Origin of the sequence: Stappia sp. TSB10GB4, assembly GCF_900185745.1 — a bacterium.
Lineage (GTDB): Bacteria > Pseudomonadota > Alphaproteobacteria > Rhizobiales > Stappiaceae > Stappia.
In genome coordinates, this window is sequence record NZ_FYAV01000036.1 from 1 (window position 1) to 56,391 (window position 56,391).

At 67.3% G+C, this 56,391-nt stretch carries 49 protein-coding genes, 1 pseudogene and 1 riboswitch (1 of these 51 only partly in view); of the genes and pseudogenes, 24 read left to right on the plus strand and 26 right to left on the minus strand.

Translation table 11 applies throughout. From position 1 onward, the window contains the following. Positions 1-225 precede the first annotated feature (225 nt). From TSB10GB4_RS06365 to TSB10GB4_RS06375, 3 genes and pseudogenes are all read left to right on the plus strand, one after another. Entirely contained in the window at positions 226-369 is a 144-nt protein-coding gene (locus TSB10GB4_RS06365; RefSeq protein WP_186395038.1) for a hypothetical protein, read from the plus strand. A 202-nt stretch (positions 370-571) separates the two neighbouring features. Next, complete coding sequence (locus tag TSB10GB4_RS06370; RefSeq protein WP_186395039.1) at positions 572-1,654, plus strand: IS630 family transposase; 1,083 nt, start codon at positions 572-574, stop codon at positions 1,652-1,654. Beyond that, a pseudogene (locus tag TSB10GB4_RS06375) lies at positions 1,653-1,781 on the plus strand (SDR family oxidoreductase); the annotation flags it as partial. The gene TSB10GB4_RS06370 and the pseudogene TSB10GB4_RS06375, both read left to right, overlap by 2 nt. A 67-nt stretch (positions 1,782-1,848) precedes the next feature. On the opposite strand, the gene TSB10GB4_RS06380 reads toward TSB10GB4_RS06375, so the two are convergent. Further along, positions 1,849-2,430: a glyoxalase superfamily protein gene (locus tag TSB10GB4_RS06380; RefSeq protein ID WP_186395040.1), complete on the minus strand. Its 582-nt coding sequence runs from the start codon at positions 2,428-2,430 to the stop codon at positions 1,849-1,851. Positions 2,431-2,738: 308 nt separating this feature from the next. On the opposite strand from TSB10GB4_RS06380, the gene TSB10GB4_RS06385 reads away from it, so the two are divergent. Next, positions 2,739-3,248, plus strand: a complete 510-nt coding sequence (locus TSB10GB4_RS06385; RefSeq protein WP_186395041.1) for a GNAT family N-acetyltransferase — start codon at positions 2,739-2,741, stop codon at positions 3,246-3,248. Here the strand turns inward: TSB10GB4_RS06385 and TSB10GB4_RS06390 are convergent. Next, on the minus strand, positions 3,238-4,125 hold the full coding sequence (locus TSB10GB4_RS06390; protein WP_371328867.1) for a DMT family transporter: 888 nt from the start codon (positions 4,123-4,125) through the stop codon (positions 3,238-3,240). The two genes, TSB10GB4_RS06385 and TSB10GB4_RS06390, sit on opposite strands and share 11 nt — an antisense overlap. Before the next feature lie 158 nt (positions 4,126-4,283). Here TSB10GB4_RS06390 and TSB10GB4_RS06395 point away from each other — a divergent pair, with 158 nt between their 5' ends. The 3 genes from TSB10GB4_RS06395 to TSB10GB4_RS06405 all read left to right on the plus strand — a co-directional run bounded on the left by TSB10GB4_RS06395 (position 4,284) and on the right by TSB10GB4_RS06405 (position 7,241). Beyond that, positions 4,284-4,994, plus strand: coding sequence for a helix-turn-helix transcriptional regulator (locus tag TSB10GB4_RS06395; protein WP_186395043.1), 711 nt, complete (start codon positions 4,284-4,286; stop codon positions 4,992-4,994). Between the two features lie 252 nt (positions 4,995-5,246). After that, complete coding sequence (locus TSB10GB4_RS06400) at positions 5,247-6,191, plus strand: hypothetical protein (protein WP_186395044.1); 945 nt, start codon at positions 5,247-5,249, stop codon at positions 6,189-6,191. Positions 6,192-6,233: 42 nt separating this feature from the next. Further along, the gene (locus TSB10GB4_RS06405) at positions 6,234-7,241 is read left to right on the plus strand and encodes a polysaccharide deacetylase family protein (RefSeq protein WP_244296519.1); all 1,008 of its coding nucleotides are present in this window, start codon (positions 6,234-6,236) and stop codon (positions 7,239-7,241) included. Positions 7,242-7,615: 374 nt separating this feature from the next. Here TSB10GB4_RS06405 and TSB10GB4_RS06410 read toward each other — a convergent pair whose 3' ends face one another. Next, the gene (locus TSB10GB4_RS06410; RefSeq protein WP_186395046.1) at positions 7,616-8,917 is read right to left on the minus strand and encodes a hypothetical protein; all 1,302 of its coding nucleotides are present in this window, start codon (positions 8,915-8,917) and stop codon (positions 7,616-7,618) included. Beyond that, positions 8,914-9,456, minus strand: coding sequence for a hypothetical protein (locus TSB10GB4_RS06415; protein ID WP_186395047.1), 543 nt, complete (start codon positions 9,454-9,456; stop codon positions 8,914-8,916). The genes TSB10GB4_RS06410 and TSB10GB4_RS06415 overlap by 4 nt, the downstream gene beginning before the upstream one ends. A 271-nt stretch (positions 9,457-9,727) precedes the next feature. On the opposite strand from TSB10GB4_RS06415, the gene TSB10GB4_RS06420 reads away from it, so the two are divergent. The 6 genes from TSB10GB4_RS06420 to TSB10GB4_RS06445 all read left to right on the plus strand — a co-directional run bounded on the left by TSB10GB4_RS06420 (position 9,728) and on the right by TSB10GB4_RS06445 (position 13,864). Further along, the gene (locus tag TSB10GB4_RS06420; protein ID WP_186395048.1) at positions 9,728-10,018 is read left to right on the plus strand and encodes a hypothetical protein; all 291 of its coding nucleotides are present in this window, start codon (positions 9,728-9,730) and stop codon (positions 10,016-10,018) included. 384 nt (positions 10,019-10,402) lie between these two features. After that, positions 10,403-11,749, plus strand: a complete 1,347-nt coding sequence (locus tag TSB10GB4_RS06425; protein ID WP_186395049.1) for an FAD-dependent oxidoreductase — start codon at positions 10,403-10,405, stop codon at positions 11,747-11,749. Between the two features lie 230 nt (positions 11,750-11,979). Further along, positions 11,980-12,450, plus strand: coding sequence for a hypothetical protein (locus TSB10GB4_RS06430; RefSeq protein ID WP_186395050.1), 471 nt, complete (start codon positions 11,980-11,982; stop codon positions 12,448-12,450). Between the two features lie 76 nt (positions 12,451-12,526). Then, positions 12,527-12,877 carry a hypothetical protein gene (locus TSB10GB4_RS06435; protein ID WP_186395051.1) on the plus strand — a complete coding sequence of 117 codons (351 nt, stop codon included), beginning with the start codon at positions 12,527-12,529 and terminating at the stop codon, positions 12,875-12,877. A gap of 259 nt (positions 12,878-13,136) precedes the next feature. Further along, on the plus strand, positions 13,137-13,295 hold the full coding sequence (locus TSB10GB4_RS06440; RefSeq protein ID WP_186395052.1) for a DUF5993 family protein: 159 nt from the start codon (positions 13,137-13,139) through the stop codon (positions 13,293-13,295). A gap of 11 nt (positions 13,296-13,306) precedes the next feature. Further along, positions 13,307-13,864 (plus strand): disulfide bond formation protein B, encoded by a 558-nt coding sequence (locus tag TSB10GB4_RS06445; RefSeq protein ID WP_186395053.1) that lies wholly within the window; start codon positions 13,307-13,309, stop codon positions 13,862-13,864. Positions 13,865-13,878: 14 nt separating this feature from the next. Here the strand turns inward: TSB10GB4_RS06445 and TSB10GB4_RS06450 are convergent, their stop codons facing one another. Further along, complete coding sequence (locus TSB10GB4_RS06450) at positions 13,879-14,523, minus strand: MarC family protein (RefSeq protein WP_208984517.1); 645 nt, start codon at positions 14,521-14,523, stop codon at positions 13,879-13,881. A 295-nt stretch (positions 14,524-14,818) separates the two neighbouring features. Here TSB10GB4_RS06450 and gyrA point away from each other — a divergent pair, with 295 nt between their 5' ends. Next, complete coding sequence (gene gyrA / locus TSB10GB4_RS06455) at positions 14,819-17,605, plus strand: DNA gyrase subunit A (RefSeq protein WP_208984535.1); 2,787 nt, start codon at positions 14,819-14,821, stop codon at positions 17,603-17,605. 400 nt (positions 17,606-18,005) lie between these two features. Here gyrA and TSB10GB4_RS06460 read toward each other — a convergent pair whose 3' ends face one another. Next, on the minus strand, positions 18,006-18,293 hold the full coding sequence (locus TSB10GB4_RS06460) for a GIY-YIG nuclease family protein (protein ID WP_186395055.1): 288 nt from the start codon (positions 18,291-18,293) through the stop codon (positions 18,006-18,008). Positions 18,294-18,952: 659 nt separating this feature from the next. After that, positions 18,953-21,514, minus strand: coding sequence for an FAD-dependent oxidoreductase (locus tag TSB10GB4_RS06465; RefSeq protein WP_186395056.1), 2,562 nt, complete (start codon positions 21,512-21,514; stop codon positions 18,953-18,955). 299 nt (positions 21,515-21,813) lie between these two features. On the opposite strand from TSB10GB4_RS06465, the gene TSB10GB4_RS06470 reads away from it, so the two are divergent. Then, positions 21,814-23,355, plus strand: a complete 1,542-nt coding sequence (locus TSB10GB4_RS06470) for a trimethylamine methyltransferase family protein (RefSeq protein WP_186395057.1) — start codon at positions 21,814-21,816, stop codon at positions 23,353-23,355. Between the two features lie 229 nt (positions 23,356-23,584). Here TSB10GB4_RS06470 and TSB10GB4_RS06475 read toward each other — a convergent pair whose 3' ends face one another. The 6 genes from TSB10GB4_RS06475 to TSB10GB4_RS06500 form a co-directional block, all read right to left on the minus strand. After that, a complete protein-coding gene (locus TSB10GB4_RS06475) occupies positions 23,585-24,226 on the minus strand; it encodes a sarcosine oxidase subunit gamma (protein ID WP_186395058.1) in 642 nt (213 codons plus the stop codon). Next, positions 24,219-27,209, minus strand: coding sequence for a sarcosine oxidase subunit alpha family protein (locus TSB10GB4_RS06480; RefSeq protein ID WP_186395059.1), 2,991 nt, complete (start codon positions 27,207-27,209; stop codon positions 24,219-24,221). Before TSB10GB4_RS06480 ends, TSB10GB4_RS06475 begins: the two co-directional genes overlap by 8 nt. Then, positions 27,206-27,499 carry a sarcosine oxidase subunit delta gene (locus tag TSB10GB4_RS06485; protein ID WP_186395060.1) on the minus strand — a complete coding sequence of 98 codons (294 nt, stop codon included), beginning with the start codon at positions 27,497-27,499 and terminating at the stop codon, positions 27,206-27,208. The genes TSB10GB4_RS06480 and TSB10GB4_RS06485 overlap by 4 nt, the downstream gene beginning before the upstream one ends. A gap of 14 nt (positions 27,500-27,513) precedes the next feature. After that, the gene (locus TSB10GB4_RS06490; protein ID WP_186395061.1) at positions 27,514-28,773 is read right to left on the minus strand and encodes a sarcosine oxidase subunit beta family protein; all 1,260 of its coding nucleotides are present in this window, start codon (positions 28,771-28,773) and stop codon (positions 27,514-27,516) included. A gap of 153 nt (positions 28,774-28,926) precedes the next feature. Next, positions 28,927-29,880, minus strand: a complete 954-nt coding sequence (locus TSB10GB4_RS06495) for a LysR family transcriptional regulator (protein ID WP_186395062.1) — start codon at positions 29,878-29,880, stop codon at positions 28,927-28,929. 101 nt (positions 29,881-29,981) lie between these two features. Then, positions 29,982-31,130 (minus strand): iron-containing alcohol dehydrogenase, encoded by a 1,149-nt coding sequence (locus TSB10GB4_RS06500; RefSeq protein WP_186395063.1) that lies wholly within the window; start codon positions 31,128-31,130, stop codon positions 29,982-29,984. A 249-nt stretch (positions 31,131-31,379) separates the two neighbouring features. Between TSB10GB4_RS06500 and TSB10GB4_RS06505 the strand changes: the two genes are divergently transcribed. Beyond that, positions 31,380-31,682 (plus strand): hypothetical protein, encoded by a 303-nt coding sequence (locus tag TSB10GB4_RS06505; RefSeq protein WP_186395064.1) that lies wholly within the window; start codon positions 31,380-31,382, stop codon positions 31,680-31,682. Positions 31,683-31,783: 101 nt separating this feature from the next. Here the strand turns inward: TSB10GB4_RS06505 and TSB10GB4_RS06510 are convergent, their stop codons facing one another. Then, positions 31,784-34,006: a xanthine dehydrogenase family protein molybdopterin-binding subunit gene (locus TSB10GB4_RS06510; RefSeq protein WP_186395065.1), complete on the minus strand. Its 2,223-nt coding sequence runs from the start codon at positions 34,004-34,006 to the stop codon at positions 31,784-31,786. Positions 34,007-34,010: 4 nt separating this feature from the next. Then, entirely contained in the window at positions 34,011-34,469 is a 459-nt protein-coding gene (locus tag TSB10GB4_RS06515) for a (2Fe-2S)-binding protein (RefSeq protein WP_186395066.1), read from the minus strand. A 177-nt stretch (positions 34,470-34,646) separates the two neighbouring features. Here TSB10GB4_RS06515 and TSB10GB4_RS06520 point away from each other — a divergent pair, with 177 nt between their 5' ends. After that, positions 34,647-35,684 carry a LysR family transcriptional regulator gene (locus tag TSB10GB4_RS06520; RefSeq protein WP_186395067.1) on the plus strand — a complete coding sequence of 346 codons (1,038 nt, stop codon included), beginning with the start codon at positions 34,647-34,649 and terminating at the stop codon, positions 35,682-35,684. Between the two features lie 10 nt (positions 35,685-35,694). Here the strand turns inward: TSB10GB4_RS06520 and TSB10GB4_RS06525 are convergent, their stop codons facing one another. Next, positions 35,695-37,248 (minus strand): alkaline phosphatase family protein, encoded by a 1,554-nt coding sequence (locus TSB10GB4_RS06525; RefSeq protein ID WP_186395068.1) that lies wholly within the window; start codon positions 37,246-37,248, stop codon positions 35,695-35,697. Between the two features lie 260 nt (positions 37,249-37,508). Between TSB10GB4_RS06525 and TSB10GB4_RS06530 the strand changes: the two genes are divergently transcribed. Then, the gene (locus TSB10GB4_RS06530; protein WP_186395069.1) at positions 37,509-38,435 is read left to right on the plus strand and encodes a pirin family protein; all 927 of its coding nucleotides are present in this window, start codon (positions 37,509-37,511) and stop codon (positions 38,433-38,435) included. Positions 38,436-38,443: 8 nt separating this feature from the next. Here the strand turns inward: TSB10GB4_RS06530 and TSB10GB4_RS06535 are convergent, their stop codons facing one another. Continuing rightward, positions 38,444-39,388 (minus strand): DUF6030 family protein, encoded by a 945-nt coding sequence (locus TSB10GB4_RS06535; protein WP_186395070.1) that lies wholly within the window; start codon positions 39,386-39,388, stop codon positions 38,444-38,446. Positions 39,389-39,528: 140 nt separating this feature from the next. Here TSB10GB4_RS06535 and TSB10GB4_RS06540 point away from each other — a divergent pair, with 140 nt between their 5' ends. Next, complete coding sequence (locus tag TSB10GB4_RS06540; RefSeq protein WP_186395071.1) at positions 39,529-40,800, plus strand: acetylornithine deacetylase/succinyl-diaminopimelate desuccinylase family protein; 1,272 nt, start codon at positions 39,529-39,531, stop codon at positions 40,798-40,800. 25 nt (positions 40,801-40,825) lie between these two features. On the opposite strand, the gene TSB10GB4_RS06545 is transcribed toward TSB10GB4_RS06540, so the two are convergent. Next, positions 40,826-42,583 carry a TRAP transporter fused permease subunit gene (locus TSB10GB4_RS06545; RefSeq protein WP_186395072.1) on the minus strand — a complete coding sequence of 586 codons (1,758 nt, stop codon included), beginning with the start codon at positions 42,581-42,583 and terminating at the stop codon, positions 40,826-40,828. Between the two features lie 131 nt (positions 42,584-42,714). Then, positions 42,715-43,668, minus strand: a complete 954-nt coding sequence (locus TSB10GB4_RS06550) for a TAXI family TRAP transporter solute-binding subunit (RefSeq protein WP_186395073.1) — start codon at positions 43,666-43,668, stop codon at positions 42,715-42,717. Between the two features lie 273 nt (positions 43,669-43,941). Between TSB10GB4_RS06550 and TSB10GB4_RS06555 the strand changes: the two genes are divergently transcribed. The 5 genes from TSB10GB4_RS06555 to TSB10GB4_RS06575 all read left to right on the plus strand — a co-directional run bounded on the left by TSB10GB4_RS06555 (position 43,942) and on the right by TSB10GB4_RS06575 (position 49,659). Beyond that, positions 43,942-45,027, plus strand: a complete 1,086-nt coding sequence (locus TSB10GB4_RS06555) for an endonuclease/exonuclease/phosphatase family protein (RefSeq protein ID WP_186395074.1) — start codon at positions 43,942-43,944, stop codon at positions 45,025-45,027. 163 nt (positions 45,028-45,190) lie between these two features. Beyond that, positions 45,191-46,111, plus strand: a complete 921-nt coding sequence (locus TSB10GB4_RS06560) for an ROK family protein (protein ID WP_186395075.1) — start codon at positions 45,191-45,193, stop codon at positions 46,109-46,111. 87 nt (positions 46,112-46,198) lie between these two features. Beyond that, positions 46,199-46,810, plus strand: coding sequence for a YceI family protein (locus TSB10GB4_RS06565; RefSeq protein ID WP_208984519.1), 612 nt, complete (start codon positions 46,199-46,201; stop codon positions 46,808-46,810). A 239-nt stretch (positions 46,811-47,049) separates the two neighbouring features. Next, positions 47,050-49,104, plus strand: a complete 2,055-nt coding sequence (locus TSB10GB4_RS06570) for a methyl-accepting chemotaxis protein (RefSeq protein ID WP_186395076.1) — start codon at positions 47,050-47,052, stop codon at positions 49,102-49,104. A gap of 204 nt (positions 49,105-49,308) precedes the next feature. Next, positions 49,309-49,659 carry an acyl-CoA thioesterase gene (locus TSB10GB4_RS06575; RefSeq protein ID WP_186390102.1) on the plus strand — a complete coding sequence of 117 codons (351 nt, stop codon included), beginning with the start codon at positions 49,309-49,311 and terminating at the stop codon, positions 49,657-49,659. Here TSB10GB4_RS06575 and TSB10GB4_RS06580 read toward each other — a convergent pair. From TSB10GB4_RS06580 to TSB10GB4_RS06610, 7 genes are all read right to left on the minus strand, one after another. After that, positions 49,617-50,003 (minus strand): hypothetical protein, encoded by a 387-nt coding sequence (locus TSB10GB4_RS06580; protein ID WP_208984521.1) that lies wholly within the window; start codon positions 50,001-50,003, stop codon positions 49,617-49,619. The two genes, TSB10GB4_RS06575 and TSB10GB4_RS06580, sit on opposite strands and share 43 nt — an antisense overlap. Before the next feature lie 43 nt (positions 50,004-50,046). Beyond that, positions 50,047-50,185, minus strand: a riboswitch (SAM-I-IV-variant riboswitch). 52 nt (positions 50,186-50,237) lie between these two features. Then, positions 50,238-51,500 (minus strand): MFS transporter, encoded by a 1,263-nt coding sequence (locus tag TSB10GB4_RS06585; RefSeq protein ID WP_186389908.1) that lies wholly within the window; start codon positions 51,498-51,500, stop codon positions 50,238-50,240. Positions 51,501-51,711: 211 nt separating this feature from the next. After that, the gene (gene serA / locus TSB10GB4_RS06590; protein WP_186395077.1) at positions 51,712-52,956 is read right to left on the minus strand and encodes a phosphoglycerate dehydrogenase; all 1,245 of its coding nucleotides are present in this window, start codon (positions 52,954-52,956) and stop codon (positions 51,712-51,714) included. Between the two features lie 81 nt (positions 52,957-53,037). Beyond that, positions 53,038-53,904 carry an N-formylglutamate amidohydrolase gene (locus tag TSB10GB4_RS06595; protein WP_186395078.1) on the minus strand — a complete coding sequence of 289 codons (867 nt, stop codon included), beginning with the start codon at positions 53,902-53,904 and terminating at the stop codon, positions 53,038-53,040. Positions 53,905-53,908: 4 nt separating this feature from the next. Further along, a complete protein-coding gene (locus tag TSB10GB4_RS06600) occupies positions 53,909-54,907 on the minus strand; it encodes an ABC transporter ATP-binding protein (RefSeq protein WP_186389911.1) in 999 nt (332 codons plus the stop codon). Next, a complete protein-coding gene (locus TSB10GB4_RS06605; RefSeq protein ID WP_186395079.1) occupies positions 54,904-55,902 on the minus strand; it encodes an ABC transporter ATP-binding protein in 999 nt (332 codons plus the stop codon). Before TSB10GB4_RS06605 ends, TSB10GB4_RS06600 begins: the two co-directional genes overlap by 4 nt. Before the next feature lie 7 nt (positions 55,903-55,909). Continuing rightward, positions 55,910-56,391: the 3' portion of an ABC transporter permease gene (locus TSB10GB4_RS06610; protein WP_186395080.1), read on the minus strand. Its footprint extends 439 nt past the window's final position; the window shows 482 of its 921 coding nt (coding positions 440-921); its start codon lies off the right edge, out of view; it ends in the stop codon at positions 55,910-55,912.

Genomic DNA, 56,391 nt, shown 5'->3' on the forward strand with positions numbered 1-56,391 from the left:
GGTTCAAGCAGCCCAAACTGCTCATCGCTGAGCCAGAAATAGTCGCGATCCATGACGGGTCCCCCTCAGAGACCCTGAATCACAATCCCGCCGTCAGAGGAACCCCTTTTATGGGTCCGGACCCTAATTGAATCATATAGGGAGATCCGTGACAGTGGTCCTGATTCTGCTGAAAGAATTCTCCATCGTCTTGTCCGAGCAACGAAACACATAAGTAGGAGCAAGATGCTGTATGAAATGTCCGGCGGCAGCAAAGAGGCTATGTTCATGATGGAAGAGCTTCCTATGATGCTAGACATGATGTTTCACCATATGATCGAGCGAAACAATACAGCGCCGCCGGACAAAGAAGATAGAAACGAAGCCTAGTTCGGCGCGCTTGTCGATGTTTCCGCGTAAAGCAAGTTGCGCATCACGAAGCTGCGCTTCGTTCGAACCGTCTGTATAGAGACGGCATTCACCTGGCAGTTCCACGTTTTAAAGCAGATTCAAGCGTCTCTAGTGGTTTGATCGGATCAAAAGAGTCCGAGTTTTGGATTCCCCTCGGCTTTCTGGCGTGCGAGTCTGCCGCATGCGCAGCGACGTCTCCTTCACCGTATCTCCTGCCGATCGTCAGCGGTTGCGCGCCATCGCCGTTGACCCGAAAAGCCCGCAGAAACACGTCTGGCGGGCACGGATCATCCTTCTGAGCGGCGACGGCCCGGGCACCTCGGCGATCATGACGGCTACGGCCAAGTCCAAGACCTGCGTCTGGCGCTGGCAGGAGCGGTTCATGCATGAGGGCGTCGACGGCCTGCTTCGCGACAAATCCCGTCCGCCCGGAAAGGCGCCGGTGCCGCCGGAGCGTGTCGCCGAGATTATCCGCCTGACGCTCGAGCCGCCGCCGCACGAGGCGACGCACTGGACGTTGCGCGCGATGGCCAAGGTCGCCTGCATCGCGGCGTCGACCGTGCAAGCGATCTGGAAGGCCCACGGTCTCAGCCCGCATCGCTGGCGGCAGTTCAAGCTCTCCAACGATCCCAAATTCGCCGACAAGCTCACGGCCATCGTGGGCCTGTATGTCGATCCGCCGGCCCATGCGGTGGTGCTTTCGGTCGACGAGAAGAGCCAGATCCAGGCCCTCGACCGCACCCAGCCCGGCCTGCCCATGAAGAAGGGCCGCGCCGGCACCATGACCCACGACTACAAGCGGCACGGAACCACAACGCTGTTTGCCGCCCTCAATGTGCTGGATGGGACGGTCATCGCCCAGAACATGCAGCGCCACCGTCATCAGGAGTTCATCCGCTTCCTCAACCGCATCGAGCGCGAGATGCCGGCCGACAAGGCCATCCACGTCATCCTCGACAACTACGCCGCCCACAAGAAGGACAAGGTCCGCGCCTGGCTCGCCCGCCATCCGCGCTGGACCTTCCACTTCACGCCGACCTCCTGCTCCTGGCTCAATGCCGTCGAAGGCTTCTTCGCCAAACTCACCCGGCGCAGGCTCAAGCACGGCGTCTTCCATTCCGTCGTCGATCTGCAAGCCGCCATCAACCGCTTCGTCAGCCAATACAACGCCGACAACCCGAAGCCTTTCATATGGAAGGCTGACCCCAATGACATCATTGCCGCCCGAAACAGAGGGTTCCAAACGTTGGAATCAATCCACTAGCTTCATGACGTTCAAGCGCCACGGCCGGCCGGAAGAAGTCGCCGGCATGGTCGCCTGGCTGGCCGGTCCCGAGGCCGGCTTCGTCACCGGGGCGATGCACACGATCGACGGCGGCTTCGGCGCCTGACGGCACGACGCAAGGCGCGGGGCCGGCATCTGCCTGCCCCGCGCCGCATCTTGCGATACAGGACGGCCTATCCCACCAGCTCCATGAAGCGGATGCGGTTGTTGAACGGGTCGATGACCTGCAGTTCCAGCCGGTTGCCGTGATCTTCGAGCCCCGGCTTCATGTAGCGGTAGTCCTTGGCGTGCAGATCCCGGTGCAGATCGCGGATGCCGGTCATGTAGACGCACATGTTGCCGCCGGGCGTCGCGTCGCCCGCGTGTTCCGACAGGTGCAGACGCAGGCCGGAGCGCGAGATCTGCATATAGAGCGGAAAGTTCTCGCCGTAGCGGTGCTCCCAGTCGAGGGAGAAGCCCAGAAAGCCGAAATAGAACTCGCTCGCCTTGGCGACGTCGAAGATTCTCACGATCGGTACCGCCTGGTCGAGGCGGATGCTCTCCGGCGGCTTGGCCGCCTCGCCCCCACCTTCGCCCCCACCTTCGCCCCCACCTTGGCCCTCGCCGATCTTCGCCGCCAGCACGTTCCAGTTGGCAAGGCCGAACTGGCGGGCGACGATTTCCAGCGCCTCGCTATGGGTGATGGTCAGGTTGCGTTCGGCAAGGGCATCGCGCATGGCCTTGGCCATGAGCTTCGAATGGCGATAGTCGCGCATGTCCGTTTCCTCGTCATGGCGAAGTCCCCGTCAGCACCCGCGTTACCGACGCCTTCGCCCGACGGTTGAACGGGTCAAGACGCATCGCTTCGGAGGCATTCGCCATGCCCCGCCATGGTCATGACGGGGTGCGGGCTGCCGGCTGCCTCCGGCCGTGGCGCAGGATAGCGCACCGCACCGCCCCTGTCAGCCTGTGAGTGTCAGCCTGTGAGTGCCGGCCTGCGAGTGCCGGTGGCAACCTTGCCTTGCGCGCGGCGCCTCCGCCGGTAAAACGGTGAGAGCCCAACCGGACAGCGAGATATCCCCCCATGCCGACCCTGCCGACCTTCCACACCGCCCGCCTCACTGTGCGGCCGCGGACCCTCGCCGATCTGCCCGCCTGCCTTGCCATGGACCGCGATCCCGAGGTGACGCGGTTCGTGCCGGGCCCCTGGTCCGATCCCGCCGGCCACGAGGCCTTCGTGCGCGGGCGGATGGAGGCCGATTACGGGCGGGGCCTCGGCTACTGGTCGGTGGTCCCGCGCGAGCGGCCGAACCATTTCCTCGGCTGGATCCTGCTGATCCCCTGCGACGGCATCGGCCCGGAAATCGAGATCGGCTGGCGCTTCATCCGCGGCGCCTGGGGCAAGGGCCTTGCGACCGAGGCGGCACGGCCGGTCCTTGCCCATGCACTGGGCACGCTGGCGCTCGACCGGGTCGTCGCCGAAATCCACCCGGACAATGGAGGCTCCGTCCAGGTCGCGCTGAAGCTCGGCATGACCGAGGAGGGCGTGATCGACAAGGACGGCACGGCCTGGCGCTCCTTCGTCATGCGGTAACGGCGGCGCGGCGGCGGGCGGGCAGCGTCATGGCGATGACACCGGCGACGACGCAGCCCAGCCCGATCCAGGCCGTCGGGCTCAGCGTCTCGCCGAGAAACACCATGCCGATCGCCACCCCGATCGGGACGCGCAGATAGGACTGCGCCGTGGTGCCGACCGAACCGAGCGTCTGGACCAGCCGGAAATAGATCACGAAGGCCAGGGCGGTGGAGACCACCGCAAGGGCGATCAGCGCGAGGACGGAGGCGGAGCTGGGCTCCAGCCGCCACGGCTGGTCGACGAGCAGGCTCGCCGGGACAAGCACGAAGGCGCCGCAGATCAGCGATCCGGCGGCGGGCATCATCGGATCGAGATCCTTGAAACCCTTGCCGAAGATCGCCGCCCCGGCATAGCAGACGGAGGCCGCGACGATCGCCAGTTGCGCCAGCAGCTCGCGGCCGAGCCCGCCGAGCGCCTCGACCCCAATGATCAGGCAGATGCCGATCAGCCCGGCGGCGACGCCGAACAGCTTGCGGCCGGTCACCGCCTCGTGCCGGACGACCAGTACGGTCAGCAGGAAGGCGAAGATCGGCGTCGTCGCGTTGAGGATGGTGGCGAGCCCGGCGTCGGTGGTCTGCTGCGCCCATGCGATCAGCGTGAAGGGCACCACGCTGTTGAGGCAGGCCTGAACCAGGAAGCGGCCCCATGTCCGCCGGTCGCGCGGCAGGCGCAGGCCGCGCCAGCGGATCACCGCCAGCAGGATCGCCCCGGCGATCAGGGTGCGCGCCGCGATCAGCGTCACCGGCGGGATGGTTTCGACCCCCACCTTGATGAAGCTGTAGGACGCGCCCCACACGGTCGACAGCACCAGCAGCAGCGCCAGTTCCACAGTCATGTTCGTTTGTCTTGGCATATTCGTTTGTCTTGGCATGTTCCGCCTTTCCGCCACAGGTCCGATGCCCGGTTCTAGCGGGCTTCTCGCGGCGGATGTTTCGGCCGGCGCCGAACTGTCGGCGACTGACACCGGCCGGCCGGGATGCTATGCCTGCCGGCATGGTGAACATCGCATCCGGCAACACGATCGCGGAGGTGGCGAGCCTGATCGGCGACGCGGCACGGGCCAACATGCTGGCCGCGCTGATGGGCGGTCAGGCGCTGACGGCGGGGGAGCTTGCCCGCCATGCCGGGGTGAGCCCCCAGACGACCAGCGGCCATCTCGCCAGGATGACGGAGGCGCGGCTGCTTGCCGTCGAGAAGCAGGGGCGGCATCGCTACTACCGGCTGGCCTCGGCCGAGGTTGCCCAGGCGATCCATGCCTTGATGGCGGTGGCGTCCGGCGGGCCGAAGCGGCATCGCCCGGTCGGGCCGAAGGACGAGGCCCTGCGCCTGGCGCGAACCTGCTACGATCACATGGCCGGCCGCCTGGCGCTGGCCGTCGCCGACGCTCTGGTGCGCGACCGCCACCTGGTCCTGTCGGACGAGGCCGGATTCGTCACCGAGAGCGGGCGCGGCTTCTTCGGCACGCTCGGCATCGACGTCGCCTCCCTTCGCGCCCGCCGCCCGCTGTGCCGGACCTGTCTCGACTGGAGCGAACGCCGCCCGCATATCGCCGGGCAGCTCGGCGCCGCGCTTCTGGACAGGGTGCTGGAGCGGGGCTGGCTGACCCGTGCGCCGGAAAGCCGTGCCCTGCACCTGACCCGCGCGGGAGAAAGCCGCCTCGTCGCCGCCTTCCGGCTGCCGCCGGACTGGCGGGGCACGACGTGACCCGACCGGGTCCGCTGCAGCGCCGGCCGCACCGGACAGGCGCCGATGCGCGCCTGAACCCGTGCCGCCGAAACCGTTTTACAACGCCGCACTGTCAGGTGAATATCGTCTGCACCCAGACCCTCGCATTCCGGACGGTATAGACCTCACATCGCAGCGACTTGCTGATGACACAAAAGGCATAGCGCAGTTAAGTCAATGGCAAGACGCCCTCGGCTGTCCTTGACTATAATGATGCAAGGATAAACTTGAGTGATCAGTGTATCTGTTGAAGAAAATCCCGACTATACAGAGACGGCACGGCTTGCGACAGAAGCATTCGCATCGCCTGACATCGTCTTTGATGCAAACCACGTGCGGTGGCTGTACGAGGACTGTTTCTCCGATGGCACCACCGTTGTCCGCCTGACCGAGGTCGAGACCGGGAAAAAGATCGGCCAGATCGCCCTGGTGCATCAGACGGTGCTGGTGAACGGACGACCGGAAAAGGCCGCGGCCCTGGTCGATCTGTTCATCCTCAAGGGGTGGCGCGGGCGCGAGCGTATCCAGATGCTCTATGATGAGGTCGGGCGGCAATTCGCTGCGCACGGCTTCAGGTTCGCTTTCGGAATGCCGAATGCCAAGGCATTGCCGGTCAACGAAAGGTTCTTCAACCTGAAAGCCTTCCTGCGTCTCGAACTCAGGATGGGCCTTGCCATCCCGGCGCGTTCAAAGCGCGTGACCGTCCACGAGCCCTTCGACAGGCAACGCCGCGACCACTTCGTCAGCATCTTCGACCGCTATGCGACCGATCCGGGCGAAACCGGCGTGCCATGGGACGGGCCCTCGCTTTTTGAGCGGCTGTGCGGTCACAAATACACCTACGCCGTCCATGCCACCGACGAGCTGTTGCTGATCTCCTCGCCGCGGGAAAGCCGCAAGCTGCCCTACACGCTCGCCGCGGCCTTTCTGCGCGCCACGGGCGCGGCGCCCGCAAGAGCCGATGTGAGGGCGGTGACGCGCGCCGCCTGCGCCTTCTGGCGCCGACCGCTGTTCGTCTATGCCGGCCTCAACCGGGCGCTTCCCGCCGCTCCCGGCATTCGCCTGCCCGACCGCGTGCGCCCCTCACCCATGCTCCTGCAGATGCGCGATTTTGCGCCCGAGCGCGGACCGCTCGACTTCTACCGTTTCCAACTGATCGATTTCGATTTTGCCTGAGCCAGAGCCTGGACCGCCATGACCCCGAACCTCAAGCGGGCGATGATCACCGCCGGCCTTGAAGCGATCGCGCTGACAGGTGCCGACAGGCTGCTTCCCGGCGCGGCCGGGCGTGGCATGGTCTTCACGCTGCACCATGTGCGCCCGGCCACCAACCGGCCCTATGAGCCGAACGCGCTGCTCTCGATCACGCCGGAGTTCCTCGACGCGGCCATTCGTGAGGCCGGGGAAAGGGGATACGTTCCGCTCGCGCTCGACGAGCTTCCCGATGCGGTTGCCGCCGCGAAGAATGGCGAGCGCTACGTCGCCTTCACCCTCGACGACGGCTGCCGGGACAACGCCGAGCACGCCGCGCCGGTGTTTCGCAGGCACGGCGTCCCGTATACGCTGTTCATCACCAAGGGGCTGGTCGAGCGCACCCACACCATGTGGTGGGAGACCGCCGAGGAGCTGACGCGGACCTGCGACCGGTTCGCGTTCGATTTCGGCGCCGGCATCGAGACCGTTGTCTGCGCCACCACCGCGCAGAAGCACGCGGCCTTTCTCCGGCTCGCGGATTTTATCGAAGCGATCGATGAAGACGCAGCGGTGGCGCGGCTGAATGACGTGGCGGCCGCGCAGGGCGTCGACCCTGCCGCGATCGTGGAAGAGCAGGTGATGGATGCGGATGCCTTGCGCCGGCTCGCCAAGACCGATCCGCTCGCCCGCTTCGGCGTTCACACCGTCTCGCACTGCAACCTCGCCCGCGTCGATGCCGCCCGTCTCGAGCGGGAGATCGTCGAGCCCATCGAAGCGATCACGAACTGGACGGGCCTGCAGCCGCGAACGATCGCCTATCCCTACGGGTGGAAGCGGGCCTGCACCGCCCGCGAGGCCGCCGCGGCGCGCCGGGCCGGCTTGACGGTCGGCGTCACCACCCAGCCCGGGGTTGTCGATCCTGCGGAAACCCAGGACTGGATGCTGCTGCCCCGCGTCTCCCTGAACGGGCTTTACCAGAAGCGCCGCTATGTGCGGGCGCTGCTCAGCGGCATTCCCTTTCGCCTGATGTGACGCTTCGGCGAGACGTCTTCCGTCTCCCTCTCGGCGTTCCTGCCGGACCTGCCAAGTTTCATTCGGCTTTATTTGAAAAATCCTTCGTCATCTTACAATTGCCACGCGATAATTCCATGGATTACCAATGACACCACACGCTTGCTGACGCCGCGCTGCTGGGCAGGATGCTGGAGTGGGGCTGGCTGACCCCTGCGCCGGACAGAAGCTCATCCAAGACCTTAAAAACACCGGCGCGCTCACAAAACCGAAAGGCGAGGTGCTGACACCCCGCACCGAACAGGCTCCAATGCCCGCCTGAACCCGTGCCGCCGACACCGTTTTACAACGCGACACTGTCGGATGGCTATCGTCTGTGTAGAGCCTAGAATAAGCTAAGCGGCTTCCGTTTCGTCGTTTTTGTTCTCAAACGGCAGATAGCCTTTGTAAACCAGTTGGTTGCGCACCACGGACGGGTGAACGCCAAACCTCCTGGCCGCCGTTTTCATGGCTTCGGCCGTGGGATCGTTGACATCGACAACGCGCTGAAGGTCGCTGAAAGGGCACAACAAGGAGTGAGCGAACGCTCTTTGAAATTTCTGACGGTCCGTTTTCGAGCGACTGACAATGCCGAAGCTGGCGTCTTTTCGCCATATGGCATCCCCGAACTGCCGAGCCAGCTCAAACCGCCGATCATGCGATGCAGTCGTTTGTAGCGCCGCGTGAAATTTGCGCCCATCTCCGATCCTGGCGCCGTAAGGCAGCGTTCTCGCGGTTGCAGTGGCCGACTTCAGGTCGCTCCACCGAGCCTTGAAAAGGTCTCCAAAAACGGCGTGTTTTAAAAGACCTCTCGGCACGCCGATAAGAGCCCGAAGCTCTTCCGCGGCGGCCTCGGCCATCTGCCACGGACTGGCATATCTCGGCAGGTTCCAGTTGCCCCCCAAGTCATCTGCCAAACTCAAATCGATCTCGACCGTCGACTCGCGGGCGGCTTCTATTGCCAAATTCAACGAGTGAGCCGAATCTGCTCCTGGTTGCGCGTGCGCAGCCTCTTCAACGCCGTCCTCGCCCGCGACAGCATCCAGTTTGACAAAGGCATCGATCACCTCATCAGGCGCGTCATCGGGATCGAAGCCCAGGCACGCTTCCAGCCGCCGCCAGGCGGCCAGCTCCGGGTCCTGCCGCTCGGTGGCGATCTGCAGGACTACGTTTTTCAGCGTTCCTCCATCCGCCATTCCTGCGCAATGCCCAAGAACGCTTTCAAAAAAAGCATCCAATTCCCGCTCGTATTCTTCGGCAGACACCATTCCAATCTTGAAATCGAAATAGGACTGGGGACCCCCGACGACGTTTTTTCCTACACTGGGAGCAAACGCGATACGGTTACCTACGCTGTATATCATCACGGGAGGCCACAGCGCACCGCCACTCGCCGAGTTCAACTCGTGACGCAGGCGCCAGTCCACCGAGGGAAGTCTGGCATCCCTGATGGTCTCCCATCGCAAGCGCCACCAATTATCTGCGAGCCAAAGCGCCAAGCCGATGGACGATGCCCGAAAATAATCGCGAACCGTCTGCTTTTCGATGTCTGCAATTCTAGAGATGACTTGGTCGCCAACGCGCAACGAAATGTCCGCCACCTCGTCGCGAGCTGCGGGCCAAGAGGCGGCAAGTGTGAAATATTTCACAGCACTCATCTGTAAAAGGCCTCCGCCGCCGCTATCGCGGCTTGCACATTCGGATCTTGATCTAGCGGAAACTCATTCGTTGCGAAAGCCACCTCCCTGGCTCTGATCAAGACATGCCTCGCAAACGCATCTCCCGGGAGCACCGGATAGCCATGGAATTGAGACTGATCGGCATTGGTCACTCGCAGTTCGAAGATCCAGCCGCTCTCGTCGATAGTCCACAGCAGAGGCGGAAGGTCCTCATCTTGGCAGTCCGACCAAAGCCCGAGCATAACGCCGCGCTTGAGAAGCAGGGGAATCCGATCACTGTCGTTCTTGCCGAATTTTGCATGTTCATCGCAATAGGTTCGCTCGGCATCCCGACCGGCATAAGGCGCCAGCTTGTAGGCTGTGGGATTGTATTTGTGCTTAGAATAGGCGCCATACCTGACGCGTTCCGCCAGTTCGGTTCGCGCGGCTATGGCGGGAACCCCAGCGCTCAACCGTCGGTTCGGATTATCCCGCGAACGCCTTGCGACAATCCGGGGCGGCGGTTTTTTCCTTGGCATCAATGAGCTCTTCCGCGTCAGCCTCCACGCCCATGCTCCTTGCGGGCTACATGATAATGCGGTGCGCAAACGTTCCCGTCTGGACAACGGCTCTCTTATCGGTCGCCGTTGCTCGCGCGTCGGCTTTTTCCAACTTACTCCGCCTACTCCAGGACGCAAATCCAATCCCGGCACATTGCCCCCCGTTGCCGCCGTGCAACTTCCTGTGAATTTCTGTATCTCGCCGCGCTTTTCTGCTAGACTGTTGCCCACAAGCAATAGGAGGCGCATCATGCGTGGCATCGCAGCTTTGGGCCTTGGCGGCCTCGCCGCCATTGCCGTCTCCCTCGCCGTCGGCGGGCTGACATTCAGCCCCGGGCATCTGGTCAACACCGCGAAGAAGGGCGACCGCATGGCGCGCACGGTGCAGGTCGCCTGCGCCGGCAGCACGATGCAGGACGCGGCGCAGGGCTGCGCGGAGCTTGCCCGCGGCGTCGATCCCGCCTCTGGCCCGCCCTGGCGGACGCTCGCCGCGCGCGACGGCACCACGACCATTCTCACGCGAACCCGCGTTTCAGAGTGATCCGGCCCTCCTGACCTCGGACACTCTCGAAGAGCGTGGCGGCGGGTCCCCCGGCCCGCCGCCATGTCGTTCGGGGCCTGTCGTTGGGGGCCTGTCGTTCGCGGCATGTCGTTCCCGGCCGGCGTTCCCGGCCCGTCCGCCTCCCCCCTCTCCCTCTCCCTCTCCCCTCTCCCCTCTCCCCCCTTCCCCTTCCCCTTCCCCTTCCCCTTCCCCGTCCTGGCGCGCCCGGCAGTCGCCGCGCGCTTTGCGCTTTCGCGCCCGCCCATCCCGGTGCAAGCTCCCGGCGGGCCGCGCCGGAGACACCCGGTCCCCTGGGCCGATCCCCTGGGCCGCTCCCCTGGGGAGACGCGCGCGATCCGGCGGCGGCAGGCGGGAGGTGCGGTCATGAGCAGTTCGCCGAACAGACGACAGGTCCTTGCCGGGCTCGCCGCCGTGGCGACATGGGGGGCCGGCGGCGGCCCGCGCGCGCAGGCGCCGCAGCGCGTCCTCGTCCTCGGCGCGGGCATGGCCGGGCTCTCGGCGGCGCGGGCCCTGCAGGAGGCCGGACATGCGGTCACGGTTGTGGAGGCGCGCGCGCGGATCGGCGGGCGTGTCGTCACCTCGCGCCTCTGGGCGGATCTGCCGATGGATCTGGGGGCGAGCTGGATCCACGGCCAGCGCGGCAACCCGCTGACCGCTCTGGCGCGCGAGGCCGGGGCGCGGCTGGTGGCGACCCGTTACGACGCCTCGCTGCTGCTCGGCCCGGACGGGGCGGAGATCGCCCCGGACCTGCGGCCGGCCGAGCGCATCCTGCGCCGCGCGCTGGCGGCGGCCGAGCGGCTGCCGGACGATGTCTCGGTGGCGCGGGCGCTCGAAGCCTCCGCCGACTGGCAGGGCGCCGAGGCGCCGCTGCGGCGGCTGGTATCCTATCTGGTGAACAGCACGCTGGAACAGGAATATGGCGGCCCGGCGCGGCTCCTGTCGGCCTGGCACGGGCGGGACGGCGAGGCGTTCGACGGGGCCGACATGCTGTTTCCCGACGGGTTCGACCGGATCGCCGCGCATCTGGCGCGCGGGCTGGACATTCGCCTCTCCGCCGAGGCGAGCGAGATCGCGCCGGGCTCCGTGCGCCTCGCCGACGGCAGCCGGATCGCGGCGGAGCGGATCGTCTGCACCCTGCCGCTGGGCGTGCTGCGCTCGGGCCGCGTGCGCTTTGCCGAACCGCTGGCGCGGGCCCGGCAGGCGGCGATCGACGGGCTGGGACTGGGGCTGTTGAACAAGTGCTGGCTGCGCTTCGACCGGGTCCGCTGGCCCGGCGAGGTGGACTGGATCGGCTGGCTCGGCCCGCGCGCGGGCTATTGGGGCGAGTGGCTGTCGCTGGCGCGCGCGCTCCGCGCCCCCGTTCTGCTGGGCTTCAATGCCGCCGATCCGGCGGCCGAGATCGAGCGGATGAGCGACCGCGACACCGTCGCCGCCGCGCGCGACAGTCTGCGGGCGATGTTCGGCGCGCGCTTTCCCGCGCCGCGCGCCGCGCAGGTCACTCGCTGGGGGCAGGATCGATACGCGCTCGGCAGCTACAGTTTCAATGCGGTCGGAACCAGCCCCGCGACGCGGCGGGCGCTTGCCGGTGCGGATTGGGACGGGCAGCTCTGGTTTGCGGGAGAAGCGGCCTCGGCCGCCCATTTCGGCACGGTGCATGGCGCGGTGCTGTCGGGGCGGGCGGTCGCCCGCGGCCTGTCCGAGCGGGGCTGAACCGGCCGCGATCCGTCACCAAAACCGGTCGCGCATCACCTTCGCGCGCGCGGCCCCGAAAAAGCCCTTCGCGCGCGGCGCCGCAAAAGCGCCGCCCCCTTGCCGTCGGCCCGTCCCCGTCCCATCTGCAGATCAGGGAGTGCAGGAAAAGCAGGGCGCAACCCTCGCCAGTCCGCCTCCGTACAGGCATGACCCCGACGGCACCGGCATGCGCCTGGCGCATGGCTGGCATGCGAAAGCTTGGCCGGCTCAATGGCAAGCTTCTGCAATCGTTCACAAAAACAGTGCAGACCGTTCACGCGGAGATGATCCGGCGAAGTCTTGCCAAGCCAGCGCGAACAGACCATATGAAGCGCATGATGACGATTCACAAAATTCATCAGCCATCGACTCCGATCGCCCTGTGGGGCGCTGGCGTCGTGCTGCTGGTTGCGACGCTCGGGGCCGGACTGGCCGCCTCGGATGTCGACGCCGCGGCGAAGTCCGTCGCCACCCTGCAACCTTTTGCGCAGGAGCACGTTATCCTGTCAGGCAAGGAGGAGCGGGCCATCGCGCGCACCGTTGAGGCGGTCTGCGGCGGCATCATCTTCCGCGAGGAGGATCCCGACTGCTTCGCCGGCACCGCGCCGGAGAAGAACCCGGTGATGGCCGAGCCGGCGACGGGCACCCCCGCCCTGCCGGCGCAACCCTCCGGTTCGTGATCCGCGTCACGGTTTCCTTGCCGTTTCTGCCTCAGTGTGGGGTCATCGAGAAACGATAAGCAGGGACGTGACGACAATGACCTTCCTTCATGACCATGGCGAGCCCTATGCTCACCGCCTGCGGGACCTGGCGATCGCCACCGTTGCCGCGCTGGCCGTCTTCGGCGGCCTGGTGAGCATCGCCCACACCATCCAGACCGCCTCGGCCGGCGCCGTGCGCAGCGAGATGGCGGCGCCCAAGACCGACCGCGCCGCCTCCGCGCTGCCCGCCGAGTGCCGCGGCCAGAGCTGGGGCAACTGGTCGGCCGACTGCGCCACCGCGCTCAGCGGCAACCGGGCGATGCGTCAGGTGCAGTTCACCACCGTCGAGACCCGCCAGCCGGCCGCCAACACTTCGGTCCTGGAGCGCATCCCCTCCAGTTCCTGACCGGGCGCCGCTTGCCGGCGAGCCGATACTAAAACGGGCGCCGCATGCCGGCGATCCGACACTGCATCGGGCGCCGCATGCCGGCGAGCCGACACCGCAAAAGGCGACGCGCTGCACCCCGCAGGCGTCGCCTTTGCCGTTCTGGAGACCGTTTCGGCGCCGGTCGGCGCGCGGGCGAGAATCGTCTAATCTCCCCGGAGCTCGCACCCGGTTCCCCACCCGGACATCCAAGGTCCCGGATCCCCAAAGGCTCTGCCCGATGTATCTCGCCGCCCTCTTCGCCCTGCTCTTCGCGGCCCTTGCCGCCGCCGCCTTCGGCCCCATGCGCCTTGCCGGCCTGTTGACCGCGGCGAGCTTCGTCGCCGCCGTGCTGGTCTACCTGCACCACGCCACCGACCCGCTGCCGCTGTCGTTCTGAAGGGGCGCGCCATGATCTCCCGCTCTCTCGAGACGACCCTCAACGCCCTCGCCCTTCTCGCCATCTCGGCGGTGCTCGGCGTCGCCTTCCTCGACCAGTTCGCCAAGGGCGAGCTGCCCTGCCCGCTCTGCCTGCTGCAGCGCGCCGGCTTCCTGCTGCTCGCCATCGGCCCGGTGCTGAATGTCGCGCGCGGCCCCCGCCCCGCCCATTACGGCGTGACGATCCTTGCCGGCCTCATTGGCGCCGGCTTTGCCATGCGCCAGGTGCTGCTGCATATCCAGCCGGGCGATGCCGGCTATGGCGCGCCCTTTCTCGGGCTGCATTTCTACACCTGGGCCTTCGTCGTCTTCGTCGTCGCGATTGCCGCCTGTGCCCTGATGCTGGTGCTGCGCGCGCCCGGCGAGGAGCCGCGTGCCGCCGGCAGCGCGCCCGTCCGCCTTGCCGGCCTGCCGCTCATTGCGGTGCTGCTGGTGCTGGCGATGGCGGCGGCGAATGGCGTCAGCACGCTCCTCGAATGCGGCTTCGAAGCCTGCCCGGACAATCCGACCGTCTACCGCCTGCTGCAGTAACCCTGGGACGGGCTCTAGCCGGCGGCGATCATCGCGCGGATGCCGTCGGCGATGAACTGGATCGACAGCGCCGCCAGCAGCACGCCGAGCAGCCGCGTCACCACCATGGCGGCGGTGTCGCCCATCATCCGCTCGATGCGGTCGGCCAGCAGGAAGGCGACGAAGCAACTGCCGATGATCACCAGGATCACCAGCGCCAGGCCGAGATAGGACACCGTGTCGGCCGCCTGCGACGACAGCAGGATGACGGCGGAGATCGCCGCCGGCCCGGCGATCAGCGGGATGCCGAGCGGAAACACGGCGACGTCATGCAGCTCTTCCTGGTGTGCGGCGTGCTGCGACACCGCCTTTTCCGCCGTCTCGGATTTGCGCCGGTTGCGCTTGTCGAACACCATCTCGATGGCGATGATCAGCAGCAGCAGCCCACCGGCGATCTGGAAGGCCGGCACGGAGATACCGAGCACGCCGAGAACGCCGCGTCCGGCCACCAGGAACAGGAACAGGATGGCGCCGCCGATCAGCGTCGCGCGCAGGGCGATGCGTCGGCGCGTCGCCGCCGTGGCGCCCGCCGTCACCGCCAGGAACATCGGCGCCAGCCCCACCGGATCGATGGTCACGAACAGCGTCGCGAAGGCATTGATGAGATAGTCCGCCAGCATTGCGCAAGCCCCCCGCGCGACTCGTCCAGCCCCCTTATATCAGCCAAAAGACGCCCTGTGGACGCGGGCGCGCCGGCCCGTGTCCGAACTTTCCCTTGGGCAACTGACAAGCCACTGTTTTATCTTGCCTTTTCGCAGCGCGAAATGCCCTGGCGGATTTGGCTGGCAGCGCGGAATCGGCTATAAGACCGGGACAGATTCAACAAGTGAGAGAGATCTCTTGACCGATCGGGACACGAACGCACCGTCGGGCGGCCTGCCGTCCGACATCCGGCCCGTTTCCATCACCGACGAGATGAAGCGCAGCTATCTCGATTACGCCATGAGCGTCATCGTCAGCCGCGCCCTGCCGGATGTGCGCGACGGGCTGAAGCCGGTGCATCGGCGCATCCTCTACTCGATGCACGAGAACGGCTACGAGTGGAACAAGCCCTACCGCAAGTCGGCCCGCGTGGTCGGCGACGTGATGGGTAAATATCACCCGCATGGCGACAGCGCGATCTACGACGCGCTGGTGCGCATGGCGCAGACCTTCTCGCTGCGCCTGCCGCTGATCGACGGCCAGGGCAATTTCGGCTCGGTCGACGGCGATCCGGCCGCGGCCATGCGCTACACCGAATGCCGGCTGCAGAAGGTCTCCGCGCGCCTCCTTGACGACATCGACAAGGAGACCGTCAACTTCCAGGAAAACTACGACAATTCGGAGAGCGAGCCGGTCGTTTTGCCGGCAAAGTTCCCGAACCTGCTGGTCAACGGCGCCGGCGGCATCGCCGTCGGCATGGCGACCAACATCCCGCCGCACAATCTCGGCGAGGTCATCGACGCCGCCATCGCCCTGATGGAAAACCCGGCGATGACCACCGCCGAGCTGATGGAGATCGTGCCGGGTCCCGACTTCCCGACCGGCGGCATCATCCTCGGCCGCTCGGGCATCCGCTCGGCCTATGAGAGCGCGCGCGGCTCCATCGTCATGCGCGGCCGCGCCGAGATCGAGGAGATCCGCAAGGACCGCTACGCCATCGTCATCACCGAGATCCCGTATCAGGTGAACAAGGCGGCGATGATCGAGAAGATCGCCGAACATGTGCGCGAAAAGCGCATCGAGGGCATTTCCGACATCCGCGACGAGTCCGACCGCTCCGGCATGCGCGTCGTCGTCGAGCTCAAGCGCGATGCGGTCGGCGACGTGGTGCTGAACCAGCTCTACCGCTATTCGGCGCTGCAATCGACCTTCGGTGCCAACATGGTGGCGCTGAACGGCGGCCGGCCGGAGCAGCTCGGCCTCAAGGACATGCTGACCGCCTTCATCGCCTTCCGCGAGGAGGTGATCGGCCGGCGCACCCGCTTCCTGTTGAAGAAGGCGCGCGACCGCGCCCATGTCCTCGTCGGCCTCGCCATCGCGGTTGCCAATATCGACGAGGTCATCGCGCTCATCCGCACCGCGCCGGACCCGGCCACCGCCCGCGCCCAGTTGATGGAGCGCAACTGGCCGGCCCGCGACGTGGAGCCCTTGATCCGCCTGATCGACGATCCGCGCCACATGGTCAACGAGGACGGCACCTACAAGCTCTCCGAGGAGCAGGCCCGCGCCATCCTCGACCTGCGCCTGCAGCGGCTCACCGCGCTCGGCCGCGACGAGATCGCCGACGAGCTCAACAAGATCGGCGAGGAGATCCGCGACTATCTCGACATCCTGCGTTCGCGCTCGCGCATCCTCGACATCATCCGCGAGGAGCTGACGGCGATCCGCGAGGAGTTCGCGACGCCGCGCCGCACCGAGATCATGGACGGCGGCGCCGACCTTGAGGACGAGGACCTGATCCAGCGCGAGGAGATGGTCGTCACCGTCAGCCATGCCGGCTATATCAAGCGCGTTCCGCTCGACACCTACCGGGCGCAGCGGCGCGGCGGCAAGGGCCGCTCGGGCATGTCGACCAAGGACGAGGATTTTGTCACCCGCCTGTTCGTCGCCAACACGCACACGCCGGTGCTGTTCTTCTCCTCGCGCGGCATCGCCTACAAGCTGAAGGTCTGGCGCCTGCCGCTCGGCGGCCCGACCTCGCGCGGCAAGGCCCTGGTCAACATGCTGCCGCTCGAGCAGGGCGAGCAGATCACCTCGATCATGCCGCTGCCGGAGGACGAGGAGACCTGGGGCAATCTCGACGTGATGTTCGCCACCACGCGCGGCACCGTCCGCCGCAACAAGCTGTCCGACTTCACGCAGATCAACAAGAACGGCAAGATCGCGATGAAGCTGGACGAGGGCGACGGCATCGTCGGCGTCTTCACCTGCACCGAGCATGACGACATCATGCTGACCACGGCGCTCGGCCAGTGCATCCGCTTCCCCGTCACCGATGTGCGCGTCTTCGCCGGCCGCAATTCGGTCGGCGTGCGCGGCATCAATCTCGCCGACAGCGACAGCGTCATCTCCATGTCGGTTCTGCGCCATTTCGACTGCACGGCGGACGAGCGCAGCGCCTATCTGCGCCTGCGCCGGCTGATGCGCGGCGAGGCCGACGAGACCAACGGCGAGGCCACGGGCGAGGACGAGGGCGTGCCGGCGGGCGAACTGACGCAGGAGCGCTACGCGGCGATGAGCGCCACCGAGCAGGTGATCCTCACCATCTCGGAAAACGGCTATGGCAAGCGGTCCTCGTCCTTCGAGTACCGGGTCACGGGCCGCGGCGGCAAGGGCATCACCGCCATGGCGGTGACCAAGCGCAACGGCCCGCTGGTCGCCTCCTTCCCGGTGGAAGACAGCGACCAGATCATGCTCGTCACCAATGGCGGCCAGTTGATCCGCTGCCCGGTCGACGGCATCCGCATCGCCGGCCGCGCCACCCAGGGCGTCATCGTCTTCAACACCGCGGAAGGCGAGGAAGTCGTCTCGGTCGGCCGCGTCTCCGACGAGGAGGACGCCGAAGAGGCGGCGCTCGACGAGGCCGCAGCCGCATCCGGCGGCGAGACCCCGGCGTCCGGCTCCGCCGCGCCGGGCGATGCCGGCGGCGACAGCGGACCGGATGACGGCTCCGGCGAGGACGACGCTCCGGACGACGACGCTCCGGACGGCGAGGCCTGATCGGACTGCTCGCCACGCGTTTGGGGCACTCGCCACGCGTTTGGAGCACTCGCCACACTATCAGGGCCGCGGGGCACTCCTGCGGCCCTTTCGTTTGCGAAATCTCCTCTCCCCCCGGAAGTCGCCCCGGCCGCTGCCCTATCGCTTCATCCCGCCGCCGCCCCCCACTCCGAGGTCACCCCGGCCGCAGGCGAAGCCGGAGAGCCGGGGGCTATTGGTTTCCAGAGCGGTGGCGAGGACCCTCCGAACAGGCCTCCGGCACGGCCCGCGACGCCTCCCGCCTCACGCCTGCCGGGGTCGCCAATGGGTCCCGGCTCTGCGCTGCGCTTGGCCGGGACGACAGCCTGAGAGAGGGCAACCGGAGCGCCTCTCCAAGAACGCACCATCTCTTCCCGCCCGGCTACATGTTGAGCTGCTCGTAAAGGTCTTCCCACTCAGCATTGAAGGCGTCGATTGCCTGGATCTTCCATGCTCGCCTCCAGCGTTTCAGGCGCTTTTCCTGGGCAATCGCCTCGTTGATAGAAGAATACTCCTCATAGTAGACGAGGCGGCCGACGCCGTGCCGGCGGGTGAAACTCTCGCCTTGCCCCTCCCGATGCTCGAAGATCCTCCGGGCAAGGTCATTGGTCACACCGACATAGAGCGTGCCGCGCCGTCGGCTGGCGAGAATGTAGACGAAGTATACCATCCCGCCATGGTTGTACCGAGTTGTGGAAAATGCAAGCCACAGGCTGACGGACTGGGCTCAGTCCAGCACCCCCCTCTCCCCCAAGACCATCACCCCGCTGCCATCACCCCGCTGCCATCACCCCGCTGCCATCACCCCACCTTCGGCCGTCGCCCAAGCGCGAGCGCCATCACCCCACCCTCCGAGGTCACCCCGGCCGCAGGCGAAGCCGGAGAGCCGGGGGCTATTGGTTCCCAGAGCGGTGGCGAGGACCCTCCGAACAGGCCTCCGGCACGGCCCGCGAAGCCGCCCGCCTCACGCCTGCCGAGGGTGCCAATGGGTCCCGGCTCGGCGCTCACGCTTGGCCGGGACGACCTCCAAGGAGGAGGCCTGACCTCGCATCCCCTCGGCCGTCACACCGGGCAAGCGTAAGCGCGACCCGGTGCCCATTGGCTGCCAGAGCCGGGGTTGGCGCGCGCTGATCTCTCCCTGCGTCATCCCGCACGCAGCGAAGCGGAGATGCGGGATCGGCGAGCCGAGGGCGTATGGGGCACGCTCCGAAACGAAACCGCAACCGCCGTGGCTCGCCGATCCCGGCTCTGCGGCCGGGATGACGACGGAGGGGCTTGCGAGCACACACAATGTCAGGCACTGCGGGAAACGCCCGCCCCCAATCCCCCTCAGCTCCGCGGCTTCAGGTTCTGCGGGTCGTAGAGCGGCGCGTAGCCGACGCCGGCGACCTCCACCGGAAACTCTTGCGAGAAATACTCCACGCTGAGCTTCTGCCCTACCTTGGCGAACGCGTGCGGCAGATAGGCCAGCGCGATGTTCTTTCCCACCGTCGGGCCATAGGCGATCGAGGTCGTGTAGGAGAGCCGGCCGAGCGCATCGACCAGGGTCTTGCCGGTCGCCGGATCGATCACCGGCAGCGTGCCGACGGGATAGCGCGGCGTGCCGCCGGCATCGACATTGTCGGTCATCACCAGCGTGCACAGCATCGCCGGCTGGTGGTCGCGCGCGCGGTAGTCCAGGTGCTTCGCCTTGCCGCGGAAGTCGGCCTCCTTGACCTTGGGGCGGGCAAGATCGGCCTCATAGAGGTTGTACTGGGTCAGCAGGTCGGCGTTCTGCAGGCGCAGCGACTTCTCCAGCCGCCGCGAATTGGCGTAGGTCTCGACGCCCGCCGCCATGATGCCGAGCGCCCGCAGCGCGTCCCAGACGGCGAGCCCGTCCTCGTAAGCCATATGCAGTTCCCAGCCCTGCTCGCCGACATAGGAGAGACGCAGCGCCGTCACCTTGCGCCCGGCGATCTCGATCTCGCGGATCGCCGCGAAGGGGAAGGCCTCCGGATCGAGGCCGGCCGGGTCCGCCACCGCCTGCTTCAGCTTGGCGCGCGCATTCGGGCCCCAGATGCCGATGGTCGTGTAGTGCTCGCTGACATCGGTCACCGTCACTTCGAGCCCGCGGTCCTGCGCCGTCCGGCGGACATAGTGGAAGTCGCGCGGGCCGGCATCGGCACCGTCGATGATGCGGCAGCGGTCGGCCATGCGGATCACGGTGAGGTCGGCCCGCACCATGCCCTCGTCGTCGAGGAAATGGGTGTAGATGCCCCTGCCGATGTTGCCGTCGCCGCCGATCTTCGCCGCGCAGAGCCATTCCAGCAGCTCCACATGGTCCGGCCCCTCGACCTCGAACATGTAGAAATGCGAGAGGTTGATGAGCGCGCAGTCCTCGCTCATGGCGAGGTGCTCGGCATTCGACACCCGCCAGAAGTGCCTGTTGTCCCACTCGTTCTGCCGCTCGGGCACGCGGGTGCCGTACTTGTCCAGCAGGTGCTCGTTGGCGGCATAGCCATGGGCGCGCTCCCAGCCGCCGAGCTCCATGAAATAGCCGCCGAGCTCCACCTCGCGCTCGTAGAACGGCGAGCGCTTGACGCCCCGCCCGGTCGCGTAGGGCTCGCGCGGATGGATCGCCGGGAAATAGATCTTCTGCGCCGCCTCACGGCAGCGGCCCTCGATGAAATCCTCGGTGAGCTGGTGCGGATAGAAGCGGGAATAGTCGATCGAGGCATGGTCAATGCCGGTGCGCCCGTCGGTGATCCAGTCAGCGATCAGCTTGCCATAGCCCGGCCCGTCCTTCACCCAGATCGCGACGCAGTACCACAGGCCGCGCACCTTCTGGCTTTCGCCGCAGGACGGCCCGCCGGCGGCGGAGACCTGCAGCAGCCCGTTGAACGAGTGGCTCTCGTTATAGCCGAGCTCGCCGAGGATCGGCGTCAGCTCCATCGCCCGCTCCAGCGGGCCGATCACCTGCTCCATCTCCAGGTCGCGCTGCGAGGGCGACAGCCGCGCCTCGTGCTTTTCCAGCAGATCGCGAGGGTGGCACAGGCGCGGCTCGTCGGTCTCGTAATAGCCCCACTCGATCTGGCCGCCCTCGGTGGTCTTCGGGTCGCCGGTGTCGCGCATATAGGCGGAATTGCCCTGGTCGCGCAGCAGCGGATAGCCGATTTCCTTGCCGGTGCCGGCGAATTCGTTGAACGGCCCGAAGAAGGTCAGCGGATGGTCGACCGGCATGACGGGAAGGTCCTCGCCGACCATCTCGGCGATCAGCCGGCCCCACAGGCCCGCGCAGACGATGACGTGGTCGGCGCGGATCGTGCCGCGATGGGTGACGACGCCGGCGATCCGCCCGTCCTCGACAATCAGCGACTGCGCCGGCGTGTTGGCGAAGGCCCTGAGCCGACCGGTCTTCTCGCCCGCATCGACCAGCTTGCCGGCGACCGTCTGCGAGCGCGGCACCACAAGGCCGGCATCCGGGTCGAACAGCCCGCCCTGGACCATCTCCTCCTCGATCAGGGGAAACTTCTGCTTGATCTCGGCGGGCGTCACCAGATGGGCGCGGGTGCCGAAAGCCTTGGCGGAGCTTGCCTTGCGCTTGATCTCCTCCATCCAGGTGTCGTCGCCGGTGCGCGCCACTTCCAGCCCGCCGATGCGCGCGTAATGGCCCATCTTCTCGAAGAAATCGATGGAATACTGCGTCGTCCAGACCGACAGGTAGTCGTGGCTGGTGGTGTAGCAGAAGTCGGAGGCATGGGCGGTGGAGCCGATATCGGTCGGGATGCCGGACTTGTCGATGCCGACGACATCGGTCCAGCCGCGCTCCAGCAGATGATGCGCCACCGAGGCGCCGACGATGCCGCCGAGGCCGACGATGACGATTTGTGCCTTGTCCGGAAACGCCGACATTGTCCACCCTTTTTGCCTGTGGGCCTGGGCGGGTCGGCGCGCCGGCCTGCCCCTTCGCCGGCAGTATTGCCACGATTTGCGTCCCCCAATGGCCTGATTGCGTCATGCCACCATCCCCGCGACGACACGCGGGCCAAAGATGCCCGGTCGCGACCGCCTCGCAGCCCCGCCTCCCCCTCCCGGTTGCATGACGCTTTTAGAGAAACCGACGACGCTTTCGCGCCGCAGGCGGGCGCGCGCCCGGCGCACAGTGACGGGCAGAATCGGCAGTCGGCAGCTACGCAGAGGACTTGCAGCGGATGAGTGACCAGGAAGCGCGCGTCGGACGGCGCGGCCGGGCGGCAAGGACGGAAAAGCGGCGCGGGTCGCAGGCGGCCGGCGCCCTGCCCTATATTTCCCGTAACCTGCCGGTCTACGACATTCTCAGCGACGAGGGCGCCGAGCTGATCGAGGCCAATGCCGACCGGCTGCTGGCCGAGATCGGCCTGGAATTCCGCGACGATCCCGAGACCATCGCGATCTGGAAGGCGGCCGGCGCCGACGTTTCCGGCGAGCGCGTGCGCTTCCCCAAAGGCATGCTGCGCGAGCTCGTCAAGACCGCGCCCTCGCAATTCGTCCAGCACGCCCGCAACCCGGAGCGCAACGTCGTCATCGGCGGCAACAACACCGTCTTCGCGCCGGTCTACGGCCCGCCCTTCGTCACCGACCTCGACAAGGGCCGCCGCTACGGCACCATCGAGGACTTCCGCAATTTCGTGAAACTGTCCTATGCCTCGCCCTGGCTGCACCATTCGGGCGGCACGGTGTGCGAGCCCGTCGACCTGCCGGTCAACAAGCGGCATTTCGACATGGTCTATGCCCATCTGAAATATTCCGACAAGCCGTTCATGGGCTCGGTCACCGCGCCGGAGCGGGCGCGCGATTCCGTCGCCATGGCGGAACTGGTCTTCGGCAAGGAGTTCGTCGACCAGAACTGCGTGATGATCCAGCTGATCAACGCCAATTCGCCGCTGGTCTATGACGCGACCATGCTCGGCGCGCTCAAGGTCTATGCGGCGGCCAACCAGGCCTGCATCGTCTCGCCGTTCATCCTTGCCGGCGCGATGAGCCCGGTGACGGTCGCCGGCACCCTGTCGCAGGTGCTGGCCGAGGCGCTGGCCGGCTGCGCGCTGACCCAGCTCGTGCGCCCCGGCGCGCCGGTCGTCTTCGGCGCCTTCGTCTCCTCGATCTCGATGCAGTCCGGCGCGCCCACCTTCGGCTCGCCGGAGGGCAGCCTGCTGCTCAACGGCGCGGCGAAGCTGGCGCGCCGCGCCGGCCTGCCCTTCCGCTCCGGCGGCTCCTTCACCTCGTCGAAGACGCCGGACGCCCAGTCGGCGCAGGAATCCGCACAGACCATCCTGGCGACGCTGCTGTCGGGGGTGAACTTCTGCCTGCACGCTGCCGGCTGGCTGGAGGGCGGCCTGTGCTCGTCCTACGAGAAGTTCGTCATGGACGCCGACCAGCTCGGCATGATGCACGTTCTGGCCAAGGGCATCGACCTCTCGGAGGAAGCGCAGGCGATGGATGCCCTCGCCGAAGTCGGGCCGGGCGGGCATTTCCTCGGCGCCTTGCACACCCAGCGCAATTTCGAGACCGCCTTCTATCGCTCGGAGATCGCCGACAACAACTCCTTCGAGCAGTGGAGCGCCGATGGCGGGCTGGATGCCGCCTGGCGGGCGAACCGGAAGTGGAAGCAGATGCTCGCCGACTACGAGGCGCCCGCGCTCGACCCGGCGATCGACGACGCCCTGATCGGCTTCATGGCCCGCCGCAAGGCCGAGTTCCCCGACAGCAACGTCTAGGGTCTGAGAGGAGCCTCTGGGGGCCTCCGGCAGGGGGATCGGGGGCGCGCGCCACGCTCGCGCGCGCCGTTTGCCGCCGAAAGGCGATTTCGAGACGGCATTCTCAAAAATCGGGCGAATTGAGACGGAATTTCGCAAAATTCGTCTCGAAAATTGAGACCCCTGCAATCTCAACGGGTTGCAGGGTTTTTCGCGCGATTTCCGGCGGTTTTCTGCGGTTTTCGGGCCGTTACAGCACCGTGCCCGGCTCGCCGACCCGGTAGCCGAATTCCAGCGCCGCGTCGGTCATCCAGTCGATCAGCGCGTCGGCGAGGCTCGACGGCGCCAGCACGTCGAACACCGTTTCGCTGCGGCGCAGAATCACCGCCGGGATCTGGTGGATCACCGATTGCGCCAGCGCTCCGGCCGGAAACGCGGCCGGGTCGAAGTCGATCGCGACCGCCTTGTTGAGCACCTCGGACGCCGCCTCGCCCTCGATCCGGACGATCCGGCGGGCGCCGGCGAGATCGACCACGGCGGCGTCTTCCGCCTCGAGCGCGCCGTCGACGCGGCCCGTCTCTCCGGCCTCCGCGCCGAGATAGATGAACCGGCCGAAGGCGATCCAGCAGACCAGCGCGGACGGGCTTTCGGTGAAGCGGCCGGGCCGTCCCGGCAGGGTCGTTCCGGCCAGATCCGAGAGGGTTTTCGTTACTTTTTCCAGATGGTTAGGCCATGCGCCGACCTCCAGAAGCGCCCCAGTGGAAAGCTCCCTCAGGGTCAGCGCCGGGGGCTCCGCGCCCGCCACCTCTCCCGGCACCAGCCGGCCGACCACCGGTCTTGCGACCGTCGTTTGGGGCTCGGTTCGGGGTTGCTCGTTGCTGACGTCAGACATGCATTCGGCTCCCGTCGGGGTCATAGAAGCAGGGATCGGCGACGGTCACCGCCACCCGCTCGTCCTTCAGCGGGAAGGCCGCCTCCAGCACCTCGCCGTGGCGGTCGCGGCCACGGGACAGGAAGGCGAGCGCGATGTTGGCGCCAAGCGCCGGCGACCAGGTCACTGCGGTGACATGGCCCAGACTCGCCCCTCCGCCGGGCAGGGTCAAGTGGCTCCCCGAACGGATCGCCTGCCCATCCCGCGACACCAGCCCGACCAGAACCGGCCGGTCCGGGTCGACGAAGGCCGGCCGCTGCGTCATCGTCGAGCCGACATACGGCTTCTTCCGCGACGCCATGCCGCCAAGCCCAACATCGGCCAGCGTCGTCCGCCCGTCCATTTCAGCGCCGGTTATATGCCCCTTCTCGATGCGCAGCGTGCCGAGCGCCTCCATACCGTAGGGCATGATTCCATTGGATTTTCCGGCCCCGATCAGCGCTTCCCAGACGGCAAGGCCGGCCGGCCAGTCGCAATAGACCTCGTAGGCCAGTTCGCCCGAAAACGACAGCCGCGCGATCATCACCGGCGCCCCGGCGATGCGCCCGCGCACGATCCCCATATGCGGGCAGGCCTCGGTCGAGACGTCGCCCTCCTCGAGCGCGGCCTGCAGCACCTTGCGCGCCTGCGGCCCGGCCACCGCCATGCCGGCGAAGCGGTCGGTCACCGAGGTCACATGGACGCGCAGGTCCGGCCAGACCACTTCCAGATAGTGCTCCATATGGGCCAGCACCGCGCCGGCATTGGCCGTCGTGGTGGTCACGAGGAAGCGGTTCGGCGCCAGCCGCCAGGCGGTTCCGTCGTCGAACATGATGCCGTCCTCGCGCAGCATGACGCCGTAGCGCGCCTTGCCGACCGGCAGCTTGGCAAAGCCCCCGGTGTAGAGCCGGTTGAGGAATTCGCCGGCGTCCGGGCCCTGCACATCGATCTTGCCCAGCGTCGAAACGTCAACGATGCCAACTCTCTGGCGCACGGCCGTCGCCTCGCGGATATAGGCATCGCGTAAAGTTTCGCCCGGCCCGATATAGGCGCGCGGGCGCATCCACAGGCCCGCCGTCATCATCTCCGCGCCCTTCGCCACGTGCCAGTCGTGCAAGGGCGTGCGGCGCACCGGCGCGAAGTGGTGGCCGGTCTCGCGGCCGGCCAGCGCGCCGATGGTCACCGCCGTCCAGGGCATGCGGAAGCGGGTCGTGCCGACCTCAGGCGCACTCAAGCCCCGCGCCCGAGCCATCAGGGCGATGGCGTTGACATTGGAGGTCTTGCCCTGATCGGCGGCCATGCCGAGCGTCGTGTAGCGCTTCAGGTGCTCGACCGAGCGAAAGCCCTCGCGATTGGCAAGCTCCACGTCGTCCGCCGTGACGTCGTGCTGGAAGTCGACGAAGCGCTTGCCCCGGCCGGTCGCCGGCACGTCGAAGAGCGGGAACGGCAGCTCGGCTCCGGCCACCTGCCCCGACAGCGCGGGCAGCGAAATTCCGCCAGTTTCCGCCGTTTTTCCGCAGGTGCTCGCCGCCGTCCGGCCGGCTTCGAGGCCCGCGGCAAGGCAGCCGGCAAGGTCGAGCGTGCCGGCGCAGGCACCTGCCGCCGTCCAGGCCTCGCGGGCGGCTCCCGGCACGAAGGACTGCAGCGCCTCGCTAAAGACCGGCGCACTGCCGGCCTGGCTCGCCAGATGCACGCTCGGCGTCCAGCCGCCGGAAACGAGAAGCGCGTCGCAGCCGGGCTGCATCACATTGGCGCCGAGCGCTCCGGAGACAGGGTCGAAGCCGCGAATATCGATGCCGGCCAAGGCCTTGCGTCCCCGTGTCGCGGCAACGACCGCGCCGGTTTCGAGGCGAATGCCGCGCGCGCCGAGCGCCGCGGCAAGGGCCGGATCGATCTCGCGGCGCGGATCGACCACCGCCTTGATCGACATGCCGAGATCGGCAAGTCGGATCGCCGTGCGCGCGCCGCCGTCATTGTTGGCGAAGACCACCACGGACGCGCCGACGGCAACGCCGTAGCGCGTCGCATGGGCAAGGCCGGCCGAGGCCAGCATGACGCCGGGCGCGTCGTTGCCGGAAAAGACCAGCGGCCGCTCGATGGCGCCGGTCGCCAGCACCACATGACGGGCGTGGATGGTCCAGTGGCGCTGGCGCGGCTCGAAGGGCGCCGGCTTGCGCTTGTGGTCGGCGACCCGCTCGACCGCGCCGAGCACGTTGCCGTCGAAGTAGCCGTAGACGCTGGTGCGCGGCAGGATGCGGCCGCCGCCCGCCTCGATCTCGCGCAAGGCGCCGTCGATCCAGTCGGCCGGCGCCAGTCCGTCGAGATGCACGCCGTCCTCGAAAAGACGGCCACCGGCTCGCGCATTCTCGTCGGCCAGGATGACGCGCAGGCCGGCGGCGGTCGCTGCGCGCGCGGCCATCAGGCCGGCGGGTCCGGCACCGACCACCAGCACGTCGCAAAAGGCGTTGGTCTTCTCGTAGCGGTCGGGATCGGCAAGATGGGTGCCGCGGCCGAGGCCCGCCGCCTTGCGGATGAAGCGCTCGCAGAAATGCCAAGTCGCCTGACCGGTTCCCATGAAGGTCTTGTAGTAGAAACCGGCGGAAAACAGCGGCGAAAGCAGGTCGTTGACCGCCATCATGTCGAAGGAGAGCGACGGCCAGCGGTTCTGGCTGGCCGCTTCCAGCCCGCCATAGAGCTCGGTCATTGTGGCGCGGGTGTTGGGCTCCTGCCGGGCGCCGTCGCGCAGCTCGACCAGCGCGTTGGCCTCTTCCGGGCCTGCACCCATGACGCCGCGCGGGCGGTGGTACTTGAAGCTGCGGCCGACCAGCACCCGGCCGGAGGCGAGCAGCGCGGAGGCCAGCGTGTCGCCGGCAAAGCCCTGCATCGGCTCGCCGTCGAAGCGGTAGGCGAGCGGCCGCGAGCGGTCGAGATGGCTGCCGCCCTGGGGAAGCCGGTAGCCGCTCATGCGCCCGCTCCCCACATGCGCGCGGCCTCGCCGGCAAAGCGCCCGGCCATCTCGACGCTGCTGATCTCGTGGGTCAGCGTGTCGCGCGTCACCAGCAGCCAGTGGCGGCAGCCGCCGATATGGTGCCACAGCTCGACATGGGGGCCGCGCGGGTTTTCCCGCTCGAAGACATAGGCGACATGGGCGGCGGTGTCGGTCACGGAGAGATCCGGCCGCCGGATCGTGCCGTCGCCGCCATAGGAGAACTCGGCGACGCCGCGCGGCCCGCAGCAGGGACAATGGATGCGCATGGGCGGGCGTCCTCTCAGTGCATCTTCGGGTAGGGGCCGGCGCCGCGCTCGTCGAGGACGTAGCCGCGCTGGAACCGGTCGAGCGTGAAGGGGGCGTTGAGCGGGTGCGGCTCGTCCTTGGCCATGGTCCAGGCGAAGCACCAGCCGGAGGCGGGCGTTGCCTTGAAGCCGCCGTAGCACCAGCCGGCATTGAGGTAGAGACCGGGCAGCGGACCGGTGGTGATGATCGGGCTGCCGTCCATGCTCATGTCCATGATGCCGCCCCAGTTGCGCAGCAGCCGCAGCCGCGAGACGAAAGGCAGCATCACGCTGACCTCCGACATGACGTGCTCGACCACCGGCAGATTGCCCCGCTGGGCGTAGGAATTGTACTTGTCGATGTCGCCGCCGAAGACCAGTCCGCCCTTGTCGGACTGGGAAATGTAGAGGTGGCCGGCGCCGAAGGTGACGACGCAGTCGAGGATCGGCTTGACCGGCTCGGAGACGAAGGCCTGTAGCACGTGGCTTTCGATCGGCAGGCGTTCGATGCCGGCAAGACGCAGCACCTGCGAAGTGCTGCCGGCGACGGCGACGCCGACCTTGGGCGCGCGGATCTCGCCGCGCGTCGTCTCGACGCCGACGATCCGCCCGCCCTCGCGCAGGAAGCCCGTGACCTCGCAATTCTCGATGATGTCGACGCCGCGCGCGTCTGCCGCCCGCGCATAGCCCCAGGCGACCGCGTCGTGGCGGGCGGTGCCGGCGCGCGGCTGCAGCAGGCCGCCGAGCACCGGAAAGCGGGCTGTCGGCGACATGTCGAGGCCGGGCACCCTGCGCGCCACCTCCTCGCGGCCGAGCAGTTCGGCGTCGATGCCCTCCAGCCGCATGGAATTGCCGCGCCGGGCGTAGTCGTCGAGCTGGGACGGGGTGTGCGCCAGGTTGAGAACGCCGCGCTGGGAGAACATCACGTTGTAGTTGAGGTCGAGCGACAGGCCCTCCCACAGCTTCATCGACCACTCGTAGAAGCGGTTGTTGCCCGGAAGCATGTAGTTCGATCGCACGATGGTGGTGTTGCGGCCGATATTGCCGGAGCCGAGCCAGCCCTTTTCCAGCACGGCGATATTGGTGAGGCCGTGTTCCTTGGCAAGATAATAGGCGGTCGAAAGCCCATGACCGCCGCCGCCGACGATGATGGCGTCATAGGCGGGCTTGGGATCGGGCTTGCGCCAGGCGGGCTGCCAGTCGCGATGTCCCGACAGGGCGTTGCGCAGCAGCGAGAGGGCCGAATATTTCTGCAAGGGCGAGAGGTCCTTCCTGCTGAGAGGGCCTGGTAGGCGGGTCCGGTCGGAAACGGAGGGTGGATGCCAGCCTAACCTGCCGGCGACAAAGGCCCAATGGCTGAAATCCGTCCCGGCGCTGTCGCATTTGCGACCCGCGCCGGGAACCGGCGGTCAGGCAGCCCCTTGCGCCCGCTCGGCCTCCGAGGGCAGGCGCTCCAGCGAGGGCGCGAACTCGGTCAACATCCGCCGGCGGAAGATCTGCACCGCCTCGCGCTGCAGGTCGTCCGGGCGGAACAGCATGAAATAGCCGAAGCCGGAGGCGGCGGTGACGGCGAGCGGAGCGGCAAGGCGCCCTTCCGCGATATCGCGCGCGGCAAGCCGGCGGTCGGCGGCGACCAGCCCGCCCTCGCGCGCGGCGAAATCCAGCGCCATGTGGGCGGTGTCAAAGACGATCCCTTGCGGCAAGGTCGCCGCAACGCCGGCAGCGCGCAGCAGTTCCACCCAGGCGGTGTGGCGGCCGGCCTCGTTGCGGATGTGGATGACGGTCTCGCGGGCGAGCGCTGCCGCGATCCCGTCTTCGCGCAGGCGCGGCGCCATGTCCGGCCGGCACAGGAGGGTGAGTTCCTCCATCCACAACAGGTCCATCACCTGATCGGTGACGCGCGGGCGGGAGAAAACAACGGCCGCATCGTGCACCGTGCTGTCGAGGCTTTCCAGCACGTAGGGCGTGTCGATCTCGATGGCGACGCCGCCTTGCGCCCGGCAGGTCTCGATGATCGGCGCGGCCATGCGGATGGCGAAGGACGGCGGCAGGGCAAGGCGCAGGGTGCCGCCGCGATCGATCTCGCAGATGGCGTTGAGCCCGGCCTGCAGCCGGTCGAGCGCCGGAGTGACATTGGCGATGAGGTCCTGTCCGGCCGCGGTGAGCGCCAGCGAGGAGCCCCGCCGCTCGAACAGTTGGGCGCCGATCACCTCCTCCAGGTTCAGGATATGGCGGCTGATGGCGCTCTGGGTGACGCCGAGGCTTTCGGCCGCACGGGTGAAGCTCATCTGGCGTGCGGCGGCCTCGAAGGCGCGCAGCGAATTGAGCGGCAGCCGGCGGCGGTCGATCGGGCTTGTGGTCATGCTTGCGGATCCCGGGCGGCGTGCATCGTCCCGCCGCTCGGCAAAGGCTACGACGGCGGCGGGCGCCTGCAAAGGGTTCATCCGCATTCCTCCCCGGATGGTCAACCGAAGCCGAGCGCGCGCTCGGCCAGCAGCAGCAGGTCATCGTCGGTAACGAGGCGGCGGCTGGCATTGCGCATCGGCGCGTTCTCGGGCGCGGCCATGCGGGCAGCAAGACGCTCCGGCGGCAGACGATTGATGTCGGCGGCCAGCGACAGGCGAATGCCGAGGCGGCGAACAAGGCCGGAAAACGCCATCGGCAGCTCGCCGTAATGGGCACAGCCGAAGGCGCGGGCGACCTCCGTATAAGCCTCCTCCTCCCCCTCCATCGACCAGCCGAGCGAGGCGGCCATGCCGATGGCGACGGCGCGGCCGTGATGGATCGGCACGAGGCTTGCCAGCGCATGGGCGATGTTGTGGGCCAGGCCGGTGCCGGCATTGTCGATGCCGATGCCGGCCCAAGTGGCGGCCAGCAACATGGCGCCGCGCGCCTCCAGGTCGTTCGGCTCGGCGACGGCGCGGTCGATATTGGCCGTGGCGAGACGGATCGCCTCGTGGCAGATGCGGGAATTCTCAGTGAAGGCGGCCCGGCCCGTCGCCGCCTCCATGGCATGGACGATGGCGTCGACGCCGCAGGCCGCGGTGAGCTGCGGCGGCAGGCCGATGGTCAGGCGCGCGTCGAGCAGGGCGACATCGGGCTTCAGCGCCGGCGCCCAGTACCAGTATTTGGTGCCGCCGGCATCCGAGATGACGGAAACGGCGGTTGCCTCCGAGCCGGTGCCGGCGGTGGTCGGCACACAGACCAGCGGCACGCGCGCCACCGGTAGCGCGGCGGCGGCAAGCCGGTAGTCCTCGAGGTTGCCGTGGGCGCCGATCATCGCGGCGACGAGCTTGCCGGCATCGAGCGCCGAGCCGCCGCCGAGACAGACGACGGCACCGGCCCCCTCCTGGCGGGCGATCCGCACCGCCTCGGCGACGGCCGGCTCCTTCGGGTCGCTGAGGATCGCGTCATGGGTGACGACCCGGTGGCCGCCATCCTTGAGAAAACCGGCGATGCGGGAGGTGAGACCGATGCCGGTCAGGCCGTTGTCGGCGACCAGCAGAACGCAGGCGCCCGGGCCGGCAAGCTCGGCGACGATGGCGCCGATCTCGGCGCTGCGCCCCGGCCCGGCAACGATGCGCGGCACCTGGTTGGTGGTGAAAGGCTGCAATCTCCCCTCCCCGGTTCGGGCCCCGCACCCAACGCGCGAGCGGACTGGACCGGAAAAATGCTAGGGCCGAGAGGGCCTTCGGCGGAAATGCAAAAAAGCCATCGGCCAATGAGATTATCTCGGGCGCGGCATGTCGGCGCGGCCTGGAGCCGTGTCGGAACGATGGACCGCATATGGCTGACAAGATAGGACTGGGAAGTTGGCGATGCTGGTCGCATCGTCGGACATGCCATTTCAGGATGCCGAGCCATGAAATTCCTCGCCACCGCCTTCGCCCTGACACTCGCCGCCGCGCCCGCACAGGCGGCAGTGTCGGGTTTTTACGACAGCGCCGAGCAGATCGGCACCATCCTGTCCAGCGCGGCGGTCGCCGATGCCCTGCGCCAGGCGCCGATAGGCCATGTCGCCAACACCGGCACGCGCGCGGACGGCGCGCGCGAATGGCAAGTGAGAACCCAGGAGTGCGATCTGACGGTCTATCTGAAGCCGGTGCCGCCGCAGGGCGTCGGCAAGATGACCTACGAGATCGAACTCGGCGCCCCCTGTCCTTGAGACCGGGCGAAAGCCTCCGCGCAGCAAGATGCAGCAAGACGGGCCGGCACGAGGAAAGCGCGCCGGCCCGTTCGTTCATGTCGGATCCGAGGCGATCGGCCTCAGGCGAGGCCGGCCTTGGTCAGCGGCAGCACCGCCGGCAGTTCGCCGGTGGCGGCGAGAATCGCGTTTGCCACGGCCGGGCCGACCGGCGGGGTGCCCGGCTCGCCGGCGCCCGACGGAGCCTCGGCGGAAGCAAGCACCTCGACCTCGACCTTCGGCATCTCCTCGATGCGCAGCGGACGGTAGGTGTCGAAGTTCAGCTGATCGACATGACCGTCGGTCAGGGTGATCTCGCTGAACAGGACCGCCGCAAGGCCGTAGCCGATGCCGCCTTCCATCTGGGCCTTGACGTTGTCCGGGTTGACCGCAACGCCGCAGTCGACCGCGCACCAGACGTTCTCGATCCTGAAGGTTCCATCGTCGCGGCGGCTGACCTCCGCGACCTCGGCCACATAGGTGTTGAACGACTTATGCACGGCAATGCCCCGGAAGCGGTCGCCGTTCTCAGACCCCGACCAGCCGGACATTTCCGCGACCTTTTCCAGGACGCCGAGCTTGCGGGCATTGTCCTTGTCGCGCTCGGCAATGCCGGATGGTTGCGCTAGATGCCGGCGGCGGAACTCGAGCGGATCGACGCCGGCAGCGCGCGCCGCCTTGTCCATCATCGCCTCGACCACATAGCCCGTCTGGGTGTGGCCGACCGAGCGCCACCACAGCACCGGCACGCCGACCTTTGGCGAGTGCAACTCGGCATGGAAGGCCGGGATCGCGTAGCTGGCATCCTTGACCCCCTCGACCGAGGTCTCATCGATGCCGTCATGCACCATGAACTGCTCGAAGAAGGTGCCGGACATCAGCGACTGCTGAACGATGCGGTGATGCCAGCCGACGAGATTGCCGTCCGCATCCAGCCCCGCGCGCACCTTGTGGACACCCATCGGCCGGTAGTAGCCGGCGCGCGTGTCGTCCTCGCGGGTGTAGATCAGCTTGATCGGCTGAGACTTGCCCCAGAGCTTGGCGATGGTCGCCGCCTCGACGATATGACGGGCATCCGGCGTGGTGCGCCGGCCGAACGAACCGCCGCCATAGAGCGTGTGGATGGTGACATTCTCCGGCGCGATACCGAGGACAGCAGCGGCCGTCTGCTGGTCGACCGTCTGGAACTGCGAAGGATACCAAAGCGTTGCCCGGTCGCCCTCGACATGGATGGTGAGCACCATCGGCTCCATCATGCCATGGGCGAGATACGGAAACTCGAAGACCTGTTCGACCACCGTCGCGGCACCGGCAATCGCGGCCTCCGCATCGCCGTCGTCGCGGAACACAGGCCCCGACGTCTCCGCCAATTCGCGGAATTCGGCGAACAGGGCATCGCTGGAGCGGGTTTCGGCGCCCGCCTCGTCCCACTCGATCTCCAGCGCCTCGCTGGCCTTGATCGCCGGCCAGGTGGAGGTGGCGAGCACCGCAACGCCGTGGCCCGGCACCTCGATGACATCGACGACGCCCTTTACCGCCTTGGCAGCCTCCGCGTTGAAGGACTTCACCTTCGCTCCGAAAGCCAGCGGACGGTTGAGCACGGCGACCAGCATGTTCTCGCGCTGGACGTCCATGCCGTAGGTGTTCGGCGCGCCGACCGTCTTGTTCGGCACATCGAGCCGCGGGAAGGACTTGCCGATATAGACCCACTGGTCGGGCGACTTCAGCGTCACCTCGGCCGGAGCCTCCATCTTCGCTGCGGCTTCGGCGAACTCGCCAAACGTGCCGGACCTGCCGGAAGCATGCGACAGGGTGCCGCCGGAGACGGAGATCTCGGCAGCCGGAACGCCCCAGGCCTTCGCAGCGGCGGTGACCAGCATGGCGCGGGCCGTGGCGCCGGCCTTGCGATACTGCTCGAACGAATTGGCGATGGCGGTCGAACCGCCGGTGCCCTGCATGCCGAAGGCGAGGTTCTTGTAGCGCTCGGTATCGGCGGGGGCGAACTCGGCCCGCATCTGCTCGGGGGCCGCATCAAGCTCCTCGGCGACGAGCGTCGCAAGGCCCGTGGCATTGCCCTGGCCCATGTCGAGATGCTTGTTGAGCACCGTGACGATGCCCTCCGGCGAGATGCGGATGAAGGGCGTGAAGGCATCTTCGGTGGCGGTACCGTTTGCCCGGGCCACACCCGGAAGCGTCAGGTGGGACCCGACGACGAGACCGCCGGCGGCGACCGCCGACATTTTCAGGAAGTTGCGGCGGGTGGGACGCGCGGCGGCGTCCTGCATGCGCTTCATGACATGGAACATGAGCTCAGCCCTCCATCGTCTCGGCAGCGCGATGGATCGCCGCGCGGATACGGGTGTAGGTGGCACAGCGACAGACATTGCCGCTCATCGCCATGTCGATGTCCTCGTCGGACGGCTTCGGCGTCTCGGCCAGAAGCGCGGTGGCGGCGAGGATCTGCCCCGACTGACAGTAGCCGCATTGCGGCACCTCCAGCTCGCGCCAGGCAGCCTGGACGGCCTTGGCGGCCTTGCCGTCGACACCCTCGATGGTGACGATGGCCATCCCTTCCGCATCGCTCGCCATGGTCTGGCAGGAGCGGACGGCCATGCCGTCGAGATGGATGGTGCAGGCGCCGCAGGCGGCAATGCCGCAGCCGTATTTGGTGCCGGTCATACCGAGTTCGTCGCGCAGGACCCAGAGCAGCGGCGTATCGGGATCGACATCGATCTCGCGATCCTGGCCATTGATGTTCAAACGGATCATCCGTCCCTCCTGATGAACGGGATTGGCTGGATCGCGCAAGTCCCGTCTCCCTGCCTTCTTCCGCCCGAAGAACGCAAAAGCCGGGAGACGGGACTTGCGCGATTGCTACGCGACCTTAAGTGGGTCACGATCTACCTATCGTCCAATTGATTTTGGATATCCGGGAACATTGACGAGATGAATATATCCTCGGTCGACCTCAACCTGCTGGTGGCGTTCGACGCGCTCATGAGCGAGCGCAACGTCACACGCGCCGCGCGCCGCATCGGCCTATCGCAACCGGCCATGTCGAACGCGCTGTCGCGGCTTCGCGCGCTGTTCGACGACGAGCTGTTCGTGCGCTCAGGAAGAGGCATGGAGCCGACCGCAAGGGCGCAGTCGCTGGCGATCCCGGTGTCGGAGGCGCTGCGGCGGATCGAGGAGGCGATCGCGCCGGCGCTCGACTTCGAGCCCTGCAACCTCGACCGGTCGGTGCGCATCGCGATGACCGACAATTCGATGGCGGTGCTGCTGGAATCGCTGATCCTGCGGTTCCGCAATGCCGCGCCGAAGCTCGACCTGCATATCAAGAACTCCCGCCCCGCCGGCATGACGCCGATGCTGGACGATGGCGAGATCGACATGGCCATCGGCGTTGCCGGCGAGTTGGAGGCGCGCCACCGGGCGATGCCGCTCTATTCGGACCGGCTGGTGGGGGTCGCGCGGCGCGGGCGCTTCGGGCCGCAGGGGCCGACCCTGGAACAGTTCGTGGCGGCAGAACACGTGCTGGTGACGCCGCGCAGCGGAACCGGCGGCACGCTGGACCGGGAACTGGCCAATCGCGGACTGTCGCGGCGGGTGTTCCTGACGCTGCCGCAATTCATCATGGCGCCCTATGCGGTCGCCAAGGCCGATCTCGTCGCCTGCCTGCCGGCGCGCATCGCGCTGGCCAAGGCGGAGATGCTGGACCTGGAGATCTTCGAGCCGCCGGTAGAACTGGACGACTTCACCGTGTCGCTGATCTGGCACGGGCGCGACGACGCCGAGCCGGCGCATCGCTGGCTGCGCGAGACCGTGGCAGACGTGGTGCGCGAGGTAACGACCTTCGACGACACCGATCGCTGGCCGATCTGCCAGACGCTGCTCGGCCCCTGCCGGGCGAACATCCCGGCAGCGGACACGGCGGCGGTACAGGAGCAGCCGGCAGAGGACGAGCGAATGCCCGCCTCCGCCTGAGCCGCCCGCATCAGGGCTTGCGTGCGTCGACCGGCCCGTTCTCGGTCAACTCGATACCGGTCAGCCGCCGGTCGAGATGGCGGGCGCGCCAGGACAGCATCTTCTCCGCATAGCGCAGTCGCAGCGAGGCATAGGCCGGGTCCTCGGCGACATTGCGGGTCTCGTGCGGATCGGCGGCAAGGTCGAAGAGCAGCGGCGGCAGGCCGGCGAAGTGGACGTATTTCACATCCGCGTCGCGAATGACGCTCATCACACAGGCATCGAGCGGCAGGCCGAGCGCGGTCTGCGCCTCGCCGGTCGCAACCTCGCGGAAATCATACTCCCAATGCGCCGCATCGCGCCAGTCAGCCGGCGTACCGCCCTCCAGGAAGGCGGTCAGCGGCGCCCCATCGAGCCAGGGCGGGCAATCCGCGCCGATCGCCTCCAGCACCGTCGGCATGATGTCGACGGACTCGGTGAAGGCCTCGACCGTGCGGCCATGGCCGGCAGTCTTGCGCGGATCGCGGACGATCAGCGGGATGTGATAGGCCTGATCGTAGAAGCCGAGCTTGGAGAAGAGCTGGTGGTCGCCCATCATCTCGCCGTGGTCGGCAGTGAGCACGACCAGCGTGTTGTCCCACTCGCCGCGCGCCTTCAGTTCGGCGACGAGGCGGCCGATCTGGGCATCGACCTCCGAGACCATGCCCCAATAGGTGGCGCGCATCTGTCGGCGGACGGCCTCGTCCCAGTCGCGCACCTTGCCCCGCGCGCCCCAGACGAAATCCGACTTTTCCTGCTGGCCGATCGCATAGTCGAGGAAGGGATGGAGGCGAGCGGCCTCGTCGGGAGTCGCGGCGCCGCGAAAGGCCGGTCCCTCTGCGGGATCGTACATGGAGGCATAGGGCTCCGGCACGATGAAGGGCGGATGCGGGCGAATGAAGCTGAGATGCGCGAACCAGGGCCGGCCGCCGGCCTTGGCGCGAGCCGGCGGCGCGCTCTCCACCTCGCCGAGCCAGCGCAGGAACTCCTCGACCAGGAACGCGGTCTCGGTCTCCTCGGCCGAATAGCGGACCGGGCGGCCCGAGGGCGGATCGGCGGGCCCGCCAACCGGAAGCCACATGTCCTGCGGCGGATCGGGCAGCTCGTGCCCGCGAGACGCCAGCCAGGACAGCCAGGGGCCGTGATCCTCCGGCACGCGCACCCGCACGCTCATGCCCGGCAGGATGCCCTCATAGGTCCGCAGCCAGGGATCGTCGCCGGTGACCGTGCGCGGATCGACGGACTGGTCGGTATAGCCGAACAGGGTCGGATCGTAGCCGGCGCGGCGGGCGGCAAGCGCGATGGTGTCGTGCCGCGCGTCGAGCGGCGTGCCGTTGCGCACCACCCGGTTGGTCATCTGATAGAGGCCGGTGTAGAGGCTGGCGCGGGCCGGCGCGCAAGGCGCCGCCTGGCAATAGTGGCGGGAGAAATACACCGCCTCCCGCGCCAGGGCGTCGATATTGGGCGTGCGCACGACGGGATGCCCGGCGAGGCCGAGGCAATCGCCGCGCCACTGGTCGGCGGTGATGAGGAGAACGTTGAGCATGGCGGCGGGAACCTGAAAGGCGGCAGCGGTCTGGCGACCTGATGGGAGAGACTTCAAGCGGAGACGACCCCGCAAAGACCGGAAACCGGTCTGGCGCGGGAAACAGAGCGTCGCCCGGCATTTGCCCCAACGCCGGCGACGGCGCATTATGTTGGTAGCGGATGACAGAGGAACGACGCAAGCCCGATGCAGCGTGCCGCCTGTCCGTGACCAGCCGCTTTGCCCTGCGAGGGGCAAGTCCGCCAGAGGGAGACCCGCCAATGACCTGGATGCCCGATCTCGACCCCGCGCCCGGCGATGCCGGTGCCTGCGATCTCATCGACACCGTGATCGTCCCGCGTGCCCGCGACATTGGCGGCTTCGAGGTGCGGCGCGCCCTCCCCTCGCCGAAGCGGCAGATGGTCGGCCCCTTCATCTTCTTCGATCAGATGGGCCCGGCCGAGTTCCTGGAGACCGGCGGGATCGATGTCCGGCCGCATCCGCATATCGGCCTCGCCACGGTGACTTATCTGTTCGAGGGCGAGATCCACCATCGCGACAGTCTCGGCTCGGACCTTGCCATCCGTCCGGGCGAACTCAACTGGATGACCGCCGGGCGCGGCATCGTCCATTCCGAGCGCGAAGACCCGCAGATGAAGGGCCACAAGCGCACGCTGTTCGGCATCCAGAGCTGGGTGGCGCTGCCGAAACACGCGGAGGAGGCCGACCCGGCCTTCGAGCATGTCGGGCGCGAGGCGCTGCCCTTCCTGGAGGACCACGGCATCAACGTGCGGGTCATCGCCGGCGAGATGTTCGGCGCCCGCTCGCCGGTGAAGACGGCCTCCGAAACGATCTATGCCGACGTGACGCTGGAGCCGGGCCGATCAATGCCGATCGATGCCGGCCACGAGGAGCGGGCGCTCTACACCGTCGGCGGAACGGTGGAAATCGCCGGCGAGAGCTTCGAGGACGGTCAGTTGCTGGTCTTCAGGCCCGGAGACGCCATCACCGTGCGGGCGACGGGCAGTGTGCCGGCGCGCTTCCTGGTGCTCGGCGGCGAGCCGATGGACGGGCCGCGCCACATCTGGTGGAACTTCGTCTCCTCCTCGAAGGAGCGCATCGACCAGGCCAAGGAAGACTGGAGGCAGATGCGCTTCGACACGGTGCCGGGCGACGCGGACGAGTTCATTCCCCTACCCGGCCGCTGACCTCGTCGTCATCTGGCCTCGTCGTCATCCGGGCTGCTGAAGATGATGTCGCCCGATGGCGGGGCGCGCAGGGTTGCCCCGCCGACCGGTCGGTTGCGGCGACGCGCCGGCGCAGCCTCCCAGGAGAAGGGCGCAAACAGCTCCGCCGGGGCGACAAGATCGACGACCGGAAAGTCGAGAATGACGTTGAAGCGAATGACCGCGGCATCGTCGTCGGTCAGCCCAGGATCCTCCGGCAATACCCTGAGCCGCATGCCGAACTGCTCCAGATCCACCGGCTGTCCCCGTTCGATGGCGGCCCGGAAGGCCGTCGGCCAGGGCCAGCCGTAACGCGCGCCCACCGCCTCCAGCACCCGCAGCAGGGCGGCACGGGCGGCCGGCGCGGTTTGCGGGTTGTCGCCGTTGAGCTTGATCCGCACGGTGTTGAGCGTGCCTTCCGACTGGCCGCGCAGATTGACGAAGAGCGACGACCGGGCGCCGTCCGGCCCCGCGCGCCCGATGATCGCCAGATCGCTGACGCAATACCAGAAGCCGGCCACGAAGGGGTCGAGCCGCCACTCCGACATCGGCACGCCGAGGGCGGAGATCGCCTCGCACAGGTCGGCCGGATCGCCGCCGAAGACCCGCTTGAACGCGGCGGCGCGCTCCAGCCCTGCATCCGGCACCTCATTGAGAAGGTGGGCGCGCGCCGTCGGGGCAAGGTTCGCGAAAGGGTCGGACAGGACGACCTCGGCCGGGGGCGACGCCTGCTCCACCGGCGGTCGCAGGAAGACCAGCGCCGAAGCCAGGATGCCGCTGGCGATTGCCAACAGAATCAGCACCCTGACGGTGAGCCGGCGACGGTTCATGGCGGCAAGCACGGGCGCGCCCGGCCCCTGTGCCTCGCGCACGAGCGCGGGCAGGATCGATTTTCCCGGCTGGGCCCCACCGCGTGACGCCGCGTCTTTCGCCATTGCCGCTCCCGCCGGGCAAACTGCCCGGAAAACCCGCAGGATATGCACCGCGGATGCGCTGGAAACCGGGTTCTGCCTGGGGCACCATGCCCGTCTGACGTCACCGGTCGCGCATTTCATGTCCTAACACGGGAGACCACATGCTGGAGGCGCTTTTTAGACGTGTCGAGGACAAGCGGGACGATGTCGTCGCACTGACCCGGGATCTCATCCGCATTCCGACGATCAACCCGCCGGGCGAGGCCTATACGCCCTGTGCCGAGTTGATCGGCAACCGGCTGGCGCGGCGCGGCTTCCAGGTGCGCTACATCCGGGGAGAGGACACGCCCGGCGACAGCGCCCGCTATCCGCGCACCAATGTGGTGGCCCGTATCGAGGGACGCCGGCCGGGTCCTTGCGTGCATTTCAACTCGCATATCGACGTGGTGGAGGCCGGCCACGGCTGGACCTTCGATCCCTTCGGCGGCGAGGTGAAGGACGGCAAGGTCTATGGACGGGGCGCCTGCGACATGAAGGGCGGGCTCGCCGCCTCGATCATCGCCGTGGAGGCCTTGCTGGAGGCGATGCCGGACTTTCCCGGCGCCATCGAGATTTCCGGCACGGTGGACGAGGAGTCCGGCGGCTTCGGCGGCGTTGCCTATCTCGCCCGGCTCGGCATGTTCTCCAAGCCGCGCGTCGACCACGTGATCATCCCCGAGCCGTTGAACAAGGACCGCATCTGCCTCGGCCATCGCGGCGTGTGGTGGGCGGAGATCGAGACCAAGGGCTCCATCGCGCACGGGTCGATGCCGTTCCTGGGCGACTGCGCCGTGCGCCACATGGGGGCGGTGCTCGACCGGTTCGAGAGCGAGCTGTTTCCCAAGCTCGCGGCCAAGCACACGGACATGCCGGTGGTGCCGGAGGGCGCGCGCTCCTCGACGCTGAACATCAACTCCGTCCATGGCGGCCAGCCGGAAGGCTTCGATGGATTGCCTTCGCCTTGCGTGCCCGACAGTTGCCGCATGGTGATCGACCGGCGTTACCTGATCGAGGAGAGCCTCGACGAGGTGAAGGACGAGGTCATGTCGATCCTCGACGATCTCGCCCGCACCCGCCGGAACTTCGACTACCGCATCCGCGACCTGATGGAGGTGATCCCGACCATGACCGACCGCGACGCGCCGGTGGTGCGGGCGGTGGCCGATGGCATTCGCGAGGTGCTGGCGAAGAACCCGGACTATGTCATCTCGCCCGGTTCCTACGACCAGAAGCACATCGCCCGCATCGGCCACCTGCACGACTGCATCGCCTATGGCCCCGGCATTCTCGACATGGCCCATCGGCCGGACGAGTTCGTCGGCATCGACGACATGGTCGACAGCGCCAAGGTGATGGCGCAGGCGACGATGGCGCTGCTGGGACGGACCCGCTGAGGGCGATCCGGCCGGCCCTGCAGGGTCAGACGAAGAGCAGCACGCCGCCGCCGGCGACGAGGCCGGCCCGCAACAGCGGATTGAGCGGGGCGATGACGCCGAAGGAGATGGCGGAGAGGGCCGCGCCGACCTTGAGCGCCGCAAGCAGCGCCATGGCCGGCTCCGCCGCCAGCGCGATCAGGTCCGGATTGGCGATCATGCCTAGCGGCACGAGATAGAGCCCGAGGCCGAGCGCCATCGCCGAGGCCGCGACCTTCAGCCAGTTCTCCCCGACCATGCCGGCGGCGATGAAGACCGCGCCGCAGACCGGCGGCGTGATGGTCGACAGCAGCGCGTACCAGAACACGAAGAGATGCGCCTGCAGCACCGGCACGCCGAGCGCGGTGAGCGCGGGTCCGGCGACCGAGACGCAGATGACATAGGCCGCCGTGGTCGGCACCTCCATGCCGAGGATCAGGCAGGCGAGCGCGGTGAGCAGCAGCGCCGGCCACAACAAGCCGCCGGAGCCGGACAGGATCAGCGAGGTGATCTTGACCCCGAGGCCGGTCAGCCCGAGCACGCCGATGATGATCGAGGCGCACAGGATGATCGCCGCGATGGTGGCGATCTGCCGGCCGGAATTCACCGCCGCTTCCTCCAACCGCAGCAAGGTGCGGCGTGCGTCGAAGCTGAGGCGGGCATCAAACGCCAAGAGCAGCGCACCAGTGAGGATCGCCAGCGAGGCGGCATATTGCGGCGTCACCTTGAGGCCGAACATGCCCCACAGCAGGACCGAGAACGGCACGAGGAAGAAGGCCGAGGTGATGACGACCGCGCGCAGAGCCGGTCGGTCCTCCGGCGCGATCCCCTTCAGCACATGGCGGAAGGAGAAGGCGTCGATACCGACCCACACCGCGAGAAAATAAAGGCCGGCCGGCAGCAGCGCGGCCATCATGATGTCCGAATAGGGCGTGCCGGTCAGTTCGACCATCACGAAGGCGCCCGCGCCCATCAAAGGCGGCATGATCTGGCCGCCGGAGGAGGCAACCGCCTCGACCGCCCCGGCGAGCGAACGCGGATAGCCGAGCCGGGTCATCGCCGGCAGGGTGATGGCGCCGGTGGAGGCGACATTGGCCGAGGCCGAGCCCGAAATCGAGCCGAACAGCGCGGAGGAAATCACCGAGACCTTGGCCGCGCCGCCGCGCAGGCGGCCGGCGGCGGCGGCCGCGACATTCATGAAGCCCTGCCCCGCCTCGCCGGCATTCAGCACCGCGCCAAAGATGACGAAGATGGCGACGACCGAGACGGAGACCCCTGTGAGCTTGCCCCACAGGGCGCCTTCCGCGATCGTCAGCGTGCTGAACAGGCTCGCCAGCGGCAGGCCCGGATGGCCGAACTCGCCGGGGATGGCCTCGCCCCAGACCGCATAGGCGAGCGCGAGGGCCGCCACCAGCGGCAGCGGCCAGCCGATGGCCCGGCGGGCCATCTCCAGCGTGACGCCAAGCAGGACCAGGGCAATCGCGAACTGGCCGTTGTCTACGAGGAAGCCGTACTGATCGCCAAGCGCGCGATGGTTCCACGCAACCCACAGGCAGGCGGCAACGCCGATGACTGCCAGCGGCAGGCCTGTCCAGCGCTGGAACGGGGTGCGCGCCATCAGCACGAAGACAAAGGGGACGGCAAGCGCCATGTGCAACGGCCGGCTGACGAGATTGGGCACCAGGCCGGTGAAGACCAGCCACAGGTGAAAGCCGATGGACAGCGCACCGAGCGCTGCCCAGAACAGCCGGGCCGAAAGAGACATGAACGCCGTCCTGGTGAACTGCCCGACCGCGCCGAAAACGGTGCGGCAGGATCAAAAACCATCGGCCCGGACGGGTGTCCGGGCCGCAACCGTGCCAAAGGCCAGCCGAGCGTATGGCGGCCGCCTGCGCCTTATTTCTGCGCGTCGGTCAGGGCCACGCCCTGTTCTGCGTAATAGCGCTGCGCGCCCGGATGGATCTTGCCGGAAATGCTGGCCAGCATATCCGTCGTCACACCCGCCCACCACGGCGCGTCGGCGCTCATCTTCTCCTTCTGCTCCCAGAAGGTCTTGGTCAACTGATAGGCGGTATCGTCGTCCATCGCGGTGGTCGTGTAGGCGACCACGTCCAGCGAGGTGGTGACGACGTCCTGGTCCTGGCCCGCATAGGTGCCGGCCGGGATCACCGTTTTCGTCCGCTTGGTCTCGGCGACCTGCTCGTCGGACAGGGACAGCAGCGTGACGCCGGTGCCGGCCGCCGCCTCGATGACATTCGGCGCCGGCCAGGAACTGGCCGTGACGAAGCCGTCGATCTGGCCGTTCTTGAGCGCAGCACCAGCGTTGGACAGTTCCACGTCGGCCAGTTTGACCTTGTCCTTGAGGCCGAAGAGTTCGAGATACTTGGCGCCTTCCGTGGCGCCGAACGTACCCTTGCCGATCAGGATGCTCTTGCCTTCCATGCCGGCGAAGTCGGTGACGCCGCTGTCCGCCGACATGACGAAATGCATGGTCAGCGAGGGGATCGGAAAGAGCGCACGGATCTCATCGAACTTCGGATTGCCCTTGCCGTCGAACGGTCCCTTGGCGCCCTGCGCCTGGCCGACGAGGCCCGGAGGCGTGGTGAAGACGTAGTTGCCGGGGCGCACCGCCGCTTCCATCACGTTCTGCACCGAACCCTGGCTCTCCTCCAGCGTGACGATGATGCCGCCATCGGTACCGGCCTTGATCGCCTCGGCGATCTGCACGCCCATCTGGTAGTAGGACGTGCCGGCGGAGGCCGACTTGTAGGTCACCCGCGTCTCGGCGGACGCGGACAGCGGCACGAGCGCGGCAAGGCCGGCAATGGCGAGTTTGCTCCAGATCGTCATGTATCCTCCCAGGGGATTGTTTGTTGCAGTGTTTTCGGGCGGGGCGCCTGCGACAAGGCGACCGGGCCGGCAAGCGGATCGGGAGGCAGAGATTAGTCCGCCCGCGCGCGCCATGCATCCCTGAAATCGCGGAAAATGACAGGAGTGCGCACCCCAAACCCGGGGCGGGGATCGTTTGTCGACATGGCCTGCGCAAGCCTACCTCTGCCATTGACGCAGCGGCAGCGCCCGCTCAAAGTGCGAAGGTCCGCCCGCGCAATCAGGAGGTGCTAAATGGCCCGCACGCGCTTCTCGGTCGCCACGCTCAATGCGCGCAATCTGGTCAATCCGGAGACCAACTACTACCGCAAACCGGACGGCAGTTGGAATCGCTATTCCCGCGCCGCCTTCGCGCGCAAGGTCGAGTGGCTGGCCGAGCAACTCGTTCGGCTCGACGCCGACCATGTCTGCCTTCAGGAGGTGTTCCATGCCGAGGCGCTGCAGGCGGTCGCCGAGCGCCATGCCGCCCTGGTCGCGGTGCGTGGTCTTTCCCAGCCGCCGTTTGCCAGCGTGCTCCACTTTCCCAATGACAAATCCCGGCCGGACGATCCGAGCCCCGGGCTCGGCTATCTCGGCCGTACCGTTCCGTTGGCGCACCGCCGGCTGCAGGACCTCTCGGCCGACCCCATCGAACTCGGCAGGGAACTGGGCTTTTCCTACCGTCTGACCGCAACGAGCCGACCGATCGCCATCGTCGAGATCGCCCTTGCGGACGGGGTGCCGGCACTGCTCTTCAATACCCACCTCAAGTCGAAGCGACCGCTCCTGCCGGAGGGATCGCCTGCGGCGGATGCGGCCAACCTTCTGTTCCTCGAGCGTGCCAGCGGCGAGATCGCATCGCAGGTGCTGCGGGCGGGCGAGGCACTCGCCCTGCGCCGGGAGCTTCTGCGCGCCATGCGCGACAACAGCCGCCCGGTCTTCGTCGTCGGCGATCTCAATGACGAAACCGACGCTGTGACCACCCAAGTCGTTGCCGGCGAGGCGCCCTGGCGCAACGAACGCGACATGGCGGTCAAGCGCGCCTTCTGGGACGTGGAACTCTACCATGCGGCGCGCGTGCACCTGCGCCGCAGCGAGCACGGCGATATGACGACCCACATCTACAACGGCGCATACGGCACGCTCGACCACATCTTCTTCAGCCAGGAATTCTACTATCGCAACCGCGCCGCCCTCGGCGATCTCGACTATGTGCAGGTATTCAACGACCACCTGGTCGACAGCAGCGCTCCCGGCGTACGCGAAAACCGCGACGCCTCCGATCATGGCCAGGTTGTCGCCCGCTTCTCGCTGAAGGAACCTGCCGCCCTGACCGGCTGAGGCTGCGCCGGGGCGCCGGCCCGAGCACGGAACACGTTCCCCGGCGCAGCCGGTGCCAGACGCCACCTTGGGCGCACGGGTCCCACCTTGCTATGATCGCGGCGCGACTCGGGCGGGGCGAAAGTCCCGCCGTGCCCCACACACCCGCGACCGGACAGCCTTCATGACAGATCCGCACACCGCGCCACTTCGCCTCGGCATCGACTGGGGCGGGACCAAGATGGAGATCATCGCGCTGGAGGCGGACGGTTCGGAGCGTTTTCGCCTGCGCGTGCCGACGCCGCGCGACGACTATGACGGCTGCATCCGTGCCGTCGTCGGGCTGGTCGAAGCCGCCGAGGCGGCAACGGGCCGGAGGGGCACCATCGGGCTCGGCATCCCCGGTTCGCTGTCGCCGGCGACCGGCCTCGTCAAGAACGCCAATTCCACCTGGATGAACGGCATGCCGCTCGACCGCGACCTGGAAGCGGCGCTGGCACGGCCCGTTCGCATCGAGAACGACGCCAACTGCCTGGCGGTCTCGGAGGCCACCGACGGCGCCGGCAAGGGCGCGCATGTGGTGCATGCGATCATCATCGGCACCGGCTGCGGCTCAGGGATCGCCATCGACGGACGGGCGCATCGCGGCCGCAACGGCATCGGCGGCGAATGGGGCAACATCCCGGTGCCCTGGATGACCGACGAGGAGTTTCCCGGTCCCGACTGCTGGACCGGCAAGCGCGGCACCATCGACCGGTGGTGCTCAGGCACGGGCTTCCAGTGGGACCATGAGCAGGCGAGCGGAGTGAAGCTGACGGGTCACGAGATCATCGAACGGGCACGCGCCGGCGAGGCCGCCGCGGCCGCCACTCTCGACCGCTACGCGTCGCGACTGGCGCGTGCGATGGCGATGGTCGCCAATATCCTTGACCCGGATGTCTTCGTGCTCGGTGGCGGCATGTCGAATATCGAGGAACTTTACGACCTGCTGCCGCGGGAAATCGGCCGGCACGTCTTCTCCGACCAGTATGACGTACCGATCCGCAAGGCGGTGCATGGCGACAGTTCCGGCGTTCGCGGCGCCGCCTGGCTGTGGAACGCCTGAGCCGGCAAGATCCGTTCGCCCTTGCCCTCGCTGTTGTCGGCCGCGCGCCTATATGATCCGGCAGGACCACAAGGGAGGAGGCCGCACGTGTCCCTGTTCAAGCCTGCCCGCATCGCCGCTTGCGCTGTCGCATTTGCAGCCCTGACCGCAGCCCTGACCGCAGCCCTGCCCGCCCGGGCCGAACCGCGAACCTATGTCATCGATCCGAGCCACTTCTCCATCGTCTTTAACGCCATGCATATCGGTTACGCGCCGACCTGGGGCCTGTTCCTCAAGGGCGAGGGCAGCTTCACCTATGACGAGAACACGCGGGAACTCTCCGACCTGTCGGTCGCCATCGAGACGGCAAGCGTCTTTTCCAACGACGAGCGGCGCGACGGACACCTGCGCTCCGACGACTTCCTGAGCGCGGACGCGCATCCGCGCATCACCTTCCGGATGACGGACGCGCGCGCCGAGACCGAGGCGACCGGGACCGTCATCGGCGACCTCACCCTGCGGGGCGTGACCCGGCCGGTGACGCTCAATGTCACGCTCAACAAGATCGGCCCCTACCCGTTCGGCGACACCCATGTTGTCGGCATCAGCGCCAGAACGGTTTTGCGCCGCTCCGACTTCGGCATGATTTATGCGGTCGAGAACGGCTTCGTCGGCGACGAGGTAGACATCCGCATCGACCTTGAAGCTGTCCGGCAATAGAGCCGCGGCCGGCCAGGTGTGCCGTGGAATTCTCCACTCGTCCCAACGACTTTGATGTGAGCCGGCGCTCTGAATGGATAGCGAAGACCTGCTTCGCGCACTTAGGGTCAGCGCCGAATCAACTTGACCGCAATTGTCACATTAATCCATCACTACTCAGGAATTAAGCCGATAGTAACGCAGCCTCCGCTAGGCATAAGGCCAGAACTATTCCCGAGGGGCCTGCTGGGGGTTTCGTAATGCGCTTTTCCGACCTGTCGATCCGCAACAAGCTGCTGGTGAGCGCCGGTATTCTGTTTTCCGTCTCGATCATCGGCGTCAGCCTTGCCGGCTCCATGGTGATGTCGTCAACGGCCGAGGGAGATGCGAGACGGGAAGCCCAGGCGCTGCTGTCGGGCTATGCGGCAGATGTGTCAGGCGATGTGTCGCGCTCGCTGACCGTCGCCAAGACAGCCGCCGCCGCGGTCGAGGGGCTCATCGCCAATGGCATGACCGACCGGGACCGGCTCGGCGATCTGATGATCCGCACGGTCGAGAGCAATCCCAACCTGGTGGGCATGACGCTCGCCTTCGAGCCGAACGGCCTCGACGGCCGTGATGCCGAGTTCAAGGACCACAAGTATTCCGACGCCAACGGGCGGTTCGTTCCGTATTTCTACTTCGGCGCGGACAAGAAGGTGGCGGTCGAGCAGTTGATCATGACCAAGGAGGCCGGAACCGAAGGCTGGTACGACATGCCGGTCCGCGAGAACCGCTCCCTGATCACCCCGCCCTATACCTATCCGATCGACGGCAAGGACGTGCTGATGACCACCATCAGTTGGGTGGTGCGCAAGGGTGACAAGGCCGTCGGCATCGCCACCTCCGATCTGTCGCTGGCCGACATCGTGGAAAAGATGTCCGCCAACCGGCCTTTCGGCCAGGGTGAAGTCAAGCTCATCGGCGGTGACGATCTCTGGGTCTCGACGTCGGATACAAACCTGCTCGGCAAGAAGGTCGAGGATGGCGAGGTGCTGAAGCTGCTGCGCGCCGCGGATGCCGGCCAGTCGGAGAGCCTTGTCGGAGACCGCTTCCTCACTGCCGTGCCGGTGACGTTCCCCGGCGTCGAGGAACGCTGGTACGTCACCCTCGACGTGCCCTATTCGGCAATGATTGCCGGCGCCGTGGCGGCACGCAACACTATGCTGGCCATCGGCTTCGGCCTGTTGCTGGCGGTGCTGGCGGTGGTCTGGCTCGGCGCCGGAGCTCTCGCCCGTCCGGTGGCCCGCCTGACCGACGTCATGGCCCGTCTTGCCGCCGGCGACACCTCGGTCGATGCCGGCATGGACGAGCGGCGCGATGAGATCGGCGACATGGCGCGTGCCGTCGAGACCTTCCGCGACAACGCCATCGAACGCCAGCGGCTGGAAGGTGCGCAATCGGAGGAGGCACAGGCCCGCGCCGCCCGCCAGGCCCGCACGGAAGCCCTGATCGCGGATTTCCGGGACAAGGTGCAGGCGCTGATCGGGACGGTGAGCGCGACGGCGAACGGGCTGGACGAGACCGCGCGGGCGCTCTCCTCCTCGGCCCAGGAAAGCGCCGAGCGCGCCAGCGAGACCACCCAGGCAAGCTCGATCGCCACCGACAGCGTCCAGACCGTCGCCAGCGCCGCCGAGGAACTCTCCGCCTCCATCGCCGAGATCTCCCGGCAGGTCGGCCAGACCACCCAGGTCGTCGATCAGGCCACCCAGGGCACCCGTCAGACCAACGAGAAGGTCGCCGGTCTTGCCGCCGCCGCCAACAAGATCGGCGAGGTCGTCTCCTTGATCCAGGCGATCGCCGAACAGACCAACCTTCTCGCCCTCAATGCCACCATCGAGGCGGCGCGGGCGGGCGAGGCCGGCAAGGGCTTCGCCGTCGTCGCCGCCGAGGTCAAGGAGCTCGCCACCCAGACCTCCAAGGCGACCGAGGAGATCGGTGCCCAGATCGCCGCCATCCAGGGCTCGACCGGCGAGGCCGTCGCCGCCATCGGCGAGATCGCCCAGATCATGCAGGACGTCAACGGCTACACCGCATCGATCGCCTCCGCCGTCGAGCAGCAGGGCGCCGCCACCAGCGACATCTCCCGCTCGGTCCAGCAGGCGGCCGAGGGCACCGGCGCCGTCACCCGCAACATGGAGTTGCTCGCCAATACCGTCGACAGCACCTCCTCAGCCGCCGACAACGTCCTCGACGCCTCAGGCGCCATGAGCCGCAACACCGACGCCCTTAGGCATGAAATCGACAGGTTCCTGCATGAGGTCGCAGCCGCCTGAGACGGAACCGCCACCGACCCTGCCAGGCAGCATCCCAGCCCCCGGCCCGCCTCGCGGACCGGGGGCTTTTTCTTTCGCAAGGAGGCAAAGCAGCGATAGGCTGTCGAGGGTCCATCCCGCGATTCCGCGACCAGACAGGAGATCTCGCCCGTGAACGACCAGGAGACCATCGAAACCCCGACAGGCGAGTTGACGCTGCGGACGATGGCCATGCCCGCCGACACCAACGCGGCCGGCGACATTTTCGGCGGCTGGGTGCTGTCGCAGATGGACCTTGCCGGGGGCATCGCCGCCGGACAGCGGGCGCGCCGGCGCGTGGTGACAATCTCCGTCGAGCGGATGACCTTCATCCGCCCGGTGCATGTCGGCGACGTCCTCTGCGTCTATTGCCGGGTGACCGGCGTCGGCCGCACCTCGATGAAGATCGGCATCGAGGCATGGGCGCTGCGCCATCGCCACGGACGACGCGAGAAGGTGACGGATGCGACCTTCACCTTCGTCGCCGTGGACGATCAGGGACGTCCGATCCCGGTGCCGGCGGAAGACGAGGACTGACGGCGGCGCAGCCGCGCCCGTAGCGCCATGGCGAGATCCGGATGGCGGGCGGCGATGTCGCGGAACAGCACTTCGTCGACCGCCTTGCGGCATCCGCCCGCCCACAAGCGTTCGAGATCCGCAAGCCGGCGAGCCCGCTCCGCATCATCAAGGCCGGGCTGTCTGCAATCCCGGTCGAGCCCCAGGCACGTGGCGCGCATCTTCAATCCGGCCGCCAGAACGCGGATCTCCGCCAGTTTCAGGGTTGCCGCGAACGGGGCGTGCCGCTTGGCGGCACGGCACGAGGCAGCCGGATCGGCGGGCGGGCGCCCAATCAGCGAGGCACCGGACGTTGCTCTGGACATAAAAAATCCTCCATCGGTTTCCCGAGGAGGACTGGCGCGGATCAAACGACCGTTTGGTTGCCGCATGATGCGGCCACATCCCCAAAACGCGGACCGGTTGACCCGGTCTTCAGTGTCAGGGAGACCACCTTGCCCGGTCGGGCAGGTTGGCGAGGGCGCCAGCCCTTCTCTTGATGACGGGCGTTCTATGCCACGCGGCGGGCTCTTTCGCAAGAGGCAAGCATCCTCGTGACCTTAAGCGGCGTCGCGGGAGGTGCCCTCGTCGTCCTCGGCGCGGGGATCGAGAGCCAGCGTCTCGGGGGTGGAGAAGCGCACGCCCGACGCCATGGCGACGAACTCCTCCTTCTCCTCCGGCGCCAGCGGCGCGCGCTGGGTCATGCGCCAGATCGAAAAGCCGATGATCAGCGCATGGGCCGCGGAGGTGACGGCAAACAGGCCCTGCGGCCGCGTCATGGTCATCATCACCGACGCCAGCAGCGGGCCGACGATCGAACCGACGCCGAACAGGAGCAGCAGGCCGCCGCTGGTCTTGAGGAACTCCCCCGGCGGCGAGTGGTCGTTGGCATGAGCGACGATGACCGGGTACATCGAATAGATCATGCCGCCGAACGCCGCGACGAGGGAAATGATGGCGAGAGGCGACAGCGCCTCGCCGAATGTCAGCGCCATGCCCACGAGAAACCCGGCAATGGCGATGCCGATCAGCACGATGCGCCGGTCGATACGGTCGGACAGCATGCCGACGGGGACCTGTATGAGCGCACCGGCGAGCAGCGCCACCGACATCATGGTGGCGATCGAGGACACGGACAATTCGACCTGGCGACCATAGACGGCGCCGAGCGTCCCGAACGCGCTGTTGGAGATGCCGACGAGAAAGACGCCGATCACCGCCACCGGCGAGTTGCGCCACAGCGAACGGATGTCGAGGCGGACCTGGGAGAGCGGCTGCGGGGCAGCGGCGGTCGACAGCGCGGTCGGCAGCAGCGCGCAGGAATAGACCATGGCTCCGATCACGAAGAACAGGTAGCCGGCCGGATCGCCCAGGGTCAGCAGCATCTGGCCGGCGGTGGTCGCGCCCAGATTGATCATCGTGTAGATGCCGAAGATGCGGCCGCGCGTGGCCGGGTTGGCCCGCTCGTTCAGCCAGCTTTCCACCACCATCGCGGCGCCGGCGAAACAGAAGCCGGAGAGCGCCCTGAGCGGGATCCAGGCCCAGGGTGTCATGAAGACGAGATTCAGCAGCACGACGATGGAGGCGAGCGAGCAGAACACGCCAAACGCCCGGATGTGGCCGACCCGGCTGACGATGATCGGGGTCAGCAGGCACCCGGCAATATAGCCCACCGCCCAGCCGGTGCCGAGCAGACCGAGCGAATTGTCGGAAAAGCCCTCGAAGGAGCCACGCAGAGGCAGAAGCAGCCCCTGAAGGCCGCCCGCAAGCAGCAGAAGCGCAGAACCGACGAGCAACGCAGCGATGGGAAGAATGTGGGTCATGCGGGTCGGCTGGCTGGCGGAACGGGAGTGCCTGCAGTCACAGGGGGCGGGAACGAGCCCAACTCCCAACCTATCCTGTGGGCCTGCGTCGGAATTGAGGCAGGCGGCGGCGAAAGGCCGGCAGCGCGAAGCCGCCGCCCTGTTGTCGCAAGCCTAGCAATTTTTCATTGAAGAACAACAGCGGCCGGTCGGTTCCGGCCGCCTTGCGCGTTCACACCCGGTTCAGCAGCCGTGCGCGGATGGTGCCGGACAGGCGGCGGATCTCTTCGAGGATCTCCACGGCGTTTTCCACCGGCCCGTCGGCGTCGAGCACCACATAACCGATCTCGCCGTCGGTCTGATAATGCTGGGCCGCGATGTTGATCTCGTAGCGGGCGAAGAGGTCATTGAGCTTGCCGAGTTCGCCCGGAAGATTGCGCTGCACCTGAATGAAGCGGGTGTTGCGGGTGCCCTTCGGCAGTTGCACCTGCGGAAAGTTCACCGCACCGATCGTTGAGCCGACGTCCGAATATTCGATGAGACGACGGGCAACCTCCTCGCCGATGCGTTCCTGCGCCTCCTCCGTCGAGCCGCCGACATGCGGCGTCAGGATGACGTTGTCGAGCCCGCGCAAGGGAGACACGAACTCCTCGTCGTTCGACTTGGGCTCGCTCGGGAACACGTCGACGGCGGCGCCGGCCAGATGACCGGAGCGCAGGGCCTGCGCCAGCGCGTCGATGTCCAGCACCGTGCCACGGGCGTTGTTGATGAGATAGGCGCCCTTCTTCATCGCGGCGATCTCGGCTGCGCCGATCATGCCACGGGTCTCGGGTGTCTGCGGCAGGTGCAGGGACACGACATCGGCGACGGCGAGCAGTTCCCCGAGTGAGGCAGTCGGCTCGACATTGCCGTGGCGCAGCTTGTCGGCGTGATCGTAATAGACCACGCGCATGCCCATCGCCTCGGCGAGCACCGCCAGTTGCGAGCCGATATTGCCGTATCCGACGATGCCGAGGGTCTTGCCGCGCACTTCGTTGCTGCCAGCGGCCGTCTTCAGCCACCGCCCGTTATGCGCGGCCATCGACTTGGCGAAGGCGCCGCGCATCAGCATGACGATCTCGGCGATGGTCAGTTCGGCCACGCTGCGGGTGTTGGAAAACGGCGCGTTGAAGACCGGGATGCCGCGACGGTTGCTGCCGACCAGATCGACCTGGTTGGTTCCCACGGAGAAACAACCGACCGCGACCAGCGTGCCGGCTTCCCTGAGAATCGCCTCGTCGATCTGGGTCCGCGAGCGGATGCCGACGATATGAACGCCCTGCAGCGCCTCGATCAACGCCTCGCGATCGAGCGCCGCCTTGAGCTGGGTGACATTGGTGTAGCCGGCCTGATCGAGCAGGGCGGGAGCGGTCGGGCTGATGCCTTCCAGCAGGAGCCAGCGAATTTGATGCTTCGGGCGCGACAGGCCGGTCTTCATGAAACGGCGTTCCGTGTGCGGGACGTGAGGGAGTGCGGCGGAGCCACCGCTGCGCTCTGGTGCCCTGTCTGCCGGAAAAATTCAACCGCTGCTTTTTGCAGCCCAGTCCCGCAAGGAAGTGAGAAAGGCCGAAAGCCGTTGCCTCGTGTCGTCGAACCGCGCGGTTTTGCCGTAGTGCTCAACGTTCATGTAGAGCGCGCGGTTGATCTCGATCTGCAGCGAATGCACGCCGCGCGCCGGGTCGCCATGACGGCGCAGGATCTCCGCACCCTTGAAGGGATCGTTGACCTTCACGGAAAAGCCGAGGCCGAGCAGCAGATCGCGGGCCACCTCCAGATAACCGGCGGTGGCGCTGGTTCCCTCCCGGTCCGACAGCACGATATCGGGACGCAGCGAGCCGGTCGCATCTTCGTGCATGGCATTGGCGACAGGTTGCATCGAATGGAGATCGAGGTGGAAGACCCGGCCATGCGCTGCGCGGATCTCGCCGAGCAGCTCTGCCAGCGTCGCATGATAGGGGTGCCAGCACCGCTCCAGCCGCGCCAGGTAGTCGGTTCGAAGCAAGGGACCGGCCAGAAGCGGCGCGCCATCGGGCGGGGTCGCGGTCCAGACGACCCCCTTGCCCAGCCGCGCCTTGCCGGAGGGAGCAAGATCCAGCCCCTGCGCGTCATCGAGAACGGCCGGATCGAGATCGTCGAAGGCGCGGTTCACATCGCAATAGATGCGACCGAAGAGTGCCTTCAGCAGCGGCAGGCCGAGGGCGGGCGCGGCGGAAAAAAGCTCGTCGACATACATATCCTCCGCCCGGCGATAGCGCTCCGAAGGCTGGACAGGGGCAAAGTCCGACGGATAGATCGTTCCGGAATGCGGGCTGTCGAGGACGAGCGGCGCGGCAAGCCGGTCCGGCCGCAACACCTCGAAAAGGGTCGCCTCCCCTGCCCCCGGCATGGCCTCAGCCATCGTTCAAGTGACAGGCCGACATGCGGCCCGGCGCGATCTCGCGAAGGGCAGGCGCCTGCTCGCGACAACGGGGCTTCGCATGCGGGCAGCGCGGATGAAAATGACAGCCGGACGGCGGAGCGAGCGGCGACGGGATCTCGCCCTTCACCGGCTGGAACACCCGCTTGCGCGTGTCGATGCGCGGCACCTCGGCCAGGAGCGCGCGCGCGTAGGGGTGGTTCGGATCGGCGAAAAGCTCGACCGCCGGCGCGCTTTCCACGACCCGGCCGAGATACATGATCACCACCCGGTCGGCGAGATGCTCGACAACGCCGAGATCGTGGGAGATGAACAGATAGGTGAGGCCGAGATCCTCGCGCAGATCCATGAAGAGATTGAGGACCTGCGCCTGGATCGACACGTCGAGAGCGGCGATGCTCTCGTCGCAGACCAGGAAATCCGGCTGTACGGCAAGGGCCCGGGCAATGCCGATGCGCTGGCGCTGGCCGCCGGAAAACTGGTGCGGATAGCGGCTCTTGTAGCTGGGATCGAGGCCGACGCGCAGCAGCATCCGGTCGACATAGTCGGCGATCTCGTCGCCCGAGACGAGCCCGTGAACGCGCGGCGCCTCGCCGACGATATCGCGCACCCGCATACGCGGGTTGAGCGAGGACATGGGGTCCTGGAAGATCATCTGGATCTTCAGCGTCGCCTCGCGCCGCTCGGCGCCCGACAGGCTCTCCACGTCGCGCCCGCGCCACAGCACCCGCCCCTCGCTCGGCGCATGGACGCCGGCGACGACACGCCCGAGGGTCGACTTGCCGCAACCGGATTCCCCGACAAGGCCGACCACCTCGCCTTCCGCGATCTGCAAGGACACGCTGTCGACTGCGTGGACGACCTCCTCACGGCGTTTGCCGCCGAAGAGATTGACGATCTTCTCGGCCGCATCGAGACGACGCACGAAGCGCTTGGAGACGGCGTCGAGGGCAAGCAGCGGTGCGGCGCTCATGCGTCCTCTCCGACAGTGGTTTCGACGAGCCCGTGCGGATGATGGCAGCGCGCGGTGCGGCCGGCGGAGAGTTCCGACAGGTCGGGCAAGACGTTGCAGGCTGCATCGGCGCGCGGACAGCGGGCGGCGAAGCTGCACCCTTCCGGCAGGGCCAGCAGCGACGGCGCCATGCCGGGGATCTGGGTGAGGCGCGTACCGCGGCGGTTCTGGCTCGGTACCGAGCCGATGAGGCCGTGGGTATAGGGATGATAGGGCGCATCGAGAACGGCATCGACCGGTCCCTGCTCGACGATGCGGCCGGCATACATCACCGCCACGCGGTCGGCGAGCCCGCCGACGACGGCAAGGTCATGGGTGATCCAGATCATCGCAAGGCCCGTTTCGGCGCATAGTTTCTGCACCTCGTAGAGAATCTGCGCCTGGATAGTGACATCGAGCGCGGTGGTCGGCTCGTCGGCGACGATCACGTCCGGCTCGTTGAGCAAGGCAATCGCGATCGCCACCCGCTGGCGCATGCCGCCGGAGAACTGGTGAGGATAGGCGGCAAGCCGTTCGTCCGGCGAGGGAATGCCGACACGGGCAAGCGCCTCGCGCGCCCGCTCCCGCGCTGCCGAGCGGGAAATGTCGGCATGGGCACGGATCGCCTCGATCATCTGCGTGTCGATGCGCAGGACCGGATTGAGCGTCATCATCGGGTCCTGGAAGATCATGGCAATGCGCCGGCCGCGCAACCGGCGCCAGCCCTCCTCCGACAGTCCGGCGAGTTCCTCGTTGCCGAGACGGATCGAGCCGGAAACGAGGCGGCCGGGCGGGTCGACCAGCCCCATCAGCGAGAAGCCGGTGACGGTCTTGCCCGATCCGCTCTCGCCGACGAGGCCGAGAACCTCGCCGCGCGCGAGCGAGAAGGAAACACCGTCGACAGCGCGCGCAACGCCGGCCTTGGTGAAGAAATGGGTCCGCAGGTCCCGGACCTCGAGAATGGTTTCGCGGCTCATGCGGCCCTCACTTCTGCAGCCGCGGGTTCAGCGCGTCACGGAGCTGGTCGCCGACAATGTTAATGGTGACGATGGTGATCAGCAGCGCCACTCCGGGAAAGACGGAGATCCAGTACTTGCCGGAGAGCATGTAGTCGAAACCATTGGCGATCAGCAGGCCGAGGGACGGCTCCGTCTGCGGCAGGCCGACGCCCAGGAAGGACAGCGTCGCCTCCAGCGCGATGGCATGAGCCGTCTGCACGGTGCCGACAACAATCAGCGGGGCGATGCAGTTCGGCAGGATGTGGCGAAAAACGATGCGGGCATGCGACAGGCCGAGGCAGGCGGCGGCCTCGACATATTCGCGGCGGCGCTCGACCAGCGCCGAGGCCCGCACGGTGCGGGCATAATAGGCCCATTGGGCGATGACCAGGGCGATGATGATCTTGTCGATGCCCTTGCCGAGAATGGCCAGCAGGATCAGCGCGATGAGCACGGCCGGCAACGACA

Bases quoted from the DNA above. Each gene is read 5' to 3' on its own strand.
- TSB10GB4_RS06600 (WP_186389911.1), bottom strand. From the start codon at position 54,907: ATGAGCGCCGCACCGCTGCTTGCCCTCGACGCCGTCTCCAAGCGCTTC.
- TSB10GB4_RS06585 (WP_186389908.1), bottom strand. From the start codon at position 51,500: ATGACCCACATTCTTCCCATCGCTGCGTTGCTCGTCGGTTCTGCGCTT.
- TSB10GB4_RS06435 (WP_186395051.1), top strand. From the start codon at position 12,527: ATGACCTTCCTTCATGACCATGGCGAGCCCTATGCTCACCGCCTGCGG.
- TSB10GB4_RS06515 (WP_186395066.1), bottom strand. From the start codon at position 34,469: ATGATCCGTTTGAACATCAATGGCCAGGATCGCGAGATCGATGTCGAT.
- TSB10GB4_RS06540 (WP_186395071.1), top strand. From the start codon at position 39,529: ATGCTGGAGGCGCTTTTTAGACGTGTCGAGGACAAGCGGGACGATGTC.
- serA (WP_186395077.1), bottom strand. From the start codon at position 52,956: ATGAAGACCGGCCTGTCGCGCCCGAAGCATCAAATTCGCTGGCTCCTG.
- TSB10GB4_RS06525 (WP_186395068.1), bottom strand. From the start codon at position 37,248: ATGCTCAACGTTCTCCTCATCACCGCCGACCAGTGGCGCGGCGATTGC.
- TSB10GB4_RS06595 (WP_186395078.1), bottom strand. From the start codon at position 53,904: ATGCCGGGGGCAGGGGAGGCGACCCTTTTCGAGGTGTTGCGGCCGGAC.
- TSB10GB4_RS06445 (WP_186395053.1), top strand. From the start codon at position 13,307: ATGATCTCCCGCTCTCTCGAGACGACCCTCAACGCCCTCGCCCTTCTC.
- TSB10GB4_RS06575 (WP_186390102.1), top strand. From the start codon at position 49,309: ATGGCCATGCCCGCCGACACCAACGCGGCCGGCGACATTTTCGGCGGC.
- TSB10GB4_RS06465 (WP_186395056.1), bottom strand. From the start codon at position 21,514: ATGTCGGCGTTTCCGGACAAGGCACAAATCGTCATCGTCGGCCTCGGC.
- TSB10GB4_RS06495 (WP_186395062.1), bottom strand. From the start codon at position 29,880: ATGACCACAAGCCCGATCGACCGCCGCCGGCTGCCGCTCAATTCGCTG.
- TSB10GB4_RS06545 (WP_186395072.1), bottom strand. From the start codon at position 42,583: ATGTCTCTTTCGGCCCGGCTGTTCTGGGCAGCGCTCGGTGCGCTGTCC.
- TSB10GB4_RS06450 (WP_208984517.1), bottom strand. From the start codon at position 14,523: ATGCTGGCGGACTATCTCATCAATGCCTTCGCGACGCTGTTCGTGACC.
- TSB10GB4_RS06410 (WP_186395046.1), bottom strand. From the start codon at position 8,917: ATGAGTGCTGTGAAATATTTCACACTTGCCGCCTCTTGGCCCGCAGCT.
- TSB10GB4_RS06470 (WP_186395057.1), top strand. From the start codon at position 21,814: ATGAGTGACCAGGAAGCGCGCGTCGGACGGCGCGGCCGGGCGGCAAGG.
- TSB10GB4_RS06570 (WP_186395076.1), top strand. From the start codon at position 47,050: ATGCGCTTTTCCGACCTGTCGATCCGCAACAAGCTGCTGGTGAGCGCC.
- TSB10GB4_RS06485 (WP_186395060.1), bottom strand. From the start codon at position 27,499: ATGCGCATCCATTGTCCCTGCTGCGGGCCGCGCGGCGTCGCCGAGTTC.
- TSB10GB4_RS06365 (WP_186395038.1), top strand. From the start codon at position 226: ATGCTGTATGAAATGTCCGGCGGCAGCAAAGAGGCTATGTTCATGATG.
- TSB10GB4_RS06380 (WP_186395040.1), bottom strand. From the start codon at position 2,430: ATGCGCGACTATCGCCATTCGAAGCTCATGGCCAAGGCCATGCGCGAT.
- TSB10GB4_RS06460 (WP_186395055.1), bottom strand. From the start codon at position 18,293: ATGGTATACTTCGTCTACATTCTCGCCAGCCGACGGCGCGGCACGCTC.
- TSB10GB4_RS06405 (WP_244296519.1), top strand. From the start codon at position 6,234: ATGATCACCGCCGGCCTTGAAGCGATCGCGCTGACAGGTGCCGACAGG.
- TSB10GB4_RS06395 (WP_186395043.1), top strand. From the start codon at position 4,284: ATGGTGAACATCGCATCCGGCAACACGATCGCGGAGGTGGCGAGCCTG.
- gyrA (WP_208984535.1), top strand. From the start codon at position 14,819: ATGAAGCGCAGCTATCTCGATTACGCCATGAGCGTCATCGTCAGCCGC.
- TSB10GB4_RS06505 (WP_186395064.1), top strand. From the start codon at position 31,380: ATGAAATTCCTCGCCACCGCCTTCGCCCTGACACTCGCCGCCGCGCCC.
- TSB10GB4_RS06560 (WP_186395075.1), top strand. From the start codon at position 45,191: ATGACAGATCCGCACACCGCGCCACTTCGCCTCGGCATCGACTGGGGC.
- TSB10GB4_RS06420 (WP_186395048.1), top strand. From the start codon at position 9,728: ATGCGTGGCATCGCAGCTTTGGGCCTTGGCGGCCTCGCCGCCATTGCC.
- TSB10GB4_RS06390 (WP_371328867.1), bottom strand. From the start codon at position 4,125: ATGACTGTGGAACTGGCGCTGCTGCTGGTGCTGTCGACCGTGTGGGGC.
- TSB10GB4_RS06480 (WP_186395059.1), bottom strand. From the start codon at position 27,209: ATGAGCGGCTACCGGCTTCCCCAGGGCGGCAGCCATCTCGACCGCTCG.
- TSB10GB4_RS06370 (WP_186395039.1), top strand. From the start codon at position 572: ATGCGCAGCGACGTCTCCTTCACCGTATCTCCTGCCGATCGTCAGCGG.
- TSB10GB4_RS06425 (WP_186395049.1), top strand. From the start codon at position 10,403: ATGAGCAGTTCGCCGAACAGACGACAGGTCCTTGCCGGGCTCGCCGCC.
- TSB10GB4_RS06510 (WP_186395065.1), bottom strand. From the start codon at position 34,006: ATGTTCCATGTCATGAAGCGCATGCAGGACGCCGCCGCGCGTCCCACC.
- TSB10GB4_RS06535 (WP_186395070.1), bottom strand. From the start codon at position 39,388: ATGGCGAAAGACGCGGCGTCACGCGGTGGGGCCCAGCCGGGAAAATCG.
- TSB10GB4_RS06530 (WP_186395069.1), top strand. From the start codon at position 37,509: ATGACCTGGATGCCCGATCTCGACCCCGCGCCCGGCGATGCCGGTGCC.
- TSB10GB4_RS06415 (WP_186395047.1), bottom strand. From the start codon at position 9,456: ATGCCAAGGAAAAAACCGCCGCCCCGGATTGTCGCAAGGCGTTCGCGG.
- TSB10GB4_RS06555 (WP_186395074.1), top strand. From the start codon at position 43,942: ATGGCCCGCACGCGCTTCTCGGTCGCCACGCTCAATGCGCGCAATCTG.
- TSB10GB4_RS06475 (WP_186395058.1), bottom strand. From the start codon at position 24,226: ATGTCTGACGTCAGCAACGAGCAACCCCGAACCGAGCCCCAAACGACG.
- TSB10GB4_RS06520 (WP_186395067.1), top strand. From the start codon at position 34,647: ATGAATATATCCTCGGTCGACCTCAACCTGCTGGTGGCGTTCGACGCG.
- TSB10GB4_RS06580 (WP_208984521.1), bottom strand. From the start codon at position 50,003: ATGTCCAGAGCAACGTCCGGTGCCTCGCTGATTGGGCGCCCGCCCGCC.
- TSB10GB4_RS06605 (WP_186395079.1), bottom strand. From the start codon at position 55,902: ATGAGCCGCGAAACCATTCTCGAGGTCCGGGACCTGCGGACCCATTTC.
- TSB10GB4_RS06385 (WP_186395041.1), top strand. From the start codon at position 2,739: ATGCCGACCCTGCCGACCTTCCACACCGCCCGCCTCACTGTGCGGCCG.
- TSB10GB4_RS06430 (WP_186395050.1), top strand. From the start codon at position 11,980: ATGCGAAAGCTTGGCCGGCTCAATGGCAAGCTTCTGCAATCGTTCACA.
- TSB10GB4_RS06440 (WP_186395052.1), top strand. From the start codon at position 13,137: ATGTATCTCGCCGCCCTCTTCGCCCTGCTCTTCGCGGCCCTTGCCGCC.
- TSB10GB4_RS06550 (WP_186395073.1), bottom strand. From the start codon at position 43,668: ATGACGATCTGGAGCAAACTCGCCATTGCCGGCCTTGCCGCGCTCGTG.